Origin of the sequence: Cerasibacillus quisquiliarum, assembly GCF_014202495.1 — a bacterium.
Classification (GTDB): domain Bacteria; phylum Bacillota; class Bacilli; order Bacillales; family Amphibacillaceae; genus Cerasibacillus; species Cerasibacillus quisquiliarum.
The window spans coordinates 1-48,792 of the sequence record NZ_JACHHA010000014.1 but is presented as its reverse complement, the minus strand read 5'-3'; the positions used below and the strand labels follow the sequence as shown (position 1 = coordinate 48,792).

Sequence of the window (48,792 nt, the reverse complement as noted above, 5' to 3'; positions counted from 1 at the left end):
CCATGCGGAGTGGGGCTATCTACTCTGCATGGATTTGAAGATTTACGCGTAACCATGCGGAGTGGGGCTATCTACTCTGCATGGATTTGAAGATTTACGCGTAACCATGCGGAGTGGGGCTATCTACTCTGCATGGATTTGAAGATTTGCGCGTAACCATGCGGAGTGGGGCTATCTACTCTGCATGGTTTTGAAGATTTGCGCGTAACCATGCGGAGTGGGGCTATCTACTCTGCATGGATTTGAAGATTTGAGCGTAACCATGTGGGGTAGAGCTAACCACTCTGCATGGTTTTGAAGATTTGAGCGTAACCATGAGGGGTAGAGCTAACCACTCTGCATGGTTTTAAAGATTTGCGTGTAACCATGGGGGGTAGAGCTAGCCACTCTGCATGGTTTTGAAGATTTGCGTGTAACCATGAGGGGTGGAACTACCTACTCCGCATGGATTCTAAGATTTAGGCGTAATCATGTGGAGTAGAGAACTTTACTCGTTCCCAGTATGGATTTTTTGTATTTTATCCTCTAATTGATTATGAAAAATATAAAAAACAAAATTAAATGTTGAACCAGTTTTTGGATTCCTGAAGGCTAATTTGTCATTCTCTCAATTTTCGGTCAGAGAAAAAACGAAAGTAGAAAATGAATGAGCATTTGCCTTAATGGCGGTAAACTTAAGAAAGTATACCGCCAAAATCCAAAATAATAATAATCCTAACAATCCGAAACAAAAAAGAAATTGCGGAAACAACGTTTTAATGTTGATTCCGCAATTTTTCTCATTTAAGACTGGTTTTGTCCCAGCCTCTTTTTATATTAAAACCATCTTTCTGTGACGACTTTTTTCCTTGTGAAGAACTGAACACCGTCTTTGCCATTTGTGCCGAGGTCACCGTAAAATGATGCTTTGTTGCCAGCAAAGGCGAAGAAAGCCATCGGAGCAGGTACATTGACGTTGATTCCTACCATGCCAGCGTCAATTTTATCTCTAAATGTCTGGGCATGTTTCCCATTTGATGTATATATCACAGCACCGTTTGCAAATTTAGATTTATTTGTAAGTGCGATTGCTTCATCAAGATTTTTAACACGGACGATACTTAAAACAGGTGCAAAGATTTCATCTTGCCAAATTCTCATATTCGGATTGACATGGTCAAAAATCGTTGCACCAACATAATAGCCACCTGCTTCTTTTGATGCGATTTCTCCTTTTTCACGGCCATCGACAAGTAGCTCGGCGCCTTCTTCTATGCCTTTTTCAATATAACTCACCACGCGCTGCTTATGGGAATCACGGATGAGTGGTCCGACAAAATTCGCTTCATAACGACCATCACCGACATTGAGCTTTTTCGTTTCAGCGACAAATGTTTCAATAAACTCATCAGCAATGTCATCAATGACTGCGACGACAGATGTTGCCATACAGCGTTCACCACTACTTCCAAAAGCCGAACCGATAATCCCTTGTACCGTTTTCTCTAAATGACAGTCAGGCATAACAACCGAATGGTTTTTCGCTCCGGCTAATGCTTGAACGCGCTTGCCGTGGGCTGTGCCTGTTTGATATACGTGACGTGCAACAGGTTCGGAACCGACAAATGAAATAGCCTCAATGTCTGGATGTTCAAGCATACGATTGACAACGTCTTTTCCACCGTGAACTAAATTAAGAACTCCTTTTGGAAAACCCGCTTCATAGAATAGATCGACTAATTTTTCAGCTAATAATGGTGTGCGTTCAGATGTTTTCAAAACAAATGTATTTCCACATGCGATGGCAAGAGGAAACATCCATAAAGGAACCATCATTGGAAAGTTAAATGGTGTAATACCCCCGACAACACCAAGTGGATAGCGCCAAATTGAACCATCAATACCTGTGGCGATATTCGGAAGTGCGTCATCCATCATCATGCTCGGTGTGGATGTGGCGAGTTCAACAACTTCAATTCCACGCTGCACTTCGCCCCGGGCATCAGTTAATGTTTTACCATTCTCCAGCGTAATGATTTGTGCTAACTCTTCTTTTTCACTTTCTAGTAATTGTAAATACTTAAAAAGTGGCCGTGTACGAACTGGCACAGGTGTTTCTGCCCACTTTGGAAATGCATCATAAGCTGCCTTTACCGCTTTATCAACATCATCCGCTGTTGATAAAGGAACATATGCAAGCGTTTCACCAGTTGCTGGGTTTGGCACGACTTCTTTTGCAGTTCCTTTCGAATCTACCCACTGATTGCCAATATAATTTTTTACAACTTTTACTTCAGTTTCAATCATTCTATCCAATCCCCTTCCTTGATAGTTTTTTTACTCTTTCATATAAGACGGCCATATCTTTGTCACCGTAACCTTCTTGTTCTACTTCTCTATATAGCTTTAACAGCTGTTTACTTATAGGTAAATTTAACTGATTTTTCTCTGCTAAATCCATGGCAAAACCGAGATCTTTTAAGAGGAGAGAAATTGTAAATCCTGGATTATAGTCTTGTTCAGCGATAAATGTTTTGTAATTTCGTTCATAGATACGACTTTGACCATAGCTAACATTTAGCATGTCGAAAAGTCGATCAAGATCGATATTTTTCTTATTAGCAATTTGTAATGCTTCACTTACACCAGCTGTATAAAATCCAATTAATAAATTGTTAATGAGTTTAACCGTTGTACCACTATCTATATCTTTAGCAACGTGAAAACAATTCGCTCCTAAACATTGTAATAATGGTAACACTTGCTTAAATACTTTTTCAGAACCACCGACCATAAAGGTAAGTGTCCGCTGTTCAGCACCAATCACTCCACCACTGACTGGCGCAGCTAAAAATGCGACCCCTGCTTCTGTTGCAGCATCAGCAATTTTCTCATTCATTTCAGGTGCGACAGTACTCGTATCAATGAGGACGATTTCTTTATGACTATGCGCGATTAGGCCATCAACTCCAAGAAAAACGGCTTCAACAGCCTCAGAAGATGGCAAACTTGTTAATACAACATCACATTCCTTTGCGAGATCGGCTACCTTTTCCCTTATCTCACCCCCTGCATTGACAAATTCTTCTTCAGCTTGTTTATTTAAATCAAAGCCAATCACTTGATAACCATCTTCAATCAGATTTGTTGACATGGGCATTCCCATATTACCTAATCCGATAAATCCAATCTTGTTCATTTCATCGCTCCTCTCTTATTTCGACAAATAATTTCCCAGGAAATATTATTTGAAGCGTATTATAACTGTCATGGCACTTATTTATCTTTTACTTTTATGTTTTATATTTTCCAATGGCAATCATATATTTAGCAATTTTCCTTTTAATTAAAAATAAATTGTGAAACATCGGAATATCTATGTTCTTAACCGCTATAAACAGCTCTTCGCGAACATTATCTTCTATTTCTAATGCTGCGATTAATTCATTAGAAGCGGTTACAACTCTTTGGAAACCTTGTTCACAAATAGCAGTCGTCATCCACTGGTGAATAGAGTCTGGACTTTTAACATATTGTGCACGATAAAAAACAGCTTTCATACGGTAAATATCTGTCAACAAATCAGCAAGGACGCGTAATTGATCTTGATGTTTATCTTGAGCACTCCGGTCCATGATTGGCATTTCTTCAAGTATCTTATTTAATATATGGATAGACGCGTTAATAAATTGGCTTTGTCGTTCGCTTCCTTCCACCTTTTCGATGCGTTCCTTCTGTTGATAACGTTTGAAAAAGGCTTTAACAATCGTTAAGCGGTTAATTTCATTTGTCCCTTCAAAAATACGATTAATTCTCGCATCACGATACATTCTTGAAATAGCATATTCTTCCATAAACCCATATCCACCGTGAATTTGTAAAGCTTCATCAACAACATGGTGCAACATCTCGGAGCATGCGACTTTGTTCATCGCACAATCCATCGCATAATTAGATAAATTATTCGGGTCAGTCACCTGCTCTAATAAGCCCGCTGTATAATAAGCCATGCTTTCCGCACCATATATATCAATGGCCATTTCGGCAATTTTTTCTTGAATCAGTGGAAAATCAACAAGTTTTGTAGAAAATTGCTCACGTTCTTTTCCATATTGAATGGCTAATTCGAATGCTTGTTTTGCCATACCTATATTAGAAAATGCTAGTTTCAATCTCGCGACATTTAAAATATTTAAAGCGATATAATGACCCTTGCCAACGGTTCCAAGTATATGTTCACTCGGAACGGTGACACCGTCTAAAATAAGTGTTGCCGTTGAAGACCCTTTAATTCCTAGCTTCTTCTCTTCTGGACCGATTGAAACGCCTTCTTGATCGCGCGTCACGATAAAGGCTGTCATTCCTTCGTCAGTATTTGCAAATACGACGAAGACTTGTGCAATGTGAGCATTTGTGATCCATTGCTTTTCTCCATTTAAAATCCAAGACTGTTTTGCATCATCCCAGGTCGCTTTTGTTCTTGCAGCCAACGCGTCTGACCCTGCATTTGGTTCGGTTAATGCATAGGCACCGATCCATTCACCTGAAACTAACTTCGGAATGAACGTTTGCTTCTGTTCATCTGTTCCATAATACACATATGGGAGTAAGCCAACCCCGGAATGAATATTGAAAGCAACACTAAAGGATGCGGCATAACCCATTTTTTCAGCAATGATTCCTGACATCTTTTTACCTAATTCAAGGCCGCCGTAATCTTCTGGAACTTCAACACCCATTAAACCAAGCTCACCTGCCGCCTTAAATAGTTCTCGAATGAGATGATAATCATGCTGTTCAATTTGTTCTAAGTATGGCAATATATCTTCATCCACAAATTGTGACACCATTTGTGAAATCATCTGTTCTTCTTCTGTTAAATGATTCGCTGTAAAAAATTCTCCCGTTTCCCCTCTTGTTGGAAAAATCACTTTTGACTGTAAAACTTCCATTTATCCAACCCCTTTTCGTTGGTAAAGTTACGGTTGTGGTCAGTCTTCTTCACGCCATATCACTTTATTAACGGTAAGTCTGCCTCTTATAATTAAACTGTGGGGCTAGGGTACTGGTACTACTTAGGTTTTAGTTGGATTTTTCCATACATTCCATTCGTCCCCAGCTGTACCCACCACCCTTATAAAAAGGCTAATCGTAAGGATTTACCCCACATATTTTTATCGATTGAGCGCTTGCTCAAAATTTTGGGATAAAAGATTGTAGCTATTTTAATAACAAACCATCCGATATGAATCTATCTTTATCCTTTAACCCGACCAGATTTCGATATGCTCATCGAATTCATACCTTCTTCTCAGAAATCAATCCATTATTTATCATAAACGACTAAAATGTGATCATTTTACTTAGATTTACTATGTTATTCATAAGTATATGACTTCCTGGATTTTCTTTTTTACTGAAATATTGTATACTGTTAAAGTTACAGTATATAAACTGTAATAGTTGGTGAGTTATTGCCTAATCAACGGTGACCATTTTAAGATGTTACACAGCTGTCTAATAGACCGCTACATCTAATAGACAAGAGCAAACTTGATTCATTTCCCTTGCAGACGAATCAAGTTTAGTGATCATCTTAAATCATTAGGATGCTATCAATAAGACTCGCCAACGTATTGGACACGTGGTCGGAAGAGTCGATTGTTTGCATGTTGCTCGATAACATGTGCGCTCAAGCCGGCCGCACGTGATCCAAAAAATATCGGTGTATACAATGGTATTGGGATATTTAACAACCAGTAAACTGGTGCTGCATAGTAATCTAAGTTCGGATAAATCCCAATCTCTCTTTCCATAACCCTTTCTCCAGCTTCACACATTTCTAGTAATTTATCATCGCCTTTTAATTCACATAATTGTTTAAGCGCATCTTTCATAACAAGAGCGCGTGGATCCATCTTTTTCATATAAACTCGGTGACCAAAGCCCATCACTTTTTCTTTGTTCTTCAATTTTTTCATTATATATTGTTCATAGCCTGCTGCTGAGTCAACTTCCCTAAGAGAATACATAACCGCTTCATTTGCGCCGCCATGTAATGGTCCTTTTAACGAGGCAACAGCTCCAGTTAAAGCACCGTATAGATCTGATAACGTCGATGCAATCACCCGTGCTGTAAATGTTGAGTTTGGCATTTCATGTTCACTATAAAGTAACAGTGACTTGTCAAAAATCTTTACTTCCGTATCTGTTGGCACTTCTCCTGTAATCATATAAAGGAAGTTAGCACTATATGATAAATCAGCACGTGGCTCGATTGGTTCTTTTCCATTTAAAATATGATAACTATTAGCTACTAATGCCGGCAATTTCGCCATCATGAGATAAGCCCGTTCTTTATTCGCCTTAACACTTGTGTCCTCCAAGTTTTGATCATAACCTGCTAAGCAGGAGATCCCTGTTCTTAGGGCGTCCATAGGATGTGTTTCTTTCGGTAATCGTTTTAAAATATGATAAATTTCATCTGGAAGATTGTACATTCCTTTTAGCTTTGTTTCCAGTGCTTCTTTTTCTTCAGCATTTGGCAATGCACCCTCTAAAAGCAAATGCAAAACCTCAAGATAATTTCTTTCGTGGGATAACTCGATTAACTCATGTCCCCGAATAATAATCTTTTCTTGCTCTGTATCAAGAAATGAAATCCCTGTCTCAGACGCAATAACTCCTTCTAATCCTGGTACAAATCGATTCACTGTTTTCACAACATATTCCCCCTATTATTTTTTAGAAATCCCTACCAAATGTAAGCGTTTACACTCGGACTTTCATTTTTAAACCCCCTTTATATAATGAGATAAAGTACATTTGTATAATTGTATACTATCTATAATTGCTATTTTATCATTAACAATTGCTATATTCAATAATTTTCTGATTGTTTTAAAGAAGTTTTCTTATGTCATTATTGTTATTTATTATTTTATATTTATAGATGACCAACAGAAAATATTGATAAATCAGGATTTGTCAAAGTTCATTCACATCCTCACATTGAAAATAACGCTTTATATTGATAAAATAGATGTGATAAATTGTTTGATTCTGTTAAGTATGATACGGTGGTTTTCACAGTATACGTGATATAGGATGATGTTGCGGTTACAAGGTGTACAGAAGAAAATCCCATCATTGAAAATGGGTATTCATGCTATGCTCAACCAATGAACCCAACATCATCTTTGTATGTTCAAAGGGGGAGTTACGGTGTTACCAATCGAACGTAGAAATCGAATCAAAGCATTACTTAAGGAAAGGGAACATATGAAAATCGCTGAGCTAAGTGAGATTCTAGATGTTTCTGAAATGACGATTCATCGCGATTTAAAACCGCTTATTGACGAAGGTTTTGTTATGAAAACATTTGGTGGTGTAGCCCTTGTTAAAGAAACAACTGAGGAACACATTCCAGATAATACATGCGTTATCTGTCGCCGGCTTATTTCTGAACGATTAGCTTATCGAATTATTTTAAAAAATAACAAAATTGAAATGGCATGCTGTTCTCATTGTGGTTTAATACGTCACCAACAATTAGGAGACGAAGTGATGCAAGCGCTCACACATGATTTTTTAAAACAGACAACAATCAATGCTGTATCTGCGTGGTATGTGATGGACACTTCACTCGTAGCGGCTTGTTGTCAACCGCAAGTACTATCTTTTGAATCAAAGGAAGATGCTGATAAGTTTGTGAAGGGGTTTGGCGGGAAAGTCTATTCATTTAATGAAGCGATTCCCGCCCTCGATGAGAAAATGAAAGGTGGTGGCTGTTGTCATCATTAATGGTTAAGCTATGTTTATCGTATTGAGCGCTTCCATGGTAAGGAAGTGGTCATCATGCTAGTATGATTGGTGAATGTCAAGGTATATATTTTTTTGAAAGGAGTTTTATCATTATGAAGCGATTGAAACTTGTCATGTTATTCATTGTACTTTCTCTGTTATTAGCAGCTTGTAGTAAAGAGAATATTGAAACCAATATGAATGAGGAAGTTCTAGATTTTGAATTTACAACACAAGATAATGAAAAACTAAGTTTAGACGATTTAAAAGGTGGATATTGGTTAGCTGATTTTGTTTTTACAAATTGTACGACTGTTTGTTTACCGATGACAACAAATATGTCGAATCTCCAAGATATGATGAAAGAAGAAGGACTTGATGATAAAATTCAGCTCGTCTCATTTTCTGTTGATCCCGATCGTGATACACCTGAAGCATTAAGGAAATACGCTGAGGATTATGATGCTGATTTAAGTAACTGGACTTTTTTAACAGGGTATGATTTTGAAACGATTAAGGAAATTTCAATTAAATCATTTAAGAGTCTTTTAGCTGAACCACCTGAGGGAGATGACCAAGTGACACATGGTACCCGCTTCTACCTTGTTAACCCTGAAGGCAAAGTGATAAAATACTATAATGGAACCGAATCAGCAAGCATGCATACGATTATTGATGATATGAAAAAACTAGACATAGATTAAAAATAACAATGATTGGATGCTAGCGTTGCGCGATTCTGGCTCGGGACCGCGCGATTTTGGCCTGGGACTGCGCGATTTTGGCTCGGGACTGCGCGATTTTGGCCTGGGACCGCGCGATTTTGCTCTAAGTTATGTATGCTTTACTTTCGGCAGCTCCTACTGTAATAAAATTTGTTTGAGAGGAATCAGGAGGTTTATTCATGTATAAAAAATGGCTTTCTATTATGATGATGCTAGGTATTGTCATGCTTGCTGCAGCATGTGGAGCAAGTGATGATATAGATGAGTTAACTCCACTAGAAGTTGATCTTCAAGTACCTGAAACAGCTGAAGTTGGCGAGACAGTCGAATTAAAAGCAGTCGTTACATTTGGCGATAAAAAAGTTGATGACGCTGATGACGTTGAGTTTGAAATTTGGGTAGATGGTGAAAAAGAAGACCCAAGTAATATGGATGATAATGAAGCAAGTGAAATGATTAAACCAAACAACGATGGAGATGGCGTGTATACGGCAGAAACGACGTTCGACAAAGATGCTGTTTATGTCGTTCAAGTACACGTAACAGCTGAAGGATTACATACCATGCCACTACAAAAAATTACTGTAGGCGATGGTGAAGCAGAAGATGAAGAAAAATAAATATTAAAAACGTTTAGGATGTCTTGACCACTCATTTCGTGGAGACATCCTATTTTTTGTGTAACTTACTGTTTTTACTTTTAGCTAAAGCTATTTTTATATGACGCCTTATTTATAAATAAGACCTTGATAGAGATGAAAATATGAAGATCCTCTCTTAACTAAATCTACTTTAGATGTCACCTAACTATTCAATTATTTTCTTGCTTTCCTTTTGACCGTGAAACTTCTCACTTAGAAATAAAATATGTTGATTCAAGCATAAATTCCATTCGCGAGTATTTTGGAGTATTTCCGACGATAGTTGAGGATATTTTAGAATGATTCAGCTCATATAACGAGGTCACTCATTATACAGTCATACACTGGATAATTCCGTATTATCGCGTTTGATTGAACTTTCAGATATTGTTAACATAAAACTATGCTAATTCATGACATGCTCGATCATCAATTAAACGGGCATCATGAAAAAATATGGGAGGTTTCTTTGTGAGAAAATTTTTAATCGCAATCACATTGCTTCTATCAATCGGCTTTATAGCTGGTTGTGGCGATGGTAGTGGTGCAGATGGTGAAGACAATTCGTTAGAAAATCTAAAAGAGAAAGGTAAAGTAACAGTTGGGTTTGCTAACGAAAAACCATATGCTTATGAAGAAGATGGTGAATTAAAAGGAGCAGCTGTTGATATTGCGAAAGCTGTTTTTAAAGAGTTAGGCATTGAGGAAGTCGAAGGAAAACTATCGGAATTCGGCCAACTCGTTTCAGGTGTTAATGCAAGACAGTTCGATGTCGTAACGGCTGGTATGGCCATTACACCTGAGCGTTGTGAAAATGTCGCATTTGGTGAACCAGAAATGCAATATGGTGAAGGACTAATTGTGCAAAAGGGAAATCCACTCGGACTCAAAAGTTATAAAGATATTGCAGACAATCCTGATGTCACCGTTTCAGTGATGGAAGGTGCGACGGAAAATGAATTTTTAACTAAGGAAGGGGTGGACCCGAAGCAGATTCAAAGTGCCCCCGATATCCCGGCTACATTTGCTGCGGTCGAATCAGGTCGTGCTGATGCAACGACGGGTACAGAAGCAACTGTTCGAATGGCGTTAGAATCTGCTAACCAAGACAAGTTAGAGTTTGTCGAAGGATTCGAGCAACCTGATATCGAAGGTGTTCCAAGCTATGGAGCTGCTGCCTTTCATCCTGATGATGTCGCATTACGTGAAGCATATAATGATGCATTAGCGAAATTAAAGGAAGATGGAGCGATCAAGGAAATACTTGATAATAACTATTTTGACGGTGAATCAAATAGTGTTCCGGATGAGATTACGACTGAAAAAATTTGTAAAGGTGACATCAAGTAACATACACAATGAATAGGAACTGATTCATTTTGGAACATATTGTGATGTGAGTCAGTTCCTTTTAATATAAGAAAGAGTGATAGACATTAGTATTCTCGATGTTTTTCCAGTTTTGTTAAAAGGGGTTTCTGTAACGATTCAAGTCCTCGTTTTATCTGCTATCTTTTCTTACTTGATTGCTTTCATAGCAGGCTTCGGACGTCTTTCAAAAAATGTACTCGTGCGAAAGTTTACCGGCTTTTATATTGAAATTTTTCGTGGCACCTCGCTTATCGTACAGTTATTTTGGTTCTATTATGCGATTCCGATGTTGTTTAACGTTCAAGTTGGAAGTGAACTCATGGCAGGTGTATTAGCCATTTCTCTCAATTATGGTGCATATATGTCGGAAATTGTCCGCGGGTCTATAATAGCTGTTGATAAAGGTCAAAGAGAAGCCGCAACCGCATTAAATATGACGCGATTCCAACAAATGCGACTCGTCATTTTACCACAAGCGGTACGCATGATGCTCCCTGAGTTTGGTAACTATTTAATCCAAATTTTAAAAGCGACATCACTCGTTTCATTAATCGGTATGACGGATATTTTATACCATGGAAATATGTTACGTAGCACAAATATTGCGATGGCACCGACCATTTATTTATTGATTTTAGTTTTCTACTTTATTTTAGCGTTACCATTAATTTTCTTAACGCGAAAAGCAGAAGACATCTCTAAGAAAGGGGTGGCAAGCTCATGAACTGGAAATGGGATATGTTTTTTGATGCCTTCCCCTTTGTCGTCCAAGGATTATGGATTACGATTGCCTTAACATTTGCGAGTTATCTATTTGCTCTTTTGTTCGGATTCATGTGGACATTTTTAAAACGGATTCCGAATAAACCACTTAACTGGCTCGTCACATGGGTGATGGAGTTTATCCGCTCTACTCCGCCCCTGGTGCAACTGTTTTTTATTTTTTATGCTTGGCCAATGGTCCCAGGAATTGGTATGACACTTAGTCCATTTACGAGTGCCATAGTGGGGATTGGGATTCATTACAGCACCTATATTTCTGAAGTGTATCGTTCGGGAATAGAAAGTGTTGGTAAAGGGCAATGGGAAGCGTCGCGGGCGTTGAACTTTACGCGCTGGCAAACATGGCGAAAAGTCATTTTACCACAAGCCCTGCCACCGACAATTCCAATGCTCGGTAACTATTTAATTATTATGTTTAAAGAAGTGCCGCTCGCATCAACAATTGGTGTAACAGGTATATTACACATGGCGAACACATACGGTGCACATCATTTCCGTTATCTTGAAGCTCTAACGATTGTTGCTATTTTATTCCTTGTGTTAAGTTATCCAGCGGCAGTCCTAGTAAGAAAACTAGAAGAAAAAATGAATCGACGCTTTGATAAAAATGAGATATTAAAAGAAGATAAAGGAGTGGTCATGTAGTGCCACAAGTGATGGATAAAGAAGTGAAACAAGGAGTACAACAGGACGAACCAATTGTTAAATATGAAAATATTTGTAAATCATTTGGTGATCTCGAGGTGTTAAAAGGAATTGATTTAGATATAATGCCTGGCGAAAAAGTGGCATTAATTGGCCCGAGTGGTTCTGGGAAAACGACGATTATTCGGATGTTAATGACGCTTGAAGAGCCGACTTCTGGGAATATCATCGTTAACGGGAAAAATTTATGGAAAATGAACAAAAATGATCATCTCGTGCGCGCAAATGATAAACATTTACGCCAAATACGTGGGGATATCGGTATGGTTTTTCAACATTTTAACCTTTTTCCCCATATGACCATTTTAGAAAACTGTACGACTGCGCTTATTCATGTGAAAAAAATGGAGAAAAAAGAAGCGGAAGAACGATCAATGAAAATGTTAGAAAAAGTTGGCTTAGGTGATAAGTTTGACGCTTATCCAAGTCAATTGTCTGGTGGACAAAAACAACGCGTCGCCATGGCTCGTGCTTTAGTGATGCGTCCACAAGTGATGCTTTTTGATGAGGTGACCTCTGCACTAGATCCTGAATTAGTCGGTGAAGTGTTAGAAGTCATTCGTGATATTGCTAAAGACGGCGAAATGGCGATGATTTTAGTCACACATGAAATGGATTTTGCTCAAGAAATAGCCGACCGCGTTGTTTTCTTAGATAATGGGGTTATCGCTGAAGAAGGTACACCTGAAGAGGTTCTAGAAAAATCAAATAATGAACGTTTACAGAGTTTCTTACATCGTTTTCGTAATGGGAATGGCGTATAAGTTTTAAGAGAGTTTATAGAGAGGTATCTTTAGGGATGCCTCTTTTTTTTATGTAGACAGCTTGTCTTTGATTGGACGATCAGAGTAAAGATTGTTTTTTCCTTAATTCGCTTTCATTATTACAGAGCATTGGCATATTTGTTTGCTTCCCTACTATTTCAAAAGTATGATTAAAATAGTACGTTTTTTATTTGTTTTTGAATACAATGAATATGAATTTATATTGGAAAGGTCGTGTGTTCATTGATAAGAACTATTTTACATGCCATGACTGACCGTGTCACAACGAAAAAAGGCATGTGGTTAACATTGGTCATGTGGATTGTTGTCGTCACTTTATTAACTATATTTGCACCAAGTTCTAAAGATTATCAAGTATCTAGTGTAGAAAAGCTGCTTCCCGACCATTTAGAATCCGTCATTGCGGATAAAAAAGTCGATCAGTACTTTAAAGATGCGGACGGATTATCTGCTATCCTCGTATTTGAAGCAGAAGACGGTGAAGTTCCTGTATCAGATTTAATTCAGATTTTAGATCAGATTGAAGAGAAGAATATTAAAGGGGTCAAAGAGGTCATTCCGCTTAAAGCCTTACCTCCTCAAGCAATGGAGACGTTTTTTTCTGATGATCAATCAGCTGCTTTTCTTCCGCTTAATTTTGAAGAAAATTTAGATACAAAAGAAGTCAAAGCTGGATTGAAAGAAATTTATGCCATTGCTGATGAACAATCGGATGTAAATATGTACGTTACTGGTCCTGCTGGGATTGCTGTTGATACGACTGATTTGTTTACACGGGCAGATCTCGTCTTATTGTTTTCTACTGTAGGGATTATTCTCGTTTTATTAATCTTTACATATCGCTCACCATTATTAGCACTGATTCCACTTCTTGGAGCAGGCTTTGTTTATCAAGTCGTGAACCAAGTTTTAGGCCTAATGGGTAAAGGTGGCGTTGAACTAGCTAATCAATCATTGTCGATTATGATGATTTTACTTTTTGCTGTGGTGATTGATTACTCATTATTTATCTTTTCACGGTTTAGGGAAGAATTGGTGAAGACAGAAGATAAATATGAAGCGATGAAGCTCGCTATGAGAGAGATTGGTATTCCAATTTTTTATTCGGCTTCAACTATTTTATTAGCGATGCTTATCTTATTCTTTGCTCAATTTGGTGATTATCGTAATTTTGCACCTATATTCAGTGTTGCCGTGTTAATTGTAATGATTGCTGCGATAACACTCGTTCCAGCGTTATTCACATTATTCGGACGCCATGCATTTTGGCCTAAAATCCCTCGCGTTGGAGACAAGTTAATTAAGTCAAGCTCTTTATGGAAGAAAGTCGGACGTTTCGTAGCTCATAAACCTGTGATGTCTGTCCTTGTTGTTGGTGCTTTCTTAGTTTTATCTGCGAGCAATATTTTTCATATTACGTATGAATTTAATACGATGAAATCATTCCCTGATGATATGCCATCACGTTTAGGTTATGAAGTCTTAGAAGAAAGTTTTAATAAAGGAGATCTAGCACCGACGACTGTTTTATTTGAATCGAAAGAAGAAGTATCAGAACAAGATATGGTAGCATTAGCTGATCGATTATCAGAAGAAAAGCTCGTCGGGAATGTCCGTGTGAACGATATGACAGATGATGGGAAAGTTATTTCTTATAGCTTAACGTTCTCTGAAGGACCGTACGAAGTTGAAACGATGGATGCCCTGGAAAAAATACGTGATAAATCGGAGCAAATTGTTTCTGATAGCAACTTAAAAGGTGAACTTCATTTTGCAGGTGAAACGGCTTACTCAGTCGACAATCGCTCGGTTAGTGATCGCGATTTAGTTGTCATTGTTATTTTAGAGACGATTCTCATATTTAGCATGCTTATTTTCTTAACAAAATCATTCCGCATGCCTATATTGATGATGGGAACGATTTTACTATCTTTTGTCGCAGCATTAGGCTTGGGCGTATTTTTGACCGATATATTATTTGATATCGATACAATTAGTAATCGTGTGCCTGTCTATGCTTTCGTGTTTTTAGTTGCGCTAGGTATTGACTATAATATTTTCCTCGTATCTAGATATATAGAGGAAAGAGAACATCATCCAGTTAAGGAAGCTGTAGAAACAGCAGTAGCTAACACAGGTGGTGTCATTTCCTCAGCAGGTATCGTTCTTGCCGCGACATTTGCTGTCCTTATGACACAACCTATTGAAATACTCTTTGTTTTTGGCTTTATTGTCGCCGTCGGGATATTATTAGATACATTTTTAATAAGAGGTATATTGATGCCAGGATTACTCGTATTATTTGAAAAAGATAAACATAAAAAGAGCAAACAATCAGTGTGAAGGCATGTGATTATGGAGTGTAACATTACGCAGTTCGCAATTCGAATAAAGAGGGCGGGCTGGGTTGCGCGATTTTGACACAGGGTTGCGCGATTCTGACCCAGAGTTGCGCGATTTTGACCCAGAGTTGCGCGATTTCTGCACATACACTGAAATAAGCGGTTAAACTAGATTAGCGATTGAATAATTCTTTCACATCGACATTTTGCCTTTGCACAGGTGAGATTTCAAACATCTTTTTCTTTTTAAAGCCTAAAAGCGGGGCAATAATCACGCTAGGAAATGTTGTAATAGCTGTATTATAAATACGTACGTGTTCATTGTAGTTGCGACGAGCAGCTTGAATTTGCTCTTCTATTTCATTTATCGACCGTTGAATGAGCATGTAGTTTTCATGGAATTTCACTTCTGGGTATGCTTCCATCGTACGATAAAACATCGGCAATTCAGATTGTAAATTAATATGAGCAGCAACTTTTTCATCAATTGATGTAGCGTTAACGATACGCGAGCGCAATCCTGCAACATTTTCAACGAGTTCCATTTCTTTATCAGTTGCGACGCGTGCTGTTTGAATTAAGTTATCTAATTGATCGACACGTTTCATTAAGAATGCATCGAGATCCCCAAAAGCGCGCTCCACTTGAATATCATATCGCTTCATTCGGTTATACATTAAAATCAATAGCAATAAAACAACACCTATAACAATACCAATAATCACTTCCATTGGCCTCCTTATTGTTTCGTCCAAATTCGTAAATTTAAGTTTAATTCCTCTACTATTCTAAGAGCTAAAATAATATCATAATAATAGTTTTCAAATACGCGTTCATCTAAACGTTTCATAAGTTTAAACTCAAAATGTTTTGTTTGTGTAGGAATTAAAATGTACAGCATGCCATTTTTAAATGAGAAAAATGGCATCACGCCGTATCCTTTTTTCTTACGGCGAAGCGAGCGCCGTTTAGCGATAGACATGTTCGGAAACATTTCCGTCATATATGCTTCATGTGTCATTGCATATGCTGAGAATTGTTCGATACGTTCCATTAACCGAGGGGTCAAAATATATCGTGTTAAAATCGGATCTGTACCATAAACATCAAACAGTTTTGTAAACGAAACACTTTCCAACTCTACTTTCTTAAACGTTTCCTTATCCGGCTCAACGACATTTTCTAATAACGTATACTCTATTTCTTTTTTCTTTGGAAATACATAAACATGACCATCGAAATGTTTATTGAAATCAACAACATAAAATAACCCCCTGAAATATGGCATGACAGTCCTTTGATGACTACTAAAGCTGTATTTCCCTTCAATTTCACAGAAGGTCATCTCCGTAGATGTATCGTGAATCCCTTCTGTATAAACTTTTCCTTCTACATAATCATCTCCACTTACTGAAGCTAATTTAGGCTTGAAAAATCCTGCTTCATTTACTATTTTTTTATGAATCGTTTGATTCGGAATATATTTAAACGATTCATTCACACGTTTTATTAAAGGGTTAATCGCCGTAGTTTTTACTTTTAATTTTAACTCGTCTTCTTCTTCTAGGACAATTTGAAAGAACTTCCATACGACAAAAACACCACCGAAAGCAACGTAAATATAATATTCAAAATTTAGCCGATTTAACATTCCAGATAAGACCAACACAGCTATTCCTGAAAAAATGACGAGCCACAGTTTACCTACAATTCGCTTTCGATCACGCTCAAGCTCTTGAATAACAGGTGTTAATTCATTTTTATAAAATTGATTGAACGCTTCTTTCGTCAAAATGTCAACCTTAGCTTCTTGTGACATCGCAAACTCTCTCCTTTACCTTTCTACAACGTCGCTGTGGAGCTTAAACTTATTTTTCGCTTTTTCAAATTTTACTCAATTATATAAAATCTATTTTTCTTTTCAAGAGCCGATGGTCCTATTTTCTTCAGTTATTAAGCGCTGTAATATATTTTACTTCTCAAACAAATTAAAGGTTTCAATTTTTCCAAAATTAAGGGTAGCAATTTTTGTGTTGAAATATAATATAAAATTGTTAAAATAGTATAAAAATGGAAAGGAGATTAAATGATGAACGAAAACGTATTAAAAAACGATATGCGACAATGGTTTAAACAAATAGCCAACAATAACCTTAATGTCGAAGAACAAATGAGACAGCACATTTTAGAAAATAAAGCTCTCGTTAGAAATATTAATAAATTGTTCAAACAACGAAATATAACAGGTGTAAAACGAATTATATCCAACCATATTCAGCTGAAGTTATTGAATATCACTTGTGAACAGTGTCAACAGATCAATGTTGTTAAAAAGGAAGATGCTCAGCCAAAGTGTATAAAATGTAAGCATATTCTAACACTTCCTTCTAAACAAATAAAATCATCGACACGAAGAAAATGTATGTATTGTAACAATGATGTTGCCCCTTTTGCAAAAACAGTCTGTGTAGAATGTTACAATCAAGTCGAAGTTGAATATGATTGGTAAATTAATATTCATCACGAAAACGACTATGGTTTTTACTTAACGCTGTAAAAATAACATTCACTAGACCGAACACTAACGCCCCTTTAAATGATAAATCGAAATCTGGTAAAAACAACTTAACGACAAAAGGAAAAAGAATAACCGTTAAGAACCCGACGACAACAGAATCGCCAATATAATAATCATGGACAATTAGGGGGATAGATGGTGCAAGTAAAACAAAATAGAAAGAAACTGTGCAAAAGATTGCATAAAGAACAATAAAATAAAATATGTCCTTGCTCATACTTTGATTCGCAAAAAACTCTCCTTTATATAAGAGATGAGTCTCATCAATTGAAAAAAAACTTAAAACACTTAAGCTCATCGCTCCTGACAAGCCGTATAAAAAAAGGACAAGAATGGTATACAATGCCACTGGAATTAAAAAACGAAGAATGCGAAAAACAAAAGACATACCTGGAATTTTTTTAAGTAATGACACAGTAAGCGTAAATATAACGACAATCCCGATAAAAATAGCTAAGTAAAGTAAATTAATTTTTCTCTCCCCCTCTATCTCCTATTCTTTGACTGATGTTATTTTATCCATTTTAATCCTAATATTAGCAAATAGATGACATAATGAACATAGGTCAGTAGACGCAATTTGTCGATCATGACAGAATTAGAATGGTGAATTGATTATATAAAATCAGGACAATAAACAGAAAGTAAACACCACGTAAACAAGCATACTTCCACTGTTACAGATAGTTGGTCATCTATTCTATTTAATGCTTTTCAAATCAGATCATTCCAGAGCATAAAAACATATTCATCTCATATGGTAAAATTAAACATGCAACAAGGTCTATACGATCTGCAAGTTAATATTAAAAATGACTCGTACTAGCTTATGGTATTTTAAACATCGTAAAGAATTTTGGAGGATTCGACGAGGCGGAATCGAGCGGTAATAAGCCAAAATCGAGCGACGACGAGGCGGAATCGAGCGGTGACATGCCATAATCGAGCGACGACGAGGCGGAATCGAGCGGTGACATGCCATAATCGAGCGATCCCGGAACAGATTCGAGCACTCCCGCTATGCCTGACTTCGGAGTTTTAGTAACGTCGTAGAGTTAAATTTCTTTCCCTACAAGTCCCGTAAATGTAAGCCCTTACATTGATTTAGTGTAAAATATATGTAAATATAGAGTAAATTTCCACAATTACTGTTGACATCGAATGAACCTTTTGATTAAATACAGATAAGTAAATAGTTTCTTGTATGGAGATGCGGAGATCCACAGAAAAAACCTTACAAAGCTCAAAAGCATGTTAGGTATTTTTTGTGGTTTTATTTTTGGGAATTTTCACTAAGATGAGCGATTAACCTTTTCCGATCATGTGAATCCTAACCTAAAGTTGTTTTCCGAAATGGCAATGCTCTTTCTTGCTAGAAAGCCAGATTTACTTTCCTGAAGGGGGGTGATTCAACAATTTAATTGAGAGACAACATGTCATTGATAAAGGGGTGGTATTTTGCAGGAGAAAAAGCATAGTCAAGGTTCTAATCAATCATTGAAAAAGGGGACTTCCTCGTCAACAGTACTTACAAAAGTAACTCATGCTCGGCCAAAAAATAGCGATTCAGCAAACAAAGACGGTATTCGGCCAACACAATCGCGTCAGAACAAACAGCCAGGTTCTAGATATCACAGTCAATCGAGACTGTTTATGTCGGGCATGGTCTATTTATTACCAGCACTTGTGTTATTAGGTGTCTTTTTATTCTACCCAATGGCAAAGACATTGTATTTTAGCTTTTTCGAAGTGTCTGGTGGTGGGCAAGTTCAAGAATTTGTTGGATTGAAACACTACAGAGAACTGCTCCACTCAACGGAATTTATTAAGAGTATGAAGGCGACATTGTTGTTCGTACTTTACACCGTTCCAGCAGAAATTATTATTTCACTATTCTTAGCGACGATTGCAAGTGAGAAATTAAAGGGGATTGGGTTTTTTCGAACCATTTTCTCATCTACTTTAGGTGTATCAGTCGCTGCTGGTGCAACGATTTTCTTATTTTTGTTTCATCCATCCTTAGGGGTTTTAAATGTCATTTTGGAAACAATTGGTATAAACCCTATCGAATGGTTGACGAATTCAAAGTGGGCATTGTTCTCAGTAGCTATGACGACTGTATGGATGCATATTGGTATTAATTTTATAATTTTACTAGCTGGTATTCAAAACATCGATCAAGAATTATATGAAAGTGCGCAAATTGATGGTGCTGGATATTGGGCGAGATTATTTAAAATTACAATCCCTCTCCTATCACCTGTTTTGTTCTTTGTTACGATTATTGCCGTGATAGGTGCATTCCAGACGTTTGGACAGATTGATATTTTAACGGGTGGTGGACCTGCTGGAGCAACAAATATCATCGTCTATTCCATTTATCAAAATGCGTTTTCATATGGTAACTTCGGCTTCGCCAGTGCACAAGCAATTGTCCTATTCGTCCTCATTCTTATTGTGACTGTCGTGCAATTTTACTTCGGAGAAAAGAAGGTGCATTACCAATGATGAGAAAGCTTTTATTCTACTTTTTGCTTAGTGTATCCGCACTGCTTCTTTTCTTTCCGATTTTGTATGCATTATCAGCAAGTTTTATGGAGCCACATGAAATATATGCAGGAAAACTACTTCCGTCATCGATTAGCTTTGATGCTTATAAAGAAGTGTTTGAAAGTATTCCGCTTATGCATTACTTGATGGTCAGTTTTTGGATGTCTTTCATTGTTATGGTTGGACAGCTCATTGTGAGTAGTCTTTCGGCATTTGCCTTTGTTTTCATTCCATTTAAAGGCCGTGATTTAATTTTCTATCTGTTTTTGGCAACGATGCTCATTCCATGGGAAGCAACGATCATACCAAACTTCCTAACCATATTAAATCTAGGGTGGGTCAATACATACCAAGGATTAACCGTACCATTTTTCGCTTTACCGTTTGGCATCTTTTTATTACGTCAACATTTCTTAACAATTCCTAAAGAGTTATGGGAGTCTGCGCAAATGGATGGCTGCTCACGGTTTCGATTTTATTGGAAATTCGCTTTACCTTTATCTAAATCATCCTTAAGTGCGCTTGGCATTTACGGTTTTTTAACGACTTGGAATATGTATCTCTGGCCACTTCTTGTCACAGATAGTGATAAAGTACGTCCAGTACAGATTGGTTTAAAGATGCTGATTGCTAATGAAAGTTCATCATCTTGGAATATGGTTATGGCAGCAGTTATCTCTATTTTATTGCCGACGTTACTACTGTTATTTATCGGTTTGAAATGGATAAGAGAAGGATTAACAGCAGGTGCCATAAAAGGTTAATAAGCCGGTTTCACCTCACGGACTTCATACGTGAGATAAAAATATATTCCATTATTGGAGAGGAGAATCATGTTGAAGAAATTTATTCAATCTTTTGTCGTCCTTTTTCTATTAAGTTTTGTATTAATGGCTTGTAGCAATGATGATCAAGCGTCATCTTCCAGCAATTCGGGAGATAAAACAACGATTTCCTTCTGGCATGCGATGAGTGGAGATAACGGAAAAGCGCTGGAAGACATTGTTGATAAATTTAACGAGCAATCAGATTCAGTTAAGGTTGAAGCTGTGTATCAAGGTAGTTATGATGATTCATTAAGTAAATTGCGTGCTGTCGGTGGTTCAAAAGAAGCGCCTGCGATTGTTCAAGTATTCGAAATAGGTACGAAATATATGAAAGAAAGTGATTTTATTACACCAATGCAAAAATTTATCGATGAAGATGATTTCGATATTTCTGTATTAGAGGAAAACATTTTATCTTATTACACAATTGATGACCAGTTGTATTCCATGCCTTTCAACACATCGAATGCGGTGATGTTCTATAATAAAGATATGTTTAAAGAAGCTGGACTAGATCCAGATAACCCACCACAAACATTCAGTGAAGTAAAGGAAGCAGCTGAAAAATTAGCTGATGGTGAAAAAACATTCGGCTTTACAATGGGAACAATTGGTTGGTTCTTTGAGCAATTAATGGCGAATCAAGGTGCCTTGTATTTAGATAATGATAACGGCCGTAGTGGTGATGCAACTGAAGCAGTTGTCAACTCTGAAGAAGGTTTAAAAATATTTACCTGGTTAGATGACATGAACAAGGCTAAAACGTTTAAAAACTATGGTAGTAACTGGGAAGACCCACGTAGTCCATTCTTTGCTGGTCAAGTCGGTATGTATCTCGACTCAACTGCAAACACAGCTGAAGTCATTAAAAACTCACCATTCGAAGTTGGCTCTGCTCCTCTACCAGTTCCAGATGGTGTTGATCCACAAGGTGTTATTGTTGGTGGGGCATCACTTTGGATTACAAATCAAGTATCCGAAGAGGAACAAAAAGCAGCTTGGGAATTCGTTAAATTTATGACAAAGGCTGACGTGCAAGCAGAGTGGGCGGCAGCAACAGGATATTTTCCGATTACACCTGCTGCATATGAAGAAGATGTTCTTAAAGAAGTGTATGATGAATATCCACAATATTTAACAGCTGTCAAACAGCTTGAAGACACACAAGTTACACCAGCGACATCCGGTGCATTAACGACCGTTATGCCAGAAGCTCGTAAAATCATTGAAACAGCACTTGGAGAAATGTATGAAGGAAAAGATCCGAAAGAAGCACTAGATGAAGCGGCTGAGAAAATCACAAACGCACTTAAATAAAGGTTTGATTGTTCATTGGAGGAGAGTAGGAGTTTGCTGCATTCCAACTTTCCTCCCTTATATCAAAAAAACGAGGTGTACATCTTGGTTCTTAACTTTGCTCATAGGGGTTCTTTAACAGAAGCTCCTGAAAACACACTTTCTGCTATTCATAAAGCTTTAGAACACCAGACTAAAGCGATCGAAATTGATGTGCAATTGACAAAGGATAAACAAATAATCGTCATTCATGATCATCATTTTTCACGATTAAATGAGAACATTCATGGGTACGTTAATGATTATACATTAGAAGAAATCAAGTCATTTGATATTGGCTCATCTTTTTCAAAGGCATACGCTCATGAAACCATCGCAACATTAGATGAAGTGTTAGACATATGCCCGAAAGACATATTGCTAAATATAGAAATAAAAAACATTCCAATCATTCATGACGGAATAGAAGAAAGGGTCATTCAATGTTTGAAGCGACATAATCGTCTAGAAAATATTTTAATTTCATCCTTTGATCATCAAGCTTTAGAAAAAGTACAAGCACTCGACCCGCGAATTCCACTTGGTTTACTTATGTTTTATCGTTTGTTACGTCCTTGGGAATATATTCAATCGACTCGGTTAACATTAAGAAGCGTCCATCCTAATATGGTTTATGTTGACCAAATGCTTGTTGATGAAATGCACAAGATCGGACTCGAAGTATATCCTTTCACTGTTAATCATATCGATGAATATAGGAAATTAATTGATCTAGGTGTCAACGGCGTTTTTTCTAACAATCCTGCTATCTTCGGATTATAGAAGCTTTAAAAGGGGATGTCATTGATATCCTCTTTATTTATCTTCATGATGGAGGTGATTTCATGTTAAAAAGGCAAAATTATTATGACATGATGCGGATACAAATGAAAGATATCGTTCTTAAGCTTTTAGAACATATTTTAAAAATGACGACAGATTATCTTGCTTATTTAGATGAACCTTCTGAAGATAAAAAAGCACTTTTACTTCAACAGGAAACGGTTATTGATCAAAGTGAGGAAAAAATAAATGACATGATTTTAGATTTAATTACATTACAACCTTTAGCGAAAGAAGATGTAAAGGAATTATTTGCTATTGGACGTATTGCTGGCCGGCTTGAACGTGTCGGTGACCAAATCATTAATTTACTTACAATTAGTGAAAGAGAAGATATTGACGTTTTAAAGCCAGTGGCAAATCGATTTATGACGTATGAATGCGACATGATGGAATGGTTATTGGAAGGCATGGCGAATGAAAATATAGATTTACTAAAAAATGTCATCGAACACGATAAACATGTCAACCAATTAAATATCGGCACATATGAATCACTTGTACATTCAGTAGAAAAGCAACAAGATATTACAGGCGGTAACTTAAAAACGATTATAGCAAGCAGATTTTTAGAACGGTTAGGTGATTATCTCGTAACGATTGCTAAAACATTTATTGATATTTTGGAGAATCGATTATGACTTTGATATGGCAAAGTTTTTTTAGCTTTATAGGTGGCTTAGGCATTTTTTTATATGGCACATATCTGCTTAGTAACGGTTTACAACGGCTTGCCGCTTCAAAAATGCGTGACTATCTAACTCGGTTAACTGACACACGGCTTAAAGCTCTGTTCAGTGGCGTCGTAGCAACCTTTATTCTTCAGAGTAGTACAGTAACATCTATCATTTTAGTTGGATTGGTCAGTAGTTCGGCAATCGGTTTGTCACAAGCTTTTGGTGTCGTCCTCGGATCTGCAATTGGTACAACATTGACAGTGCAAATCCTTACTTTTGACATATCCATGTTTTCATCTGTTTTTATTTTTTTAGGGGTCATATTTATTATCTTCGTTAAGCATAATCGATGGAAAACAACGGGGATGATTTTACTTAGTATCGGTTTCATATTCTTTGGGATCCATTTAATTTCATCTTCTATCGAACCTTTAAGTCAAGAACAGTATTTACTGGATGTATTATTAAATATTTCAGATATACCGATTATGTTTGCCTTTATTTCCATGGTTTTAACTGCAATATTTCATAGCAGTGCTGCGATGATTATGATAGGAGTTGCTTTTGTAACGAATGGTGTCTTATCTGTAGAAGCCATTATTCCCCTTGTATTAGGAGCAAACGTTGGCTCAACGATTCCTGTTTTAGTCTCCAGTACGACGTCTAACCAAAAAGGAAAACAGTTAGCTGTCTTTTATTTCTCATTTAAATTAATTGGTGTTGTGATTGCTTTTTTAGGGTTACATTTGATTTTACCTTATAGCGGTTTACTTCCGGGAAGCCCTGATCGTCAAATTGCACACTTCCATACTATATTTAACATCGGGATTGCCTTTTTGTTCTTGCCTGTTTTACCTGCTGTAGCTCAACTTTTTAAGAAATTTACAGTCTCTTCATCAGAAAAGGACATAACTTTTCAAGTTGAACTCGATCAAAACTTGATAAAAGTCCCGGAAGAGGCACTTCATCAAAGTAAAAAGGAAATCATTCGTCTTGCACAAATGGTACAGACGGATATGCTTAAGCGATTAAGCGATTATGTTAATGGTCATTTAAAACAGCAGAAACTATATCACGTTGAAATGTTAATAGATGCATCTTATATTAAGATACAACAATTTCTATTAAAATTAGCTCAACAAAACTTAACAGATGAGCAATCAAATTTAGAAGTAAAGCTATTAAATATTTTAAATGATATCGAACATATTGGTGATACGGTAGTCCGTTTCATCGGAGTCGCCGAAAAAGTTAGCCAAAAAAATATTGTCTTAAGTAAGCGAGATTTAAACAAAATGAATATCCTACTTAATTATATAGAAAGAACATTTATCAATTCCATCACCTCCTTTAAAGAAAACGATTTACAATTAGCTAAAGATGTGCTGCAATATCAAGCGTCCATCGATCAGTTTGAAAAAGATGTGAAGTTTGAACATTTCAATAGACTTATTGATAAAGAAGTACATGACCCTGATATCAGTGCTGTTTACTTAGATATGATTAATCAATTATTACACGTCTATCATCATGCCATGAATATTTCACGCACTGTGTTAGGGTTAATTTGACACATATAAATATCTATTCAACTCCTATATGATTTGAGTAGAAAATTATAATATTTCATGATAAACAGGGAAAGAGGTGTGGTTATGATGCGATACATCCAAACATTCTTCATTTTTTTACTTTTATTTCTTAATCTTATTGGATGCAAACAACAAGAGGAACAAATTGGTGATTATCTTGAAGCGTTTTCTCATGTTGATGCTCATTCATTATTATCACCACTTCGTTTTGTGAATATTGCTCATCGTGGTGGTTCAGGATATGCACCTGAACATACGATTTTTGCATATGAAATAGGCGAGCAATTGAACAGCGACTATATTGAGATTGATTTACAAATGACGAAAGATGGCCACCTCGTTGCCATGCATGATTCTGATGTTTCTCGAACAACAAATGGTGTTGGAAAAGTAAAGGATTATACGTTAGAGGAATTGAAACAATTGGATGCTGGATCATGGTTTTATGATAAGCACCCACATTATTTTCAGGCAGAGTTTATCGGTGCAACAGTACCGACACTAGAGGAAATTTTTAATACGTTTGGTCAACATGCTAATTATTATATTGAGACAAAAACACCTGAAATGTATCCCGACATGGTTCATACATTAATTGAAACGTTAGAAAGCTATGGCTTTACAGATCCTGTTCTACCAGATGGAAAAATAATCATACAATCTTTTAGTAAAGATAGTTTATTAGAAATACATAAATTAGCTCCTGATATACCGTTAATTCAATTGTTAAAGCTCGATAAGAAAGCAAAGTTAAGTAAAAATGAATTAGACAAAATCAAAACATATGCAACTGGAATTGGTATTAATTATAAAGCCCTGACTAAAAATATGGTTCATGATATTTTACAAGCTGGGCTTTTAATCCACCCTTATACAGTTAACGACAAGAAAGATATGGAACGACTTCTTAATTGGGGTGTTGATGGTATGTTTACTGATTATCCAGATCGTTTGAATGAAGTGATTAACAATAAACACCATAAATGAAAAACTCCAAACGAATATGCCGCTAACTGGCATAATAAGTTTGGAGTTTTTATTGTTACTTCATTTTCTCCGGCAAAGAGTGGATGGATTCAATTAGCTGATTCAACTTTCCTTCAATACGATGGAGTAAATAAAATGTCACCGCAATCGGAAAGCCTAAATCTGTTACAAAAGCCACCCAAGCTTCCATTTCCACTCTGAACGCCCCCTTTCAATTAGAAATCTACCGATATTTTTGCATCTTTTAAATTATTTCCCTGGTGACACAATGTACGTTCATTTAATAAAAAGAGGGCGTCCAAGCATCCACGGACAGCCCCTCTTACCAGCTTACTATGTGAGCTCAATTTGTTGTACATATCGTTCTGTAATTTGTGCACTATATTTTTCAACGAGTCCGCCTCCTTTAGATGTGAAGGCGTCAGCTGCAATAATGTCTTCCATCACTTGATTAACTTCTGCTGGATCAATTGGCTCAATTGGTTCCTCGAGCGATAAAGTAACAATTTTTCCATCAACATTTTTAAACTTCAATTCTAAATTCTTCAAAGCTGTTCACCTCCCCTTCCGAATGATAGCCATAAGCATTTGATTACAGACCATTTACGATTGGCGAATCTCAGACTTATCAACACGCTCTACATTAAACAGAGGTCGTTGTTGTAGGCTAGCCAACGCTTGAGATACAGTGAATAAACTTTCTGGAGTTGCATCGGTGTGTACATTAAATGCTTTTGTCTTATAGATTGGCTTTCCAGTCATAGCATCTTCTCCTACATAAAAGACAAGGCGTAATTGTGAGGTTAGCATATCTTCATGTGCCATTGATACCACCTCCTTTCACAAATATAATCGTGGCATCTGCCAAAAAGGTGGCAATTATTTTCTAAAAATATTTTGTAAATATCGTAAATTTATGTCATTTGTTAAATCTGTTATATTGAGTTGATTAGAACATGTTAGTTGTTATAAAATAGAAGTTATGAAAGGAAAATGACTTTGAAAGCATCCATGCCATACCGTACAATCAATGATTACGCCTTTCGTTTTGGAAATTGCCTAAAGGGAGCATGATGAAATGAAGAAAGTGATAACGTATGGCACATTCGACTTAATCCATGTTGGTCATATCAATATTTTAAGGCGTGCTAAAGAAATGGGTGATTATTTAATTGTTGCCCTTTCCACAGATTCTTTTAATAAGACAAAAAAGAAAAAAGCATACTATTCATATGAAGAACGTAAAATAATCCTTGAATCCATCCGATATGTAGACAAAGTCATACCTGAAAAAACATGGGAACAAAAAATTGAAGATATACTAACATATCATATTGATATATTAGTTATGGGAGATGACTGGAGAGGCTTATTTGACTATTTAAAACCATACTGTGATGTCATCTATTTACCACGAACCCAGCATATTTCGACATCAAAAATTAAAGATGACCTCTATGAAGGTCGGCAATCATAAGCTATTAATAAAACTTTCTTCACAAGAAATAGATAAAGTAGATTGCAAAATTCGACGAAAATATCTATAATTAATGAAGTTGGGGTTTTAAGATTAGTAAAAAGGAGCCTAAACTCATGAATCGTTTGGCTGTTAAAAAGGTAAAGAAAAAGAGAAAAGTAAGAAAATTTGTATTATTCACGTTGATTATAGCTTTAGGACTTATTGGTTTTGGTGGATATAAATTTTACCAAACATATACTGCCGCGAGTAAATCATACAACGATCTCGGCGGTCGAGAGAAATCTAAATTAAGAGAAGAAGTCGTTACGATTAGTAAAGACCCTGTTTCCATTTTATTGATGGGGATTGAAGACTATTCCACAGAAGGTGTCAATGGGCGAACAGACAGTTTAATGCTTATTACATTTAATCCTAAAGACGAACGGATGAAATTATTAAGTATCCCACGTGATACTTATGTTGAAATTGTCGGCAGAGGAACAATGGATAAAATCAACCATGCCCATGTTTTTGGCGGGAAAGAAATGACCATCGATACGGTTGAAAAATTTCTTGATATCCCTGTTGATTATTATGCAGCTGTTGACTTTGATGCTTTTATTGAAATTATTGATATCCTTGGTGGCATTACCGTTAATGTTCCTTTCGATTTTGAAGAAAAAACAATGGCTCCTGGTTCTAGATGGGTCCAATTTTATGAAGGACCTATGGAATTAAATGGAGAAGAAGCCCTTGCCTTCGCAAGGATGAGAAAACAAGATCCTAAAGGTGATATTGGCCGTGCTGAACGCCAACAAGAAATTATTAAAGCAATTGTCGATAAGGCCACATCGTTTAACACGATTACTAAGATTGATGATATTGCCGAAACAATTGGTAATAACATTGAAACGAATATGAGAATTACGGAAGGTCTTGCCTTCTATAAAGCATATCCGAATTTTAGTCCAAGTAATATCGATCAAATTAAATTTGAATCACATTCAGAACGGATGGACGGCATCGTGTATGAAATTGCCGATGAAGAATCCGTAGAAGAAGTTAGGCAAATTTTAAAACAACATCTGGAATTAACAGACTCCGATGAAAACGTCTTTGCAAATGAAGCATTAGAAGAATAGTAAAGAGCTCACTTGAGAAATCGTTAAGTGAGCCCTTTTTATTAAGTTAATGTTTATGTCGACTATCTGCAGATTGTTCGATTCCGATGAGTTTTTGAATTGTTCTTAAGACTGGTTTTCGGTTTAAATAAGTAATACCAGCCATTTCAGCAACTAGCTGAATGCCTAAAAACGTAACGACCATAATAACGAGCGACGCAAGTAACGTTGCACTATTGAAAACGATAGCCATAATACCAAAGAATAAACTAAAACCATATAATATTAATACTGTCGTTCGATGTGAATACCCCATTGACATCAAACGATAATGAATATGTTGGCGATCTGCTGTTGCAATTCCCTGTTTATTTAATGTTCGGCGAATGATTGCTAAAATTGTATCATAAATTGGAATAGCAATGACGATAAACGGAACGATAAAACTAAACAAAGCAACATTCTTGAACAAACCAAACATAGAGACAACAGCTATCGCATAACCTAAAAATAGTGCGCCTGTATCACCCATAAAAATTTTTGCTGGGTAAAAATTGTGTACTAAGAAGCCTAGTGTCCCGCCGATTAAAATAACCGTTAAATAGACAACAATGATCCGATAATCCATTATCGCCATCATCATAATACTTGATAGAGCAATGGTAGACACACCTGCTGCTAAACCATCTAGTCCATCGATTAAATTAATCGCATTTGATGCCCCTACAATCCATAATATCGTAATTAAAATACCGAAATTTCCTAAATACACTATACCAGCAAATGGTATCGTTAATTTATCAATAATTAAACCCGATGAAACGACGACAGCTGCTGCAGTTACTTGTCCAATTAATTTATAAAATGGTTTCAAATCATAAATATCATCAAGGACCCCTGTTAATATCATAATAAAAGCCCCTATAATTATTTCATCTAAATAAGGGTGTGACGGTTGTAAATAAAGATATCCAGCAGCCACTCCGATAAAAATAGCTAGTCCACCTAAGCTTGGCTTTTCACCATGATGAAGTTTCCGCTTGCCATCTGGTTGATCAACCAGTTCATACTTTTTAACAATCTTAATGATTAGTGGTGTCATTATTAGTGCGGTCATACAAGAGATGATAAACGCAATAACTAACTCATTTACATTCCACATAATACACCTGCTTTTAAAAACATTATTAGTCACCCACTTCATCTTACCATAAACTCACAATAGAAAGAAGGTAAAAAAAAGTGAACACATCTTCTTTATCGAACAATAAAGGATTCATTAAAATAACAAATAGATCCCTTGTTCTTAATCATTCTAATGATTTCGCAATCTCTCATCATACTTCTTCTTTCATATCTGTTTGAATATGGTCATATGCGTATTAGCTGATATAGTGATTTATTTTATTAGTCCTATACCATTAAATACAAATGTATGAATCATCTCTCATAACCAAACATGAAAACGGAGAAATCAATAAGATTTCTCCGTTTCATTTAAGATTAACTTATCTCGTTATTTTGTATCTAAATCTTCTATCGAATCAATGTCCATATATGCTGGGACGACAAGCCCAATTTTGGCGCCTACTAAGTTGCCACCAAGATCGACTAGATCATCTTTATACTGTTCGTATAAATCACCATGTGTACCTGGTAACCATGCAGCAACCATACCATCAGCTTCACCAGTTGCGACTGCTTGCCACATGACCGCATTATCTAATGGCGTAATCGTTACATCATAGCCTAAGTCTTCTAAAACAGTTGCGACAACATTCGTTGAACCGATTTCTGTATCCCATTCAACATAAACGAGTTTAATTTGATCGCCATCAACTTCGTCCACACCATCGACCCATTCTGCGACTTTATCTTCATTTTCTTTAATCCAATTTTCAGCTGCTTCTTTAGGGTCTGTACCACTTGACACTTCAAGCATAACAGCCTCTAAATCTTCGGCTTCCCAAGAGAAATTATCAAGCACTTGATATGCTTCAGGCATATCATCTTCTAAGCCTTTTCGAACCATCGTATGAATTGTTTCTTCTTCACCGAAAACACCTTTAGGATCATCTAAATACTTTAAATCATATTTAGCGAATTTCCAATGTGGTGACCAACCAGTCACAATAATCGGTTCTTCTTTATCATAAGCCTCTCCTAAAGCAGTTGCCATTGCACCGCTAGATGAAGCTTGCACTTCCCAACCTTCTAAGCCATATTCTTCAACAGCTGCTTCTGATGCTTTGAATACACCGGCCCCCGGTTCAATTCCTGTAATAGTATAATTTATTTCTTTACCGTATTGTGGATCACCAGATGTATTTTCTTCATCTTTCGAATCACTACCTGAACCACCACATGCAGCAAGTACTAACGTAACGAGGATTCCAATAACGAGTCCGAGACGTTTAACGTTTTTTAACATAAATGAAAAACTCTCCTTTTAAAAATATATATTTAAACTTTCCTCAATGAAAAGTTTACTCACATTAATTTTTTACTTTATTCTTATTCATATACTGTGTAAATCGATCAATGATAATGGCTAAAATAACAATACCAAGTCCTGCTACAAATCCTGTACCAACTTGAGCCCGTTGTAAGGAAGATAATACTTCTCTTCCAAGCCCTGGTGCACCAATCATTGAAGCAATCACAACCATTGACAAAGACAACATGACCGTTTGGTTAATTCCTGCCATAATCGTCGCTTTCGCCATAGGTAGTTCGAGTTTAAACAGCTTTTGAAAACCGGTACTACCAAATGCTTCCGATGCTTCAACTAATTCTTTGGAAACTTGTCTAATGCCTAAGTTTGTAAAGCGAATGGTCGGAGGTGTGGCAAATATAAGAGATGCAAATACACCAGGTACCATCCCAATACTAAAGAACGCAACTGCCGGAATTAAATAAACGAAGGCCGGCATCGTCTGCATAAAGTCAAGAATCGGTGTGATAATGATCTCAGCAGCCTTACTTTTTGACATTAAAATACCTACTGGAATACCGATCATAACCGATAATACACTGGAAACTAAAACAAGGGAGAACGTTTCAATAAAATGTGACCAGTAATCTTGATTGTAAATTAACCACAGACCAATGATTGAGAAAATAGCTAATCCGAATCGTTTCCCAGAGATAAAAAATGCTCCAACGGCAATTAATAAAATGAAAATAACAGGTGGGATTAAATTTAACGTATCTGCGGTCCATTCCATAAAATTGCCAAAATGAACTTTGATTGGTTTAAAAATGAAAGAAAATGAATCTGTTATCTTTCTCGTTAGCCATTCTGTTTTTTCTGCAATAGGGATTTGGGGTATATTAAACATTACCATTTACCCCCCCTTCACTTGCTAAGCCAGCAATAATAGCACCACGAACGAGAATACCGACTAACCGTTCCTCTTCAACGACTGCAATTGGGATAGGTGTATCGTAAATCATATTAAATATTTCATTCATCGGCGTATCTTTATCGACTTTTTTAATATCTGTCTTTAATATATCGCTTAAGTTACGATTTTCTTTATTTTTTGCTGCCAAAATGTCATCTGCTGTGACATATCCTTTTAAGTTACGATTACTATCGACGACTAATATACTAGATATACCTTCAGCTCTCATTCTCTCAAGCGCCACTCGCGGTCCATGCCGCTCAATATTTACTGTTTCAGGGCGTTTCATCACATGTTTCGCTGTTAGTACTTTTGAACGATCAACATCTTCAACAAATTTTTCAACATATTGATTGGCTGGGTTAACTAATATTTCTTCTGGGGTTCCGATTTGGACGATTGATCCATCTCGCATCAATGCTATGCGGTCTCCTAATCGAAGAGCTTCATCTAAATCGTGGGTAATAAAGATGATTGTTTTCTTCATTTTTGCTTGTAATTCGATTAATTCATCTTGCATGTCTTTTCGAATTAATGGATCTAAAGCGGAAAAAGCTTCGTCCATTAATAAAACTTCTGGATCATTTGTTAGTGCTCGCGCTAATCCAACACGTTGTTGCATCCCACCAGATAATTGCTCTGGATATTGGTGTAAATATTCACCGAGTCCGACAATTTCCAACGCTTCCTTCGCTTTTTTTCGACGTATATCTTTATCTACCTTTTGAATTTCTAAGCCATATTCAGCATTTTCAAGTATCGTTCGATGTGGAAAAAGCGCAAAGCTCTGAAAAACCATACTTAACTTTTCTCTACGGACTTGTCGCAAATCTTTTTTATCTAGATTTGATATGTCTTTTCCCTCTATATAAATATGTCCTTCTGTCGGTTCTATCAGCCGGTTAATGAGACGAATTAGTGTTGATTTACCACTACCTGATAATCCCATGATGACAAAGAACTCACCTTCTTCAACTGAGAAGTTTGCTTTGTTAACGGCCACCGTACAACCTGTTTCATTTAATATTTCCTGCTTTGACATACCTTCTTCTAAAAGTGTTAATGCTTCTTTCTTACGTTTCCCAAACACTTTTGTTAAATTATTCACTTCAATTATTGACACAATTTCACCTCTTCAATTTTTGACTATTACTGGTAGATAAGATTTAAGTTATATCGATAATCTCTCTCAAAAATAGTCACTTTATAACGATAACATTTATTTAAGTTCATTACAAATTTGATTGAACGTCATTTAATAGGAAATATCCTTATATATCGCTCTGAGAATAAAATTAACGATTCATTCTTATTATTCCTCGTGTATGCTCTATTATGGTCCGTTTTAATCAGGTTTTAAGGAAAATGAAGTATTTATCATCTACTATTTTTTAAAAAATACACACTACCTGACATTATTTCCATAAATAATTAGAAAACATAACTGAATTTAGGAACTTTGAAAGAAATTAATAAAAAAACTAGTCCCCATAAGAGAACTAGTTTAATAGATTAATTGTATCGCGCAATATCGAAGTGGAGTACTGGATTGTCTATGTCGTTATAAATCGCTTTGATTCTGCTAATTTGCTTTTGTGCCCATCCGATATCTGTAGCATATTGCTTCCATGCATTTCCATTCGCCATATCAGGATTCCAACGCATTTTATAAAGTGTGTTTTGTTTAAAGCGATTATGAATATAATCTTCACCAACAAACTTAGCGCCACCTTCAATAGCCGCTTCAGGAGTAAACCAACCTTCTTTATATGCTCTAAAGGCTCCTTGACGGCGCGGATCACTGTCTACTGCTCCAATTCCGAACATGTTATAAGTCGTTTTAATGTCTGTTAAACGACTACGATTTGAACTTGTTACTAAAACAAGGTTACCATTTGCATCTTTACCTACTTCAATACCAGTTGCTAAGTCAGAAGAACCATTTCCTGTTTCTAATAATGCATGTGCTACTAAGTAAGCTTCATTCACATGATGGGCTTTACCACCATTAATAAAGCTCTGACCTTTTCCTTGTAAAATACCTTTACCTGATAAATGTTTATTTAACTCCGTTGCAGTAGCACCTGCTAACTTAGTTAAATCTAGATGTTGAAATTCATCGGCAGCTGTTGGGTCCATTGCTGCTTTAACATCAGCACGTGTCGGATTTCTCCATGCACTGTAAGCTATTTCATGCCAAGAAGACCCTTCCTTAATAATTGTTACAGTACTGCCTTTATTAATGACACCGTATTTATGGCTACTGCCACTTTTTTGGGCACGAACATTTACATTAGCTGTTGTTTTAGCTGTTTTACCAGTTGATCTTGCTAAGGAACTGTGAACATACAGTGTCATACCTTGGTATTTAATTTTATACCATTTCGTACTTCCACTTGATGAAGCTCCTTGAACTGTTTCTAAAATTTCAAATGTCGTACCATAGGTAACTGTTGTAACAGGATTATTTTTGAAATCCGGAGTACTTCGTAAATTGACTATTGTACCTGTGATTTCACCGTTTTCTGTAACATTGACGTATTTTGCCGAGATATATGCTGGTTCATTACGGTATTTATCTGTTTGTTGAAGTCGTTCCATCTGAATGTCGACAGCGGCTTCCAAAGAAATACCGTAATCTGTGTATGAGACATATCGCTTCTCTTTTGGTTCAGCCGACATTATTGTTTGATAAGTGATCTCGTCTACTATTCCAGATACAGGCAAACCATAATCTGCTTGAAATTCTCTTACTTTTTTATCCATAAAGCTACCAAACAACGTTGTCTCTTTTATATGCCCATACCCAAGTGCGTTTAATCTTTGTTTCAATAAAACTATATCGGAGTGATGCTTACCCTTTTGAAATGGACTATTTAATATTTCGTCGATTTTTTCCAAAGTTCGGCTATCAGCAATTCCATTAACATGTAATTTATAATGCTCTTGAAACTCTCTGACCTTCTTTTCTGTAAAACTACCATAAAGATCTGTAACTTTAATGTTTCCAAAGCCTAAGCGATTTAAGTTTTCTTTTAGTTTAATTGTATCTGGATGACGCTTTCCTTCTTGGAAAGGACTATTTAATATTTCTGCTATCTTTTCCAATGTGCGTGAATCAGCGATTCCAGTTACTTTTAAACCATAATATCTTTGGAAGTCTTTCAAATGCTTTTCTGTAAGACTACCGAAATTATTGTTTCCTTTAAAATTACCGAATCCTAATCTAGATAAATTTTCCTTTAACTCGGCAACTTTTGGATGACTCTTACCTTTTTGTAATGGACTTTGATAAATTTTTTCAAGCTCATCCAATGTATTTAAATCCAGCTTTCCTGTCACATTCAAGCCATAGTAAGATTGGAATTCTTTTACTTTCTTTGTCATAAAACTACCATACAATGATGTTACTTGTATATGCCCAAAACCCACTGCGTTAAGCATTCTCTTTACAGTTTTAATACTTTCGTGGCGTCCGCCTTCTTGAAATATTTGATTATACTTTGCGTTAATTGTGTTCTTCGTCTTCTCATCAATTATTCCATTAACCGGTAGTCCGTGATCAGCTTGAAATTTCTTCACACGTTTTTCCATGAAGTCTCCAAAATAGGTTGTAACTATGATATTTCCATATCCTAGCCAATTTAGTTGCTTTTTTATTCGAATTAATACTTCATGATGCTTTCCTTTTTGCAATGGGCTTCCTAATAAATCATCTATTTTCTCTAATGTTTTTGAATCAGCAATTCCAGTTACTTTTAAGCCATAATATCTTTGGAAGTCTTTTAAATGCTTTTCTGTAAGACTACCGAAATTATTGTTTCCTTTAAAATTACCGAATCCTAATCTAGATAAATTTTCCTTTAACTCGGCAACTTTTGGATGACTCTTACCTTTTTGTAATGGACTTTGATAAATTTTTTCAAGCTCATCCAATGTATTTAAATCCAGCTTTCCTGTCACATTCAAGCCATAGTAAGATTGGAATTCTTTTACTTTCTTTGTCATAAAACTACCATACAATGATGTTACTTGTATATGCCCAAAACCCACTGCGTTAAGCATTCTCTTTACAGTTTTAATACTTTCGTGGCGTCCGCCTTCTTGAAATATTTGATTATGCTTTGTGTTAATTGTGTTCTTCGTCTTCTCATCAATTATTCCATTAATTGGTAGTCCGTGATCAGCTTGAAATTTCTTCACACGTTTCTCCATAAATTCACCGAAATAAGCTGTTACTGTTATGTTTCCATATCCCAACCAGTTTAATTGCTTTTTAATATCAATTAAATCGTTATGTCGCTTTCCTCTCTGTAATGGGCTATGGTAAATTTCTTCTATTTTAGAAAGTGTTGTCTTATCTACTATGCCTGTTTGCTTTAAGCCAGCATATTCCTGAAATTGTTTCACTCGTTTAGTTGTAAACGATCCAAAGTATTCTGTTACCTTAATATCTCCAAACCCTATACGATTCAACATCTTTTTTAATTCAACAACTTGCTCGTTTCTATCTCCTTCTTTAAGTGTTGTCGTTTTTGGAGTAGATTTTTGTAACGTTATTCTTTCTTCGGATTCATGAGATTGATCATCTTTAACTGCTTCTTCTGATTCTTCTTGTTCCACGTTTTCATCTGCATTGATTTCCGTTTCTTCTGGTGAATCATCATCGTCTGCTTCATTGCGTTCTATGTCGCTTAGATTGTCTTCATTAATCGGTTCTGCTAACTCTTCTTGTTTTTCCTCATCCGTTATTATTGATTGTTCAACTGATGATTCGTCACTTTCTTCATATGCTTTAGCTATATGTAGATTAGTAGGTGAAGATAAAACAAGCATAAGAGTGGATGATATGATAATAGTCTTTTTAATTCGCAATGAGCTCACCTCCTTTTTCCTTTCAGTATAATAATCGGCTAATTTCATTATAATTTCAAGTTTTTACACGGAAATATGTTTTCATTTTTCATAAAAAAAGAGCTCTCAAATTGAGAACTCTTCATTCTATTATTTATTTCTTAAATCAAATGCCTTTGCTAAAGCATCTGCTGTATATGTTCCAAGCAGCTTACGATAATTAGAGCTAGCAAGTTTTAAGTTTTCAACCCGATTATCTATAAATAAGTATTCTACTAATATTGCTGGCATTTCTGTATTACGTAAAACATTGAAGTTTGCTTTTTTCTTTCCACGGTCATTTACTTTTAATTGACGAATTAAGTAGTTATGAATTTGATTCTGCTTTTCTTTAGTAAATGACGATACATTTCCGTTATGAATATACGTCTCAAAACCACTTGCATAACCATTAAATGAGTTGTTGTGAATACTAATAAAGTAAGTAGCACCCCAATCATTCGCCATTTTCGCCCTATTTTCCAGTTTAATAAATGTATCAGTAACTCTTGATAATTTAACATCTACACCATAATAATTATTAAGGAGTGACTGAGCCGTTTGAAGAGCAATATCTAAGACGACATCTTTTTCATTAAGGCCAAACGCCATAGCACCTGGATCATGACCGCCGTGTCCTGGATCAATAAAAATTCTTACAACACCATTATTAATCCTATCATATGTTATTTCGTCTATAATACCACTTACTGGAAGGTTATTTCTCCTTTGAAACTCCTTAACTTTCTTCTCCATGAAATCTCCAAAATAAGATGTCTCTTTGATTTTTCCAAAGCCTAAGCGATTTAAATTTTCTTTTAGTTTAATCGTGTCTGGATGACGTTTACCTTTCTGTAATGGTGACGATAAAATCTCACTCATTTTATCTAATGTTTTTGCATCAGCTATTCCAGTTATATTTAAGCCATAATGACGTTGGAATTCTTTCACTCGCTTTTCCATGAAGCTGCCATATAGGGTGCTTACTTTAATATTACCAAAGCCAAGACGGTTTAAGTCTTTCTTTAATTGAATGACATCTTGATGGCGAATCCCCTTCTTTAATACTGTTGCAGAAGCTTCGTTTAATGCTCTTTCTGTTGGTTCATCTATTATTCCAGTCACTTTAAGGCCATAGTGCTTTTGAAATTCCTTTAAACGCTTTTCCATAAATGATCCAAAAAATGTTGTCATTTTAATATTACCGAATCCTAATTCATTTAGTTGACGTTTAAAGTTTTTTATATTTTTATGGCGTTTACCCTTTTGATATGGACTATTAATTAATTCATCTAAGTAATCCAACATCTCTAAGTCAGATTGACCTGTTGTATTTAATCCATAATAGATTTGGAATTCCTTTACTTTCTTAGCAGTAAACGAACCAAATAAAGTTGTTTCTTTAATATTTCCAAAGCCTAAATAATTTAACTGACGTTTTAATTTAAGTACCCCATTATGACGGGCTCCTCTTTTCATAGATTGATTAAAGGCTTCATCTATTTTTTGCCCTGTTATATCATCAATTAATCCATTCACAGGTAGACAATAGTCCTTTTGAAAGTCTTTTAATTTCTTTTCCATAAAACTACCAAAATAGGGAGTTACTAAAATATTTCCATAGCCCATCCAATTCATTTTTTTCTTTAAAGAAATTAATTGGTCGGAATGACTTCCTTTTTGTAATGAGTTGTTTAATAGTTCGTCTATTTTATCTATTGTTTCCTCATCAGCAATTCCAGTTACTTTAAGGTCGTAGTATTTCTGAAAGTCTTCTACTTTCTTTACAGTAAAGCTACCATAAAGTTCAGTAACTCGAATGTTGCCAAATCCTAATCGATTGAGCTTTTTCTTTAAATTTATTGTCTGTGGATGGCGTACACCTTTGCGGAAAGGATAATGATAATATTCTTCTAGCTTAACAAACGTCTCTTCATCTACTTGACCAGTTACAGGAATGTCTATAAATTCTTGAAACTGTCTTATTCTTTTCTCAGTAAAGCTACCGAAGAAGTCTGTTACCTTTATCCCGCCAAAATCCAGACCATTAAGCATCTTTTTAACTTCTATAACTCTATTATGTCTGTCGCCTTTTGCTAATGGGAATACGGTTGTTACTTTCTTTGTTTTTGATCGCACTTTAGTAGAGTCCTGTTTTTCTCTTATTTCCCGAGAGGAATCAGAATCTATTTCTCCACCTTGATCATCTTCTTCTACTAATATCTCTTTATTTACATGATCCTCAGTCGATTTATCATCAACTTCTTGGGAATGAGGTGAATAATGTTCACCTTCTTGTTCCATCTTTTGCTCTTCTTCTAAAGTTGAATCTTTTTTCTCAAATTGATTGGCGGCAACCGTTATTGGGTGACTGGCTATTAAAAATATGGTTATAAAAACGGGTATTGCCCTTCTCAACCATTTACACCCCCAAATAAATTTTTTTATATACACTATATACATCGGACTATAGACCCGTTTTTTAAAGTTTTGTTAAGGTTAATACTGCTACTTTATCATTTGATTATAATAAGATACTTAATAAAGAAAGATATGACAACAATGAAGGCTAGAGATATCGTTGGAAGTAAACTAAGCCGTTCAAATTCAAATCGTATGCTTGTTAAAGAATTGTATATATTAAATGTATTACTAAATAGGGATCACAAACAAATTATTACGAGGAAATATGATAAAACTGCGAAGAATGTAATATTTTATAAAACAATGGTAAGTAGAGTAAAACAAAATAAAGCTATTTCGCTAAAGATTATCAAATGTTTCAACAGTAATATGTGCAAACTCAATAAATAATTATAACTGAATACACTTAGTTTTACTTATTTAATCATATAACTTAAGAAAACATAACTATATTTTAATAAACTAAATCGCATATCGTTATTAAAAAATAATTGATACATTGTTTCTTAGAACAACAAAATATAGGAGTTACAAAATATCTTCGTACGTTTCCACTTTGCAACCCCTATTTCTAGTCTTTTCTTAAGACTTAATAGCTATTTTCTCCTCCACTAATCTTTTGAATGCGCTTTGCCCATTTCCATGTTTTACTATTCATTATGTTTTTCAACTCATTTTCATAGGTTTGTTTTTCTTTTTTCAGCTTTTTAATCTCATTTTTTGCAGCTTCTAATTGTTTAAAGTCACTATCGGGATGAGTCTTTTTAAATTCAAATCCTATCTTAATTGGCTTATCCCAACTCTTTTCAATAATCCGCGTTACTTTAGCCTTTTTAGGCGCTTGATTAGTTATTATATTTCTGAAAGAATCAATATTCTCGGGTGTTCCTGATACTACGATAGATGTTTTTCCGTTTTTTAAATGTTTTAAATAACCATTTAACTGTAATCTAATTACATGTCTTCGAATCCATCTTTCATAGTTAACCCCCCTTAAATTACCTGACAATCTAAATCTGCGTGCAATTTGTGGTTCGGTTGGTATGTCTGGTATCGTAAGTTCCTTTACGTTTCGATTGCGAAAGGCATCATATACTGGATTAAAGTCGAAATAAAAAAAATCATTTCTAGGTGTCTTCTTCGTTTCTGGAAAATAGAAATCAATAATTTCTTTAGGTACATCTCTCGCTAATCCTTCTAAAGGGAATAAATGGTTACTAATTTGTGGTCGTGAGTTTATCTCATTAACATAGCCCTCTCCCGTCTTTTCATTAACAAGCATGTCGACATCACAATGCGTTAAACCAGGAATCGACTTCATTGCTTTAACTGCAATTGCCTTTAAGTGGTCAGACATTTCATCAGTTATATCGACCGGATCACGTTCTTTCAAATAAGCACCTTGTCTTCTCAAGAAAACTCTTTCCCCTTTTTCAGGTACGGTTGATAAAGTTTTATTAGATTTCTTTAACCAGTCTATCATATCCCTATTAATTTTTATACTTCGATTTTTTATAAATGGATTTTTTCTTCTTTCTTTGTTCTTAATTTCAATTAATTCTTCAATTGTACGCTTACCATCCCCAATAACATTTGCTGCCGTTCTTCTTGTTGCAGCTACTACTCTATCTCCAACTACATAAACTCTATAATCTTCTCCAACAATAAATCTTTCTACAATTACACTTTTAAATCCTTGATTTTCTTTCACTTCAGCTAGAGCTTCTTTAAATTGTTCTATATTTTTTATATTTGTTATAACTCCTCTTCCACTCGAGCCATCTGAGGGCTTAAGAACGAGTGGAAATCCAATTTGTTCTGCATAACTTATTATTTCTTCATTACTAGTTTTAGCATCAAAACTTTTCCCTTCAGGTATAGGTACATTGTTTTTAGATAAATATTTGTATGTTAGTGGTTTATTTGAACAAATTCTTATTGCCTCATTAGTTACTTTATCTCCTCTAGACACAGTAAAGAAATGCTGCTTTTTTCCGTCACTTAATGAAAATCTGGCAGATGGTCCAATAGCAGTGCTCGGTTTCATATGAAACTTTAATTTTAAACCTCTTCTCCAGCCCTCCAATGCAATTAGATATGTACATGTTTTATAGTTAGAAATATCTTCTGGCAAATGCTTTAGGTGAGACAACCAATTATTTGGATCTATTTTCATATTCATACACCTTTCTATCTATATTTGAATCCAATATTTATGGAATTCAATAAAGAGAGACTCTATCAATCATTACAGACGTCACATGACCCGTAAAATCTTGAAATAAGATTTGTGCTGTTTTAGTAAATAGTTTTAAATCACCTGTTGTATAGAAGTTATATGTTGGAATTTTGTCTGTCTTATTATCTATGCCATATTTCTTTAGAACTGACTTTGCTACTCTCGCTGTTGCCTCTCCAGAAGAAACGAGTTTGATCTCACTTCCCATAACATCTTGAATTGTATCTTTAATTAAGGGATAATGTGTGCAACCTAAAACCAATGTATCACACTTATTCTGTTGCTGTAATGGTAACAAAGTTTGCTTGACTTCATCTTTAAGCTTAGGACCAGATAGTATTCCTTGTTCAATCATCGGAACAAAAGATGGACACGCCAGACTAGTTACATTAACTTGAGGACAAAGATGATGTAAAGCTTTTGTATATGCCTGACTCCTTATTGTCCCATCTGTCCCAAGAATTCCTATATTATAATTTTGTGTGGATTCTAATGCAGTAATCGCACCAGGATTGATGACTCCAATAACCGGTATATCTAGTTCTTTCTCCAAGTCTTCCAATGTATATGCTGTAGCTGTATTACATGCTATAACAAGCGCTTTTATATTTTTTTTCAATAAAAAGTTGACCATATCCCATGTATATTTTTTTATTTGATTTTCTGTTTTTGATCCATAAGGACATCTCTCTTTATCACCAAGATAGATAATATTTTCCTTAGGCAACCGTTTTATTATTTCATTTGTAACTGTCAAGCCACCGACTCCTGAATCAATTATACCAATTGGTCGTTCCAAAGAAGCCCCACTCCTACTATATTAAAATTAAACTTATATCGTTTTATTTTCCAAAGATTGTTTCTAAGATTGTTTCTAAGATAGGACTAATATTATTTCTTACCTTTCACAATTTCTCCTACTTTCCGAATTGGTGTGGAGAATTTCCAAGATGTACTATTAAACACATGACTAATATCTTTTTCAATACGATTCTTCTGTTTTGTAAGTCGGGCTAACTCTTGATGCATCTTTCTTAATGAATATTGAGCTGCTCTTAAGGTAGATGTATTATAACGTTCATTAATTTCGAATCCAACAGTAACAGGTTCTTCCCATACTTCTTCTTGAATTTTTACTACTTTAGAACCTTGTGGATATTGCTTTAAAACCTGCTTAAATCCATCAACTTCTTTCTTATCTGTACCAGCAATGATTACCTCTATCTCATCAAATACCATATTTTTAACAAAACCATTCAAGTTGCGATCAAGCGCTTGCTTTTTAATCCAACGGTGATATCGATGTCTTTGCACATCACCGATAACGACATAGCGCTTAGCGTAAAGTTTTCCCATCGGTGCAGGGGCGACTTCAACTTCAATCGCCGTTCGATCTTCTAACGGTTCTAACACTGTTGACATATCGAAATATATTTTCGAATCACTTGTGTCAATTCCTTTTGTCTCTGGGAAATAGTAATCTATAATCGCAGCTGGAATATTTCTTGCCTTTCCTCTTAATGGGAATAACGCTCCACCAATTTGTGCAGTTGGGTTTATTTCCAATACGACAGCAGGTTGTTTAATCTTTGAATCTTCATTGACAATGATATCTACGCCAGCATGATGTAAACCTGGAATAGCTTTTACAGCATCAATGGCAATTTGCTTGATTTCATTTGGTGTTTCATCTGTGACATCAATCGGATCGCCACCTGATGAAACGTTTGTTTTTTCTCGAAGCAAAAGCTGTTTGCCTTTTTCTAGGACGCTATCTAATGAATAGCCTTGTTCAGTTACAAAATCTACAATCTCTTGATCTGTATGAATTAAGCAGCTATTTAATCGTGCATTTTGTCTACGTTCATAATTTTTTAACTCTATTAGTTCTTCAATCGTATGTTTCCCATCTCCTGTAATATTCGCAGGAATACGATTATAAACGGCAATAACTTGATCCTCGACAACATATAGACGATATTCTTTACCAGAGACATGTTGCTCTACAATGACTTCTTTGTATCCAAGCTCATGGCGAACGTAGTTCAATGCCGCAACAAATTCCGCTTCATTCTGTAAATTTGTAACGACACCATTACCTAGACTTGCATTTGTCGGTTTAAATACTAATGGATAATCAAGCGTACGACTATATTCAATAATTTCCTCGTCCGTTGCATCTTCTGGAAAACCTTTACCTTGTGGCACCGGTACACCAGCTTTATCTAGCCATATTTTAGTGTCACCTTTTTCCGAACCAATTTCAACAGCTCTGTTAGAAACTTTATCTCCTCTCGTTCTAAAAAAGAAATGTGTTTTTTTATCAGAACTTAAGGAAAATAAACGTCCTGGAGGATTCACCCCAAATATAATCATATCATCAAAATGTGGTGTATCCTTTGTATACCATTTTAACTTTAAACCTCTTCTCCAGCCTTCGAGAGCAACAGCAAATGCATCAAGTCTTGTTTTACGTGCATTTCTAACAATTTCTTCGGTGAGCTGAGGTAAACTGACTCCACTGAATTTCTTCATTTGAAAAATCTCCTCACTTATCTGTTACACGTTCATTTATTTTTAAATATTGCCCCAAGAACACGAATAGGCTTCGTTGACTTCCAAGAAAGACTGTCATATAATTTACGACGTTTCACTTCTGCTCTTTTCATTTCGAGTGTTGTTTGTTCAATTTCTCTATTTAGTGCTTCTAATTCTTCTTTCAATGTTTTGATGTCTGCTTTTACTTCAAAGCCTACTTTTAATGGTTCATGATATGGCTCTTCTTCAACAGCTAATACTGTTGCACGTTCTTCATCTTCCCAAAAAGCGTTTTTAAAATCATCGACCATTTCGGGATCTAAGCCTCCAACAATCACATCAATATCGCCATTTTCTTTATTTACGACAAAACCATGCAAATATCGTTCGAAAGCTTGTTTGCGTAAACCACGATGATAACCTAAATCTTGAACATCTCCTATGACAGTATATTTCTTGGCATGAATTTTTCCTTGTGGACTTGGTGTTACCGTTGAAACATGTGCTTGTCTTGACTGTAATGGTTCAAGGACATCAAAAAGATCGAAGTAAATCTTTTCATTATCTAGACGACGCCCTTTCGTTTCTGGAAAATAATAATCAATAATAGCTGCTGGAACATCACGTGCTTTACCTTTGACTGGGTAAAGTATACCACCAAGTTGTGATGTCGGATTTAATTCAATCACGTATCCTCGTTCTTCATTTGTTTCTTCATCTTTGTAAAGTAATATATCAACCGCCCCATGTACAAGTCCTGGTACAGCTTTTAATGCCTTTACAGCGATTTCTTTTATTTTATTAGATAATTCATCAAAGACATCGACTGGATCGCCACCAAGAGATATATTTGCTCTTTCGCTTAGAAAGACACACTCCCCTTTTTCAGGGACAGTATTTAATGTGTAACCGTGACGTCCTACATAATCGATAAGTTCTTTATTTGTTTCAATTAAACAGCTAGACAATCTTGGACTTAAGCGACGCTCTTCGTTTTTTAATTCTATTAATGCTTCAATTGAATTTATCCCGTCACCAATGACATGTGGAGGGATTCGTTTAATCGCGCCTACGACTTCATTATTAACAACATAAAGGCGCAGATCCTCACCTGGAATATATTTTTCCACAATTACATCTTTGTAGCCGAGTTCATGACGAACATAATCGATGGAATATGTCATTTCACCGTCACTCGTAATATTAGCAACAACACCTTTTCCGAAGCTTCCATCAGTAGGCTTTAATACGACTGGATAACCGAGTTGTTGAGCATATGCTAATATTTGCTCATCTGTTTCAGCTTCCGAAAAGAACTTTCCTTCAGGTGTTGGAATGCCTTTATCTCTAAAAATTTGCTTCGTTTTTGCTTTATCACTGCCTATTTCTACTGCTTCATTGGTGACTAAATCACCACGTGAGCGGAAGAAATAGTGTGTTTTTTCATCAGAACTCAATGAAAAAAGCAGCCCAGGATTATCGACAAACCATGTTTTCATGTCTTTAAATTTCTCTGAATCCTTAACATGCCATCTTAATGTTAATCCTCTACGCCAACCTTCTAATGCAACAACATAAGCATCGAGTAGAGTACCATTCGCCTCGGAAACAAACTCGTCATGCAAATGTGGTAACCATTCTCTATTAACGTCTTCCATTGGATCTCTTCCCCCTACATTTATGTTCCGACATTTGTCTTCTTGATTATTAATTACATTTTAGAAAATGCCTTAAATGGCTCAAATACTTTTCCAGCTAATAAATCATTCATTAATCTATTCTCAGCTTCTATATAGTAATCTCCTAGGAGTTGGTCCGTTTTCTTATTAAATTCATCATAGTTTCCTGGTTTCGGTGTAAACTCACCAAAAACTAAGCCATGATGTGAACGTAAAAAATCAATACGGACAAAGGGAGCGGGAATGTGTTTACTTAATTCCTCGACCATGACCATTTCTTCTGGTGTAACCCCTTTTCCTTTAAAGACTTGCTCTCTATATTTTCCAACATGAATGCGCTCGCCTGTTTCAGTCCACCAACAATACTTCGCCTCTGGATAACGTTGAATTTCTAAAATAATACCAACTCTTCCGTAAAACGTATAAAACTTAACATCACGTGCTGGAACAGCTGTTTCTGGATCTTCTAGAATCAGTTCTTCCATTAGCCATTCATCTCGTTCGACCCAATTGGTGTGGAGGTCTTTTTGCATACTTTCTAGCAATTCAGTCCAACTTGTCAACTGCTTTGAACGTTTTAAGTCTACAATATGATCAATCGTCTTAACGAGATAGACACCACGTGAACCAGCACCATCTGCTGGTTTAATGACGATTCCTTCTCTAGCTGGAATATCTTCCAGTTTATATGTCGTATCAGCAACCCAAGGTGTTCGGATACCGAGTTGTTCAACAAATTTGTAGGCTTTCTGCTTATCATCAAGAAGCCATTCTGGTAATGGCTGTTGTGCGAGTTGCTTCTGCCGCATTCGTCTGTTTAAGCTTCCCCTAAATGATGAGACATGCTTTAACGGGACTGGATTGTTTTCTTGTAAACCAGGACGCATCATAAATTCAGGTGTTTCTTCATTCGTTAATGCTGTAAACACCTTATTATAAATCCAATTGCGATAATCTTCATTTTCATTCATATATAGACGTGCGATATATGTTAAAGCCGTTACATAGTTTTGATCAAGCTTTTCTTTATTTGCAATCATTTCATTTAGAAATGAAATTAACTCGCCACGATCTCTTAATTCACGAATATAACGTGTTATTTGTTCCTCATGAAGTGTTTCTGTTTCAAATTTATAATTCCGGAGCTTTTGTTTTGCTTCGTATAGTTCTTTTTCCGTCTTATTTAATTTCTCTTGTAATGCCTTTATGAATCGCTCTTGTTCCACGAGTTGTTCACGGCGATTCATTTTACGAAACAAATGCTTTGTATTGCGAATGGGCTTTGACCATTTCCATGTTTGGCTCGTTTCGATTTGCTTTATATTTTTCTTTGTACTTTGAATATCTTTTTCTGTTGCTCGTAATTTTTCCTCTGTTTCTAGTAATTGTTGAACGAGCACTTTCTCTTTCTCATCACTATTCGGTTGTGGACGGTTTGTAAAAATGTTGTTTTCATTTTGGTTCAACCCAGCTACTGACCGCTTTGTTACATTATTTTGTTGTGTTTTATCGGTCATCTTAATCATCTCCTTCAGTTGTTTATATCGTCCACTAACCAATGTTCAAGTCTGTTTACATATATATCTTCATTAAGTTTATCTGAGTCTAACCAGTTATCATTTGCTAAATGGATAAAGCGTATATCTTTTTTATGCGTTTTTAGTAAATTTTGACGAACTGTTTCATTTATTGGATACCAAATTCCACGTAATTTATATAAATCAATAAATTGTCTTGATGTATCTCTCAATAAATGATCTTGTTTAGGTGTTTCACATATTAAAATGGCTGCGATTTGTGCCATAATATGTGGAATAAAAGTTTGTTTATATTGTAAAATAATTGGGTCCTGCAACAATATCATATCACATTTTATCTGTTCACCATAGACGAGTATTTGAACATTCTCGCCATCTATGAGTTGGCGGATTATTGGGTGTATTTTTTGTCTATGATGTGTTCCATATGTCGCCATATGAACGAGACCAGTTGTAAGCCCTAGACGATGATGAATCGCAATCATATCGCGTATCGTATGATAATATGTTTCATTCTTCCGACTAAAGTCCGCGACAATAACGATATCAAAATATCTATATCCTGAACGCTTCTTCTCACGCTCTGGCCACATCGGCTCTGGAACTGGGAATAAGCGCTTCTCTTGTCGATATGGGTAATATAAACTGTCTGCTGATTCATGGTAAGCAGTAAATGCTTCCACATATTCCTTCCGTGCTCCCATAAAGAAACCGTTATAGCCGAATGCCGAACTCGCTGTTAACGATGTTACCGATTGGCGTGGCAATGATAATGGACCTGTTTCTAAATCGACGATACTATTTTTCCCGAAGGCACGTAGTAAGCGTCGTTTAAATTCACCGTCTGCTGCAAAACGCACACTATCCCAATAGCCAAGCTTCTCCATCACGGGTTCTCTACGAAACATTAAGGATGACATATTTGGAAAAATATACTTCCCCGGAGTACCACGTCGATACGCTTTTAATTG

The 48,792-nt window shown here is 35.9% G+C and carries 39 protein-coding genes and 2 pseudogenes; 19 read left to right on the top strand and 22 right to left on the bottom strand.

Going from position 1 to position 48,792, the window contains the following annotated elements:
• Positions 1-548 precede the first annotated feature (548 nt).
• Positions 549-836 (top strand): annotated as a pseudogene (locus tag HNQ35_RS14300) (IS5/IS1182 family transposase); the annotation flags it as partial.
• Here the strand turns inward: HNQ35_RS14300 and HNQ35_RS12150 are convergent.
• The 4 genes from HNQ35_RS12150 to mmgD all read right to left on the bottom strand — a co-directional run bounded on the left by HNQ35_RS12150 (position 817) and on the right by mmgD (position 6,701).
• Positions 817-2,286 carry a CoA-acylating methylmalonate-semialdehyde dehydrogenase gene (locus HNQ35_RS12150; RefSeq protein WP_146938609.1) on the bottom strand — a complete coding sequence of 490 codons (1,470 nt, stop codon included), beginning with the start codon at positions 2,284-2,286 and terminating at the stop codon, positions 817-819. The pseudogene HNQ35_RS14300 and the gene HNQ35_RS12150 sit on opposite strands and share 20 nt — an antisense overlap.
• A gap of 1 nt (position 2,287) precedes the next feature.
• Positions 2,288-3,178, bottom strand: coding sequence for an NAD(P)-dependent oxidoreductase (locus HNQ35_RS12145; protein WP_146938608.1), 891 nt, complete (start codon positions 3,176-3,178; stop codon positions 2,288-2,290).
• 94 nt (positions 3,179-3,272) lie between these two features.
• The gene (locus tag HNQ35_RS12140; RefSeq protein ID WP_146938607.1) at positions 3,273-4,931 is read right to left on the bottom strand and encodes an acyl-CoA dehydrogenase family protein; all 1,659 of its coding nucleotides are present in this window, start codon (positions 4,929-4,931) and stop codon (positions 3,273-3,275) included.
• A gap of 663 nt (positions 4,932-5,594) precedes the next feature.
• Positions 5,595-6,701, bottom strand: a complete 1,107-nt coding sequence (mmgD, locus tag HNQ35_RS12135; RefSeq protein ID WP_146938606.1) for a citrate synthase — start codon at positions 6,699-6,701, stop codon at positions 5,595-5,597.
• Positions 6,702-7,203: 502 nt separating this feature from the next.
• Here mmgD and HNQ35_RS12130 point away from each other — a divergent pair.
• The 8 genes from HNQ35_RS12130 (at position 7,204) to HNQ35_RS12095 (ending at position 15,135) form a co-directional block, all read left to right on the top strand.
• Positions 7,204-7,782, top strand: a complete 579-nt coding sequence (locus HNQ35_RS12130; protein ID WP_174771688.1) for a DeoR family transcriptional regulator — start codon at positions 7,204-7,206, stop codon at positions 7,780-7,782.
• Between the two features lie 113 nt (positions 7,783-7,895).
• The gene (locus HNQ35_RS12125; protein ID WP_174771687.1) at positions 7,896-8,486 is read left to right on the top strand and encodes an SCO family protein; all 591 of its coding nucleotides are present in this window, start codon (positions 7,896-7,898) and stop codon (positions 8,484-8,486) included.
• A gap of 200 nt (positions 8,487-8,686) precedes the next feature.
• Positions 8,687-9,127 carry a FixH family protein gene (locus HNQ35_RS12120; protein ID WP_146938604.1) on the top strand — a complete coding sequence of 147 codons (441 nt, stop codon included), beginning with the start codon at positions 8,687-8,689 and terminating at the stop codon, positions 9,125-9,127.
• Positions 9,128-9,619: 492 nt separating this feature from the next.
• A complete protein-coding gene (gene ehuB, locus HNQ35_RS12115; protein ID WP_146938603.1) occupies positions 9,620-10,498 on the top strand; it encodes an ectoine/hydroxyectoine ABC transporter substrate-binding protein EhuB in 879 nt (292 codons plus the stop codon).
• An 85-nt stretch (positions 10,499-10,583) separates the two neighbouring features.
• Complete coding sequence (gene ehuC, locus HNQ35_RS12110) at positions 10,584-11,243, top strand: ectoine/hydroxyectoine ABC transporter permease subunit EhuC (RefSeq protein WP_371862331.1); 660 nt, start codon at positions 10,584-10,586, stop codon at positions 11,241-11,243.
• Entirely contained in the window at positions 11,240-11,947 is a 708-nt protein-coding gene (ehuD, locus tag HNQ35_RS12105; protein ID WP_146938601.1) for an ectoine/hydroxyectoine ABC transporter permease subunit EhuD, read from the top strand. The genes ehuC and ehuD overlap by 4 nt, the downstream gene beginning before the upstream one ends.
• Positions 11,948-11,958: 11 nt before the next feature.
• The gene (gene ehuA / locus HNQ35_RS12100; RefSeq protein WP_146938615.1) at positions 11,959-12,771 is read left to right on the top strand and encodes an ectoine/hydroxyectoine ABC transporter ATP-binding protein EhuA; all 813 of its coding nucleotides are present in this window, start codon (positions 11,959-11,961) and stop codon (positions 12,769-12,771) included.
• A gap of 243 nt (positions 12,772-13,014) precedes the next feature.
• Positions 13,015-15,135: an MMPL family transporter gene (locus tag HNQ35_RS12095; protein WP_307724233.1), complete on the top strand. Its 2,121-nt coding sequence runs from the start codon at positions 13,015-13,017 to the stop codon at positions 15,133-15,135.
• 172 nt (positions 15,136-15,307) lie between these two features.
• Here the strand turns inward: HNQ35_RS12095 and HNQ35_RS12090 are convergent, their stop codons facing one another.
• Together HNQ35_RS12090 and HNQ35_RS12085 are read right to left on the bottom strand one after the other, a co-directional pair.
• Positions 15,308-15,859: a LemA family protein gene (locus HNQ35_RS12090; RefSeq protein ID WP_170226728.1), complete on the bottom strand. Its 552-nt coding sequence runs from the start codon at positions 15,857-15,859 to the stop codon at positions 15,308-15,310.
• A 14-nt stretch (positions 15,860-15,873) separates the two neighbouring features.
• Positions 15,874-16,953: a DUF3137 domain-containing protein gene (locus HNQ35_RS12085; RefSeq protein WP_146938599.1), complete on the bottom strand. Its 1,080-nt coding sequence runs from the start codon at positions 16,951-16,953 to the stop codon at positions 15,874-15,876.
• Positions 16,954-17,223: 270 nt separating this feature from the next.
• Here HNQ35_RS12085 and HNQ35_RS12080 point away from each other — a divergent pair, with 270 nt between their 5' ends.
• On the top strand, positions 17,224-17,643 hold the full coding sequence (locus HNQ35_RS12080; RefSeq protein ID WP_146938598.1) for a hypothetical protein: 420 nt from the start codon (positions 17,224-17,226) through the stop codon (positions 17,641-17,643).
• Position 17,644: 1 nt separating this feature from the next.
• Here the strand turns inward: HNQ35_RS12080 and HNQ35_RS12075 are convergent, their stop codons facing one another.
• Complete coding sequence (locus tag HNQ35_RS12075; protein WP_146938597.1) at positions 17,645-18,100, bottom strand: hypothetical protein; 456 nt, start codon at positions 18,098-18,100, stop codon at positions 17,645-17,647.
• 1,265 nt (positions 18,101-19,365) lie between these two features.
• Between HNQ35_RS12075 and HNQ35_RS12070 the strand changes: the two genes are divergently transcribed.
• The 7 genes from HNQ35_RS12070 to HNQ35_RS12040 all read left to right on the top strand — a co-directional run bounded on the left by HNQ35_RS12070 (position 19,366) and on the right by HNQ35_RS12040 (position 26,523).
• Complete coding sequence (locus HNQ35_RS12070; protein ID WP_146938613.1) at positions 19,366-20,220, top strand: carbohydrate ABC transporter permease; 855 nt, start codon at positions 19,366-19,368, stop codon at positions 20,218-20,220.
• Positions 20,217-21,026, top strand: a complete 810-nt coding sequence (locus HNQ35_RS12065; protein WP_146938596.1) for a carbohydrate ABC transporter permease — start codon at positions 20,217-20,219, stop codon at positions 21,024-21,026. The genes HNQ35_RS12070 and HNQ35_RS12065 overlap by 4 nt, the downstream gene beginning before the upstream one ends.
• Before the next feature lie 69 nt (positions 21,027-21,095).
• Positions 21,096-22,406 carry an ABC transporter substrate-binding protein gene (locus HNQ35_RS12060; RefSeq protein ID WP_174771686.1) on the top strand — a complete coding sequence of 437 codons (1,311 nt, stop codon included), beginning with the start codon at positions 21,096-21,098 and terminating at the stop codon, positions 22,404-22,406.
• Positions 22,407-22,490: 84 nt separating this feature from the next.
• The gene (locus HNQ35_RS12055; RefSeq protein ID WP_170226727.1) at positions 22,491-23,207 is read left to right on the top strand and encodes a glycerophosphodiester phosphodiesterase; all 717 of its coding nucleotides are present in this window, start codon (positions 22,491-22,493) and stop codon (positions 23,205-23,207) included.
• Positions 23,208-23,269: 62 nt separating this feature from the next.
• Positions 23,270-23,908 (top strand): PhoU domain-containing protein, encoded by a 639-nt coding sequence (locus HNQ35_RS12050; RefSeq protein ID WP_146938593.1) that lies wholly within the window; start codon positions 23,270-23,272, stop codon positions 23,906-23,908.
• Positions 23,905-25,515 carry a Na/Pi cotransporter family protein gene (locus HNQ35_RS12045; protein WP_146938592.1) on the top strand — a complete coding sequence of 537 codons (1,611 nt, stop codon included), beginning with the start codon at positions 23,905-23,907 and terminating at the stop codon, positions 25,513-25,515. The genes HNQ35_RS12050 and HNQ35_RS12045 overlap by 4 nt, the downstream gene beginning before the upstream one ends.
• An 84-nt stretch (positions 25,516-25,599) precedes the next feature.
• Complete coding sequence (locus HNQ35_RS12040; protein WP_246118114.1) at positions 25,600-26,523, top strand: glycerophosphodiester phosphodiesterase; 924 nt, start codon at positions 25,600-25,602, stop codon at positions 26,521-26,523.
• A 55-nt stretch (positions 26,524-26,578) separates the two neighbouring features.
• On the opposite strand, the gene HNQ35_RS12035 is transcribed toward HNQ35_RS12040, so the two are convergent.
• The 3 genes from HNQ35_RS12035 to HNQ35_RS12025 form a co-directional block, all read right to left on the bottom strand.
• Complete coding sequence (locus tag HNQ35_RS12035; protein ID WP_146938611.1) at positions 26,579-26,713, bottom strand: YvrJ family protein; 135 nt, start codon at positions 26,711-26,713, stop codon at positions 26,579-26,581.
• Between the two features lie 143 nt (positions 26,714-26,856).
• A complete protein-coding gene (locus HNQ35_RS12030) occupies positions 26,857-27,072 on the bottom strand; it encodes a DUF2922 domain-containing protein (RefSeq protein WP_146938591.1) in 216 nt (71 codons plus the stop codon).
• Positions 27,073-27,126: 54 nt separating this feature from the next.
• Positions 27,127-27,348 carry a DUF1659 domain-containing protein gene (locus HNQ35_RS12025; RefSeq protein WP_246118113.1) on the bottom strand — a complete coding sequence of 74 codons (222 nt, stop codon included), beginning with the start codon at positions 27,346-27,348 and terminating at the stop codon, positions 27,127-27,129.
• A 253-nt stretch (positions 27,349-27,601) separates the two neighbouring features.
• Between HNQ35_RS12025 and tagD the strand changes: the two genes are divergently transcribed.
• Together tagD and HNQ35_RS12015 are read left to right on the top strand one after the other, a co-directional pair.
• Entirely contained in the window at positions 27,602-28,000 is a 399-nt protein-coding gene (gene tagD / locus HNQ35_RS12020) for a glycerol-3-phosphate cytidylyltransferase (protein WP_146938590.1), read from the top strand.
• Between the two features lie 116 nt (positions 28,001-28,116).
• Complete coding sequence (locus tag HNQ35_RS12015) at positions 28,117-29,124, top strand: LCP family protein (protein WP_146938589.1); 1,008 nt, start codon at positions 28,117-28,119, stop codon at positions 29,122-29,124.
• A gap of 46 nt (positions 29,125-29,170) precedes the next feature.
• Here HNQ35_RS12015 and HNQ35_RS12010 read toward each other — a convergent pair whose 3' ends face one another.
• From HNQ35_RS12010 to HNQ35_RS11955, 12 genes and pseudogenes are all read right to left on the bottom strand, one after another.
• Entirely contained in the window at positions 29,171-30,265 is a 1,095-nt protein-coding gene (locus HNQ35_RS12010) for a glycosyltransferase family 4 protein (protein WP_146938588.1), read from the bottom strand.
• A gap of 354 nt (positions 30,266-30,619) precedes the next feature.
• Positions 30,620-31,534, bottom strand: coding sequence for a glycine betaine ABC transporter substrate-binding protein (locus tag HNQ35_RS12005; RefSeq protein WP_146938587.1), 915 nt, complete (start codon positions 31,532-31,534; stop codon positions 30,620-30,622).
• Positions 31,535-31,598: 64 nt separating this feature from the next.
• On the bottom strand, positions 31,599-32,444 hold the full coding sequence (locus HNQ35_RS12000) for an ABC transporter permease (RefSeq protein ID WP_371862330.1): 846 nt from the start codon (positions 32,442-32,444) through the stop codon (positions 31,599-31,601).
• On the bottom strand, positions 32,437-33,633 hold the full coding sequence (locus HNQ35_RS11995) for a quaternary amine ABC transporter ATP-binding protein (protein ID WP_146938585.1): 1,197 nt from the start codon (positions 33,631-33,633) through the stop codon (positions 32,437-32,439). The genes HNQ35_RS12000 and HNQ35_RS11995 overlap by 8 nt, the downstream gene beginning before the upstream one ends.
• A gap of 389 nt (positions 33,634-34,022) precedes the next feature.
• Positions 34,023-37,385, bottom strand: a complete 3,363-nt coding sequence (locus tag HNQ35_RS11990) for a peptidoglycan-binding protein (RefSeq protein WP_183330177.1) — start codon at positions 37,383-37,385, stop codon at positions 34,023-34,025.
• Positions 37,386-37,514: 129 nt separating this feature from the next.
• A complete protein-coding gene (locus HNQ35_RS11985; protein ID WP_170226725.1) occupies positions 37,515-39,821 on the bottom strand; it encodes a peptidoglycan-binding protein in 2,307 nt (768 codons plus the stop codon).
• Positions 39,822-40,416: 595 nt separating this feature from the next.
• Complete coding sequence (locus tag HNQ35_RS11980; protein WP_170226724.1) at positions 40,417-42,003, bottom strand: ATP-binding protein; 1,587 nt, start codon at positions 42,001-42,003, stop codon at positions 40,417-40,419.
• Between the two features lie 46 nt (positions 42,004-42,049).
• Positions 42,050-42,865 (bottom strand): glutamate racemase, encoded by an 816-nt coding sequence (gene racE / locus HNQ35_RS11975; RefSeq protein ID WP_146938580.1) that lies wholly within the window; start codon positions 42,863-42,865, stop codon positions 42,050-42,052.
• A gap of 92 nt (positions 42,866-42,957) precedes the next feature.
• Positions 42,958-44,601, bottom strand: a complete 1,644-nt coding sequence (locus HNQ35_RS11970; protein ID WP_146938579.1) for an acylphosphatase — start codon at positions 44,599-44,601, stop codon at positions 42,958-42,960.
• Positions 44,602-44,633: 32 nt separating this feature from the next.
• Positions 44,634-46,262: an acylphosphatase gene (locus tag HNQ35_RS11965; protein ID WP_146938578.1), complete on the bottom strand. Its 1,629-nt coding sequence runs from the start codon at positions 46,260-46,262 to the stop codon at positions 44,634-44,636.
• Between the two features lie 53 nt (positions 46,263-46,315).
• Positions 46,316-47,800 carry an ATP-grasp fold amidoligase family protein gene (locus HNQ35_RS11960; protein ID WP_170226723.1) on the bottom strand — a complete coding sequence of 495 codons (1,485 nt, stop codon included), beginning with the start codon at positions 47,798-47,800 and terminating at the stop codon, positions 46,316-46,318.
• A 14-nt stretch (positions 47,801-47,814) separates the two neighbouring features.
• A pseudogene (locus HNQ35_RS11955) lies at positions 47,815-48,792 on the bottom strand (glycosyltransferase family 2 protein); the annotation flags it as partial.

What these genes read in the sequence shown, in the direction of transcription:
- HNQ35_RS12045 (WP_146938592.1), top strand. Translation starts at nt 23,905, where the DNA reads ATGACTTTGATATGGCAAAGTTTTTTTAGCTTTATAGGTGGCTTAGGC.
- HNQ35_RS12010 (WP_146938588.1), bottom strand. Translation starts at nt 30,265, where the DNA reads ATGTGGAATGTAAATGAGTTAGTTATTGCGTTTATCATCTCTTGTATG.
- tagD (WP_146938590.1), top strand. Translation starts at nt 27,602, where the DNA reads ATGAAGAAAGTGATAACGTATGGCACATTCGACTTAATCCATGTTGGT.
- HNQ35_RS11960 (WP_170226723.1), bottom strand. Translation starts at nt 47,800, where the DNA reads ATGACCGATAAAACACAACAAAATAATGTAACAAAGCGGTCAGTAGCT.
- HNQ35_RS12120 (WP_146938604.1), top strand. Translation starts at nt 8,687, where the DNA reads ATGTATAAAAAATGGCTTTCTATTATGATGATGCTAGGTATTGTCATG.
- HNQ35_RS12145 (WP_146938608.1), bottom strand. Translation starts at nt 3,178, where the DNA reads ATGAACAAGATTGGATTTATCGGATTAGGTAATATGGGAATGCCCATG.
- HNQ35_RS12050 (WP_146938593.1), top strand. Translation starts at nt 23,270, where the DNA reads ATGTTAAAAAGGCAAAATTATTATGACATGATGCGGATACAAATGAAA.
- HNQ35_RS12040 (WP_246118114.1), top strand. Translation starts at nt 25,600, where the DNA reads ATGATGCGATACATCCAAACATTCTTCATTTTTTTACTTTTATTTCTT.
- HNQ35_RS12140 (WP_146938607.1), bottom strand. Translation starts at nt 4,931, where the DNA reads ATGGAAGTTTTACAGTCAAAAGTGATTTTTCCAACAAGAGGGGAAACG.
- HNQ35_RS12015 (WP_146938589.1), top strand. Translation starts at nt 28,117, where the DNA reads ATGAATCGTTTGGCTGTTAAAAAGGTAAAGAAAAAGAGAAAAGTAAGA.
- HNQ35_RS12000 (WP_371862330.1), bottom strand. Translation starts at nt 32,444, where the DNA reads ATGTTTAATATACCCCAAATCCCTATTGCAGAAAAAACAGAATGGCTA.
- HNQ35_RS11980 (WP_170226724.1), bottom strand. Translation starts at nt 42,003, where the DNA reads ATGAAAATAGATCCAAATAATTGGTTGTCTCACCTAAAGCATTTGCCA.
- HNQ35_RS12075 (WP_146938597.1), bottom strand. Translation starts at nt 18,100, where the DNA reads ATGTCTTTTGTTTTTCGCATTCTTCGTTTTTTAATTCCAGTGGCATTG.
- HNQ35_RS12070 (WP_146938613.1), top strand. Translation starts at nt 19,366, where the DNA reads ATGTCGGGCATGGTCTATTTATTACCAGCACTTGTGTTATTAGGTGTC.
- HNQ35_RS12025 (WP_246118113.1), bottom strand. Translation starts at nt 27,348, where the DNA reads ATGGCACATGAAGATATGCTAACCTCACAATTACGCCTTGTCTTTTAT.
- HNQ35_RS11970 (WP_146938579.1), bottom strand. Translation starts at nt 44,601, where the DNA reads ATGAAGAAATTCAGTGGAGTCAGTTTACCTCAGCTCACCGAAGAAATT.
- HNQ35_RS12005 (WP_146938587.1), bottom strand. Translation starts at nt 31,534, where the DNA reads ATGTTAAAAAACGTTAAACGTCTCGGACTCGTTATTGGAATCCTCGTT.
- HNQ35_RS12150 (WP_146938609.1), bottom strand. Translation starts at nt 2,286, where the DNA reads ATGATTGAAACTGAAGTAAAAGTTGTAAAAAATTATATTGGCAATCAG.
- HNQ35_RS12125 (WP_174771687.1), top strand. Translation starts at nt 7,896, where the DNA reads ATGAAGCGATTGAAACTTGTCATGTTATTCATTGTACTTTCTCTGTTA.
- HNQ35_RS12065 (WP_146938596.1), top strand. Translation starts at nt 20,217, where the DNA reads ATGATGAGAAAGCTTTTATTCTACTTTTTGCTTAGTGTATCCGCACTG.
- HNQ35_RS12085 (WP_146938599.1), bottom strand. Translation starts at nt 16,953, where the DNA reads ATGTCACAAGAAGCTAAGGTTGACATTTTGACGAAAGAAGCGTTCAAT.
- HNQ35_RS12060 (WP_174771686.1), top strand. Translation starts at nt 21,096, where the DNA reads ATGTTGAAGAAATTTATTCAATCTTTTGTCGTCCTTTTTCTATTAAGT.
- HNQ35_RS11965 (WP_146938578.1), bottom strand. Translation starts at nt 46,262, where the DNA reads ATGGAAGACGTTAATAGAGAATGGTTACCACATTTGCATGACGAGTTT.
- HNQ35_RS12080 (WP_146938598.1), top strand. Translation starts at nt 17,224, where the DNA reads ATGAACGAAAACGTATTAAAAAACGATATGCGACAATGGTTTAAACAA.
- HNQ35_RS12035 (WP_146938611.1), bottom strand. Translation starts at nt 26,713, where the DNA reads ATGGAAGCTTGGGTGGCTTTTGTAACAGATTTAGGCTTTCCGATTGCG.
- ehuD (WP_146938601.1), top strand. Translation starts at nt 11,240, where the DNA reads ATGAACTGGAAATGGGATATGTTTTTTGATGCCTTCCCCTTTGTCGTC.
- ehuA (WP_146938615.1), top strand. Translation starts at nt 11,959, where the DNA reads ATGGATAAAGAAGTGAAACAAGGAGTACAACAGGACGAACCAATTGTT.